The sequence below is a fragment of the Corynebacterium sp. KPL2850 genome (assembly GCF_040225855.1).
In the GTDB taxonomy this organism is placed as follows: domain Bacteria; phylum Actinomycetota; class Actinomycetes; order Mycobacteriales; family Mycobacteriaceae; genus Corynebacterium.
Genome location: NZ_JBEHFV010000005.1, coordinates 57,672 through 99,882, shown reverse-complemented (window position 1 = coordinate 99,882; position 42,211 = coordinate 57,672). Strand labels below are relative to the sequence as shown.

The 42,211-nt window shown below is 58.4% G+C and carries 42 protein-coding genes and 1 tRNA gene; 24 read left to right on the top strand and 19 right to left on the bottom strand.

Translation table 11 applies throughout. From position 1 onward, the window contains the following. Positions 1-155: 155 nt before the first annotated feature. Together ABRP93_RS03130 and ABRP93_RS03125 are read left to right on the top strand one after the other, a co-directional pair. Entirely contained in the window at positions 156-941 is a 786-nt protein-coding gene (locus ABRP93_RS03130; protein ID WP_349886859.1) for a DUF4300 family protein, read from the top strand. 587 nt (positions 942-1,528) lie between these two features. Next, positions 1,529-1,996: a hypothetical protein gene (locus tag ABRP93_RS03125; protein ID WP_349886858.1), complete on the top strand. Its 468-nt coding sequence runs from the start codon at positions 1,529-1,531 to the stop codon at positions 1,994-1,996. 263 nt (positions 1,997-2,259) lie between these two features. Here ABRP93_RS03125 and ABRP93_RS03120 read toward each other — a convergent pair whose 3' ends face one another. Further along, entirely contained in the window at positions 2,260-2,685 is a 426-nt protein-coding gene (locus tag ABRP93_RS03120) for a hypothetical protein (RefSeq protein WP_349886857.1), read from the bottom strand. Positions 2,686-3,292: 607 nt separating this feature from the next. Here ABRP93_RS03120 and ABRP93_RS03115 point away from each other — a divergent pair. Both ABRP93_RS03115 and mfd read left to right on the top strand, forming a co-directional pair. Beyond that, entirely contained in the window at positions 3,293-3,910 is a 618-nt protein-coding gene (locus ABRP93_RS03115) for a TetR family transcriptional regulator (protein WP_349852515.1), read from the top strand. Then, a complete protein-coding gene (gene mfd, locus ABRP93_RS03110; protein WP_349886856.1) occupies positions 3,911-7,552 on the top strand; it encodes a transcription-repair coupling factor in 3,642 nt (1,213 codons plus the stop codon). A gap of 41 nt (positions 7,553-7,593) precedes the next feature. Here the strand turns inward: mfd and nadC are convergent, their stop codons facing one another. The 3 genes from nadC to ABRP93_RS03095 form a co-directional block, all read right to left on the bottom strand. Further along, a complete protein-coding gene (nadC, locus tag ABRP93_RS03105; protein WP_349886854.1) occupies positions 7,594-8,526 on the bottom strand; it encodes a carboxylating nicotinate-nucleotide diphosphorylase in 933 nt (310 codons plus the stop codon). Continuing rightward, positions 8,527-9,525 carry a quinolinate synthase NadA gene (nadA, locus tag ABRP93_RS03100; RefSeq protein ID WP_349886852.1) on the bottom strand — a complete coding sequence of 333 codons (999 nt, stop codon included), beginning with the start codon at positions 9,523-9,525 and terminating at the stop codon, positions 8,527-8,529. Positions 9,526-9,677: 152 nt separating this feature from the next. Next, complete coding sequence (locus ABRP93_RS03095) at positions 9,678-11,153, bottom strand: amino acid permease (protein ID WP_349886850.1); 1,476 nt, start codon at positions 11,151-11,153, stop codon at positions 9,678-9,680. Between the two features lie 69 nt (positions 11,154-11,222). On the opposite strand from ABRP93_RS03095, the gene ABRP93_RS03090 reads away from it, so the two are divergent. From ABRP93_RS03090 to ABRP93_RS03045, 10 genes are all read left to right on the top strand, one after another. Beyond that, on the top strand, positions 11,223-11,813 hold the full coding sequence (locus ABRP93_RS03090; protein WP_349862577.1) for a MazG nucleotide pyrophosphohydrolase domain-containing protein: 591 nt from the start codon (positions 11,223-11,225) through the stop codon (positions 11,811-11,813). A 90-nt stretch (positions 11,814-11,903) separates the two neighbouring features. Next, complete coding sequence (locus tag ABRP93_RS03085; RefSeq protein WP_349886849.1) at positions 11,904-12,665, top strand: lytic transglycosylase domain-containing protein; 762 nt, start codon at positions 11,904-11,906, stop codon at positions 12,663-12,665. 92 nt (positions 12,666-12,757) lie between these two features. Further along, entirely contained in the window at positions 12,758-14,035 is a 1,278-nt protein-coding gene (gene eno, locus ABRP93_RS03080; RefSeq protein ID WP_023026132.1) for a phosphopyruvate hydratase, read from the top strand. A 235-nt stretch (positions 14,036-14,270) separates the two neighbouring features. After that, positions 14,271-14,831 (top strand): septum formation initiator family protein, encoded by a 561-nt coding sequence (locus tag ABRP93_RS03075; RefSeq protein ID WP_349886848.1) that lies wholly within the window; start codon positions 14,271-14,273, stop codon positions 14,829-14,831. Between the two features lie 8 nt (positions 14,832-14,839). After that, on the top strand, positions 14,840-15,388 hold the full coding sequence (locus ABRP93_RS03070) for a DUF501 domain-containing protein (RefSeq protein ID WP_023026136.1): 549 nt from the start codon (positions 14,840-14,842) through the stop codon (positions 15,386-15,388). 9 nt (positions 15,389-15,397) lie between these two features. After that, complete coding sequence (locus ABRP93_RS03065; protein WP_023026138.1) at positions 15,398-16,363, top strand: Ppx/GppA phosphatase family protein; 966 nt, start codon at positions 15,398-15,400, stop codon at positions 16,361-16,363. Positions 16,364-16,404: 41 nt separating this feature from the next. Beyond that, positions 16,405-16,478 (top strand) — tRNA-Leu (locus ABRP93_RS03060). A 781-nt stretch (positions 16,479-17,259) separates the two neighbouring features. Next, positions 17,260-18,027: a Bax inhibitor-1/YccA family protein gene (locus ABRP93_RS03055; protein WP_349886846.1), complete on the top strand. Its 768-nt coding sequence runs from the start codon at positions 17,260-17,262 to the stop codon at positions 18,025-18,027. 369 nt (positions 18,028-18,396) lie between these two features. Beyond that, a complete protein-coding gene (locus ABRP93_RS03050; RefSeq protein ID WP_349886845.1) occupies positions 18,397-19,122 on the top strand; it encodes a hypothetical protein in 726 nt (241 codons plus the stop codon). Positions 19,123-19,428: 306 nt separating this feature from the next. Further along, positions 19,429-21,003, top strand: coding sequence for a hypothetical protein (locus tag ABRP93_RS03045; protein ID WP_349886843.1), 1,575 nt, complete (start codon positions 19,429-19,431; stop codon positions 21,001-21,003). Positions 21,004-21,060: 57 nt separating this feature from the next. On the opposite strand, the gene ABRP93_RS03040 is transcribed toward ABRP93_RS03045, so the two are convergent. The 3 genes from ABRP93_RS03040 to ABRP93_RS03030 form a co-directional block, all read right to left on the bottom strand. After that, positions 21,061-21,333, bottom strand: coding sequence for a thiamine biosynthesis protein X (locus ABRP93_RS03040; RefSeq protein ID WP_349886842.1), 273 nt, complete (start codon positions 21,331-21,333; stop codon positions 21,061-21,063). Positions 21,334-21,389: 56 nt separating this feature from the next. Then, positions 21,390-21,911, bottom strand: a complete 522-nt coding sequence (gene greA / locus ABRP93_RS03035; RefSeq protein ID WP_005280026.1) for a transcription elongation factor GreA — start codon at positions 21,909-21,911, stop codon at positions 21,390-21,392. A gap of 120 nt (positions 21,912-22,031) precedes the next feature. Further along, positions 22,032-22,502 carry a DUF4307 domain-containing protein gene (locus ABRP93_RS03030; protein WP_349862589.1) on the bottom strand — a complete coding sequence of 157 codons (471 nt, stop codon included), beginning with the start codon at positions 22,500-22,502 and terminating at the stop codon, positions 22,032-22,034. 92 nt (positions 22,503-22,594) lie between these two features. Here ABRP93_RS03030 and mca point away from each other — a divergent pair, with 92 nt between their 5' ends. Genes mca through ABRP93_RS03015 form a run of 3 tightly spaced genes read left to right on the top strand, consistent with a single transcriptional unit; the run spans position 22,595 to position 24,589 of the window. Next, positions 22,595-23,485, top strand: a complete 891-nt coding sequence (gene mca / locus ABRP93_RS03025) for a mycothiol conjugate amidase Mca (protein ID WP_239267966.1) — start codon at positions 22,595-22,597, stop codon at positions 23,483-23,485. Between the two features lie 3 nt (positions 23,486-23,488). Then, positions 23,489-23,800, top strand: coding sequence for a hypothetical protein (locus ABRP93_RS03020; RefSeq protein ID WP_239267964.1), 312 nt, complete (start codon positions 23,489-23,491; stop codon positions 23,798-23,800). Positions 23,801-23,818: 18 nt separating this feature from the next. Continuing rightward, on the top strand, positions 23,819-24,589 hold the full coding sequence (locus tag ABRP93_RS03015) for an isoprenyl transferase (protein WP_284771501.1): 771 nt from the start codon (positions 23,819-23,821) through the stop codon (positions 24,587-24,589). 3 nt (positions 24,590-24,592) lie between these two features. Here the strand turns inward: ABRP93_RS03015 and coaA are convergent, their stop codons facing one another. After that, positions 24,593-25,519: a type I pantothenate kinase gene (gene coaA / locus ABRP93_RS03010; protein ID WP_349852542.1), complete on the bottom strand. Its 927-nt coding sequence runs from the start codon at positions 25,517-25,519 to the stop codon at positions 24,593-24,595. A gap of 119 nt (positions 25,520-25,638) precedes the next feature. On the opposite strand from coaA, the gene glyA reads away from it, so the two are divergent. Next, positions 25,639-26,922 (top strand): serine hydroxymethyltransferase, encoded by a 1,284-nt coding sequence (gene glyA, locus ABRP93_RS03005; protein ID WP_349886841.1) that lies wholly within the window; start codon positions 25,639-25,641, stop codon positions 26,920-26,922. Here glyA and ABRP93_RS03000 read toward each other — a convergent pair. Beyond that, on the bottom strand, positions 26,919-27,323 hold the full coding sequence (locus tag ABRP93_RS03000) for a DUF5997 family protein (protein ID WP_005282109.1): 405 nt from the start codon (positions 27,321-27,323) through the stop codon (positions 26,919-26,921). The two genes, glyA and ABRP93_RS03000, sit on opposite strands and share 4 nt — an antisense overlap. A 35-nt stretch (positions 27,324-27,358) precedes the next feature. On the opposite strand from ABRP93_RS03000, the gene ABRP93_RS02995 reads away from it, so the two are divergent. The 4 genes from ABRP93_RS02995 (at position 27,359) to ABRP93_RS02980 (ending at position 31,009) form a co-directional block, all read left to right on the top strand. Then, positions 27,359-28,033, top strand: a complete 675-nt coding sequence (locus ABRP93_RS02995) for a LysR family transcriptional regulator substrate-binding protein (RefSeq protein ID WP_349886839.1) — start codon at positions 27,359-27,361, stop codon at positions 28,031-28,033. Positions 28,034-28,179: 146 nt separating this feature from the next. Further along, complete coding sequence (locus ABRP93_RS02990; RefSeq protein ID WP_349886838.1) at positions 28,180-28,749, top strand: LGFP repeat-containing protein; 570 nt, start codon at positions 28,180-28,182, stop codon at positions 28,747-28,749. Between the two features lie 236 nt (positions 28,750-28,985). After that, positions 28,986-30,350: an RNA 5'-3' helicase PhoH2 gene (phoH2, locus tag ABRP93_RS02985; protein ID WP_349862595.1), complete on the top strand. Its 1,365-nt coding sequence runs from the start codon at positions 28,986-28,988 to the stop codon at positions 30,348-30,350. An 80-nt stretch (positions 30,351-30,430) separates the two neighbouring features. Then, entirely contained in the window at positions 30,431-31,009 is a 579-nt protein-coding gene (locus tag ABRP93_RS02980) for a GNAT family N-acetyltransferase (RefSeq protein WP_023026173.1), read from the top strand. A gap of 129 nt (positions 31,010-31,138) precedes the next feature. Here ABRP93_RS02980 and ABRP93_RS02975 read toward each other — a convergent pair whose 3' ends face one another. The 5 genes from ABRP93_RS02975 to glpX form a co-directional block, all read right to left on the bottom strand. Beyond that, positions 31,139-31,432, bottom strand: coding sequence for a DUF2316 family protein (locus ABRP93_RS02975; protein ID WP_349852552.1), 294 nt, complete (start codon positions 31,430-31,432; stop codon positions 31,139-31,141). After that, positions 31,432-33,000: an MDR family MFS transporter gene (locus ABRP93_RS02970; RefSeq protein WP_349886837.1), complete on the bottom strand. Its 1,569-nt coding sequence runs from the start codon at positions 32,998-33,000 to the stop codon at positions 31,432-31,434. Before ABRP93_RS02970 ends, ABRP93_RS02975 begins: the two co-directional genes overlap by 1 nt. Further along, the gene (locus ABRP93_RS02965) at positions 32,994-33,617 is read right to left on the bottom strand and encodes a TetR/AcrR family transcriptional regulator (protein ID WP_349886835.1); all 624 of its coding nucleotides are present in this window, start codon (positions 33,615-33,617) and stop codon (positions 32,994-32,996) included. The genes ABRP93_RS02970 and ABRP93_RS02965 overlap by 7 nt, the downstream gene beginning before the upstream one ends. A 218-nt stretch (positions 33,618-33,835) precedes the next feature. Beyond that, complete coding sequence (locus ABRP93_RS02960; RefSeq protein WP_005282123.1) at positions 33,836-35,236, bottom strand: class II fumarate hydratase; 1,401 nt, start codon at positions 35,234-35,236, stop codon at positions 33,836-33,838. A gap of 108 nt (positions 35,237-35,344) precedes the next feature. Continuing rightward, positions 35,345-36,358 (bottom strand): class II fructose-bisphosphatase, encoded by a 1,014-nt coding sequence (gene glpX, locus ABRP93_RS02955; RefSeq protein ID WP_284769941.1) that lies wholly within the window; start codon positions 36,356-36,358, stop codon positions 35,345-35,347. Between the two features lie 217 nt (positions 36,359-36,575). Between glpX and ABRP93_RS02950 the strand changes: the two genes are divergently transcribed. Then, positions 36,576-37,145: a DUF4245 domain-containing protein gene (locus tag ABRP93_RS02950; RefSeq protein ID WP_349867761.1), complete on the top strand. Its 570-nt coding sequence runs from the start codon at positions 36,576-36,578 to the stop codon at positions 37,143-37,145. Here ABRP93_RS02950 and ABRP93_RS02945 read toward each other — a convergent pair. Genes ABRP93_RS02945 through xseA form a run of 3 tightly spaced genes read right to left on the bottom strand, consistent with a single transcriptional unit; the run spans position 37,129 to position 39,053 of the window. Next, positions 37,129-37,509, bottom strand: a complete 381-nt coding sequence (locus ABRP93_RS02945; protein WP_349862603.1) for a hypothetical protein — start codon at positions 37,507-37,509, stop codon at positions 37,129-37,131. The two genes, ABRP93_RS02950 and ABRP93_RS02945, sit on opposite strands and share 17 nt — an antisense overlap. Further along, complete coding sequence (locus ABRP93_RS02940) at positions 37,509-37,787, bottom strand: exodeoxyribonuclease VII small subunit (protein ID WP_349862605.1); 279 nt, start codon at positions 37,785-37,787, stop codon at positions 37,509-37,511. The genes ABRP93_RS02945 and ABRP93_RS02940 overlap by 1 nt, the downstream gene beginning before the upstream one ends. Positions 37,788-37,811: 24 nt before the next feature. Then, positions 37,812-39,053 (bottom strand): exodeoxyribonuclease VII large subunit, encoded by a 1,242-nt coding sequence (gene xseA / locus ABRP93_RS02935; protein ID WP_349886833.1) that lies wholly within the window; start codon positions 39,051-39,053, stop codon positions 37,812-37,814. 153 nt (positions 39,054-39,206) lie between these two features. Here xseA and ABRP93_RS02930 point away from each other — a divergent pair, with 153 nt between their 5' ends. After that, positions 39,207-40,157 carry a 4-hydroxy-3-methylbut-2-enyl diphosphate reductase gene (locus ABRP93_RS02930; protein WP_239267941.1) on the top strand — a complete coding sequence of 317 codons (951 nt, stop codon included), beginning with the start codon at positions 39,207-39,209 and terminating at the stop codon, positions 40,155-40,157. A gap of 74 nt (positions 40,158-40,231) precedes the next feature. Here ABRP93_RS02930 and ABRP93_RS02925 read toward each other — a convergent pair whose 3' ends face one another. After that, on the bottom strand, positions 40,232-41,041 hold the full coding sequence (locus ABRP93_RS02925) for a DUF6542 domain-containing protein (protein ID WP_349862609.1): 810 nt from the start codon (positions 41,039-41,041) through the stop codon (positions 40,232-40,234). Between the two features lie 65 nt (positions 41,042-41,106). Then, positions 41,107-42,177, bottom strand: a complete 1,071-nt coding sequence (locus ABRP93_RS02920; RefSeq protein WP_239267938.1) for a DNA recombination protein RmuC — start codon at positions 42,175-42,177, stop codon at positions 41,107-41,109. Positions 42,178-42,211: the final 34 nt, after the last annotated feature.

The window sequence follows — 42,211 nt, the reverse complement described above, 5'->3', positions numbered from 1 at the left end:
AATGGCCGTAGCCTTTCCCGCCCGCTTCGACAAATACCTATAAACCTAGCCCCACACACAAACAACTTGACACGCTCGCGCAGTCAAAGGCGGCGAGCGAACAGCACGCGGAGATTCCGACCGCAGATAGCGATGCGTCGCAACTTCTGGCGGGGATGACGATTAGCAATCTCGTCGATAAGCAATCGCAAGAGGTAGCCCGCACTGCGCTTGCCGATGCCGGAGTACCACAAGAAAGCATCGACGGCTTTTTTGAATTGGTAGACGAATACAACTCGGCTGTGCCGACGGACAGCATGGTGGCCGAAGGCTTTGCAGATTACGGAACGCAGGATCCGGACTACGATGTGGAGGCCATTTCAAAAGCGTGGAATGACCATCATGCGGACTATGTGGGTACCAATTGCCGCATCAATACCTTCACCCTGGCGGATTCGCTCTTTTCCGTTGATGATCAGGACAACCCCAATGATTCCTTGTTATTCCTAGATCAACAGTCCCTAGATAATGCGCCGGAGCAAATCTTTGATGAAGCCGAGCGCGCCAAGTTCGAGGCCTTCTATGGGAATGTGGAAACCACCATGGAGCAAGATCCAGGACAGCACATCGCCGATATCAAGGCTTATTTTAAAGACCGCGGCATCGAGTTCGCGGATACCGATGCTCGGGTGGTGTCGGTATTCTCGCACGATACCCTGACTGAACCGGCCACGCTTTTCATTGGGCACACCGGCGTTGCAATGCCGTATGAGGATGGCTATCTTTTCTTGGAGAAGCTTGCCTTCGACATGCCTTATCAGGCGGTGACGGTGAAGGATATGCAGCAGCTTAATGATTACTTGATGCATAAATACGATGACGGCCTCGATTTGGAATACGGCCAACCCGTCATCTTTGACAATGATGACGTGATAGAAGGCATGCGGTACGCCAAGAAATAAAAGGGCAGTTTAACCCTGTGTGACAATAATGAACTGCTTCCCGCCAGGAGGTAAGTGACGTTGAATAGCCAAAACACCGGGGAGTAGTTCGATCACTCGCGGTGAGAAGTACTTTCCCGCTTTGCCGAACACGGGGCGCTTGCTCAAGTAGTCGTGGTTAATCTAGGGGGTCTAGCGACCTAATTCATCTATGTAAGCGGTGCGCGGCCTAAACGACAGAATATGTTTTTGCGCTTGCGTCGTTACGGGAAGCAAGCCATCAACCAAATGGCCGTGGCCTACTCAGGCAGCTTTGACAAATACCCATAATCCCAACCCGCGCACAAACTACGTGGCGCGCTGACTGCGCATATGGCGGGGACATCTATTTTTGAAGGGTTGCCTAATTTCTTTAAGGTGAGCATAACCATCGTCACCGCGTACACTATTGTGATATATACCTCACATTTTGGGGCTTAGATAGTTAATCTATATGTCACTATAGGTATACTCACTAACCGTGTCGAGCTGGAGTTCTCAGAGGCTGGACACCGCCTCCCCAGCAAACGTTGGGAAAACTCACAAGACTCATAAGAAGGGTTGAAGACATGAAATCGAATAATTTCCGCCGCGTTTCCATCGCAGCTGCAAGCGCCGCTTTGAGCCTGACCCTGGCAGCCTGCAGTGATGATGGCAGCTCCGCTCCGGTGACTGTTACTGAGACTGCTACACCAGCGGAACAGAGCAACCAGAACAACCAGGGTGATGGCAAGGAAACCGTCACCGTCACCTCTGGTGCTGACGCTAACGCGAATGGTGACAACGCCGCCGGTCAGGGCGGTGGCAATGCTGCCACCAACGACCTGCCCACCGAAATCACCGGTTACTCCGGTGAAGCAGAGCGTGACCTGAACGAAGAGGGTCTGACTAAGGATGAAGTGACTCAGGTTCTGCAGCGTGCCCACAACGGCGAAGGCAAGGTCAAGTGGGACAATGATGGCTACTGGGAAATCGAAGTTGGTGGCGTTGACGTCGACATCGACAAGAACGGCCTAGTCCTTGACGTCGACCGTTAAATAGGTCATCCCGCTTCTGTATTGGCTTTGTGACTATACAGGGCACTCAATAATTGGTTCTTTTGGGAACCCAGCGAGACCGTCCGATGTGCACGTAGCGCACCGGACGGTTTTCTTTTAATAGGTTTCTCTTAGTCTCCCTTTGGGCCTGCCCTAAGGGGGACGGCACCTAGAAACTCGCTAGGTCAAGTTAAGAAAAGAGAAATGCTCTGAGTGTTTGGAATGCACTCAGAGCATTAGTGGAATTGTGGAGATCGTTGAAGTTAGGCGAGCTTAGCGGAGATCTCGATGATCTTTTCAACGACCTTCAGCGCGTCTTGAATTTTGCTGAAGTCAATGTTCTTGATGAACTTTTCGGCCTTTGCGTTGAAGTCATCAGTTTTGCTGGAGAGCTCGTCGAGCTTGGCGTGGAAGTTTTCCTTGTGCTCTTCGTGCTTGGCGTCGAGATCCTGCTTGTCATCTTGGCGCTTGCTGGAGAGCTCGTCCAGCTTGTTGTGGATGTCTTCCTTGTTGAGCTTGGAGGAACCGTTGTCGTCCTGCTCTGGGGCGGTCTCGGTGGTGGTTTCTACAGCTGCGGTGGTCTCGGCTGCGGTGGTTTCGGGAGTGGTTTCTTCAGCGAGTGCCGGTGCCACTGCGGTGGTGGTGGCGATGGCCAAGGTGGTAAGTCCGACGGATGCTTTGCGTAGCATGATTCCTCCTTAGTGGAATGTTGTTTTCAAAAGGTGGGTGTTTACACCGGAAACATACTAATGCTTATTCATTAAATATTCAGCTTTTGTGTCGGAACACACAGGAATACGTCAGGTGTGTATCAATTTTGCTGGAGATTTGGGTGCACCCGCCTGCGTATCTTGGGGCGTACAGGGGGGAATACATACGTGGAGGGATTGCATCATGAGTATTTGCGTTGCCCTATTTCCGCCGGTGGCTCGAATGCTCCTAGGGAGAGGGGAAGGGAAGCGCTAATTTGCCACCGTTGGACGTGATCGCTGAATACAGTGGACCCCGAGGCTGGTAGATTTTCACGGTTGGGCGATTCTCTTAGTGACTGCTTTTCTGCGACCACAGAAATGGGAAAACCAAAAATCCCTCTCGCTGGCGTTTATGCCTTTAGAGAGGGATATGAAAATGCTTCCCCACCAGGACTCGAACCTAGAATGGCGGTACCAAAAACCGCAGTGTTGCCGATTACACCATGGGGAACCACAGCGATTGCTGTAGCTATAGCGTACCTGACGCCCCCGGGTAAATAACAAATTACTAGGTAGGGGTGGGCCAAAGGATATGGTAGAAGGCATGGTTCGACAGAGAATGACCGGACGCGAGCGCCGCGAGCAATTGATTTCCATTGGGCGCGCCGCCTTTGCGGAATTGGGGTTTGAAGGCACTAGCGTCGAAGAGATTGCGTCCCGCGCCGGCGTATCGAAGCCGGTGGTCTACGAGCATTTTGGGGGCAAAGAAGGCCTGTATGCGGTGGTCGTAGATCGGGAGATGCTGGCGCTAGAAAGAGTCATCAGGGATTCTTTAGAAGAAGGCAGCTGGCGCGAGCGCATTGAGCAGGCCGTGATGGCGCTGCTGAATTACGTCGAGGAAGAAACCGATGGTTTCATCATTCTGGTACGCGATTCGAAGCCGGGCGAGGAGCGCAGTTTTTCTACGCTGCTCAATGCCGCGGTGGGGCAGGTGGCCTATATCTTGGGCGAAGCTTTTGAGCACCGCGGTATTAATCCGGAGTTAGCCAATATTTATGGGCAGGCCCTCGTTGGCATGGTCTCTACCACGGCGCAGTGGTGGTTGGATGAGCGCAGCCCGGATAAACCGGATAAGGAAGTCGTCGCTACGCATATAGTCAATCTATGCTGGAATGGTTTGTCCGGTATGGAAATTAAGCCCAAGCTAGGAGGCAGGAAGTAAATGGCGACGCCAATGCTGGCAGGTCTGCTTAAGGTCGCGGCCACGGACCCGAAGCTCAAGGGGCTTGTGGCCAATATGGGCCAGGACCTGCACATTACGGGTATTGATCAGGCGCGCCCTTGGGCTCTTGGCACCTTGGCCCACCACGCGCCGGTGCTGGCGGTCACGGCCACCAGCCGCGAGGCTGAGGATCTCACCGCGGAGCTTACCGCCATGATGGGCGACAAGGTCGCAATGTTTCCTTCTTGGGAGACGCTGCCGCACGAGCGGCTGAGCCCGGGCGTGGATATCATCGGCAAGCGCGCGCAGGTGCTGCACAACATTGATGACCTGCGCATTATCGTTACGGCCGCGCGCGGGCTCTCCCAGCCCATCCTGCAAGAAATCGAGGGCCGCGCCCCGGTGCACCTGGAAGAAGAGCACGAGTACAACTTCGACGATGTGGTGCGCAGCCTGGAATTTAGGGCATATAAGCACGTGGATATGGTGGCCAAGCGCGGTGAGTTTGCCACCCGCGGTGGCATTATCGATGTCTTTCCCACCACCTTGGATTACCCGGTGCGCGTGGAATTTTGGGGCGATGAGGTCACCGATATTCGTCAGTTCTCTGTTGCTGACCAGCGCACCATCCCAGAAATCGAGGTCGGCCGCGTCGATATCTTCACCGCCCGCGAACTGCCGATTACGGATGCGGTAGCGCAGCGTGCGGCCACATTGGCGGCGACGCATACCGGAAACCCGGCGCTGGTGGAGCTTTTGACCAAGGTCAGCGAACACATTCCGGCTGAAGGCATGGAGGCGGTTTTGCCCGTGCTTTCCGATGCCCCACTGATCACCCTTTCCGAGTTTCTCCCCGCCGACACGCACGTGGTAATGGTGGCGCCGGAAAAGATCAGGCGTCGCGTGGAGGACCTGGAAAAGACCGACGCGGAATTCCTTGCCGCAGGCTGGGAGGCCGCCGCCATGGGTGCGGATGGACCCTTGTCCACGGAAGGGCTCGATACTGAGGGATCGAGCTACCGCTCCTTTGAGTCTTTGGAGGTCTCTATTCGCGAGGCTGGCCAGCCGCTGTGGACATTTTCCCCACCGGGCATGCTGGCCGGGTCAGAGGAGGAAACCCTGCCGCTCGAGTTTGAGCCTGGGCCCACCCCGCGCGGGGATATCAAGGAAATCGACGCCATGATGGCCCAGCTGCTGGCGCATACCAATGCTGGCGGGCGCGCGGCGTTTATCGCGCCTGCCCAGGGTGCCATCAAGCGCATGGTGGAGCGTTTTGCCGAGCAGGGCATTCGCACTAAGGTGGCCACCCCCGGCTGGGAACCCAGCGCGGGCGAGGTCACCTTGTATCAGGCACTCAGCCATGCGGGCTTGGTCTTTCCTAAGGTGCGCAAGCTCAAAGACGCCGAGGCGCTGCCGCTCGTCGTGGTCACGGAAACGGACCTGACTGGTAACCGCGTTGGCGATATTGCAGACGCCAAGCGGCGTCCGGCCAAGCGCCGCAACAAGGTGGACCCGCTGGCGCTCAAGCAGGGAGATTTTGTGGTGCATGAAACGCACGGCATCGGCAAGTTTTTAAAGATGGCCGAGCGCACCATCCAATCTGGCGATGAGACCAGCCGGCGCGAATACATCGTGCTGGAATATGCGCCCTCCAAGCGCGGGCAGCCGGCGGACCAGCTATGGGTGCCGATGGATTCGCTGGATCTGCTCAGCAAATACACCGGCGGCGAATCGCCCCACCTATCCAAGATGGGTGGCTCCGATTGGAAGAACACCAAGAAGAAGGCGCGCGCCGCCGTGCGCGAGATCGCCGGCGAATTGGTGGACCTCTACGCCAAGCGCCAGGCCGCACCGGGACACCAATTCGCGCCCGATAACCCCTGGCAGGCGGAGATGGAGGACAATTTCCCCTTCGTCGAAACCGAGGACCAGATGCTCGCCATCGACGCGGTGAAAGAGGATATGGAATCCACGGTGCCGATGGACCGTGTGGTCGTCGGCGATGTGGGCTATGGCAAGACCGAGGTCGCCATTCGCGCCGCCTTCAAGGCCGTCCAAGATGGCACCCAGGTCGCCGTACTGGTACCCACCACGCTGCTGGCGCAGCAGCACTACGATACCTTTAGCGAGCGCATGGCCGGTTTCCCCGTCAAGATGGCGGTCCTATCGCGCTTTACCTCAAAGAAGGAAGCCACGGAGATCTTTAAGGGGCTTGCCGATGGCTCGATTGACATCGTCGTCGGCACGCACCGCCTGCTGCAAACCGGCGTGCACTGGAAGAACTTGGGCCTTATCGTGGTGGATGAGGAGCAGCGCTTCGGCGTGGAACACAAGGAACACATCAAGGCGCTCAAAGCCAGCGTCGATGTGCTCACCATGTCCGCGACGCCGATTCCCCGCACGCTGGAGATGTCTATGGCGGGTATCCGCGAAATGTCGACCATCCTCACCCCGCCGGAGGACCGTCACCCGGTTCTGACTTACGTTGGTGCCTACGAGGACAAGCAGGTAGCGGCCGCCATTCGGCGCGAGCTTTTGCGCGATGGCCAGACCTTCTTTATCCACAATAAGGTCTCCGATATTGAAAAGAAGGCGCGCGAACTGCGCGACTTGGTGCCAGAAGCCCGCATCGTGGTTGCCCACGGTCAGATGAATGAGGACCTGCTGGAAAAGACCGTCCAGGGATTCTGGGACCGCGAGTATGACGTTTTGGTGTGTACCACCATCGTGGAAACCGGTCTGGATATCGCCAATGCCAATACGCTCATCGTGGAAAATGCCCACCACATGGGCTTGTCGCAGCTGCACCAGCTGCGCGGGCGCGTGGGCCGCTCCCGCGAGCGCGGTTACGCCTACTTCCTGTACCCCAAGGGCGCCACGCTGACTGAGACCTCTTATGACCGCCTGGCCACCATCGCCCAGAACAACGATCTGGGTGCAGGCATGGCCGTGGCCATGAAGGACCTGGAGATGCGCGGTGCCGGCAACGTGCTGGGCGCGCAGCAATCTGGCCACATCGCTGGCGTGGGTTTTGACCTCTACGTGCGCTTGGTGGGCGAGGCCGTCGAGGCCTTCAAGTCCCTGGCCCGCGGCGAGGCACCTGCGGTAACAGACGAGGGCCCGAAGGAAATCCGCATCGATCTCCCCGTGGATGCCCACATCCCAGAGTCCTATATCGACTCCGAGCGCTTGCGCCTCGAGGTCTACCGCAAGCTCGCGGCCTCGCAGGACAACAAGGATCTCACGGCGGCGCGGGAGGAAATGGAAGACCGCTTCGGTACCTTGCCCAAGGAGGTCGAGCGCTTGCTCGCCGTGGCGCGCCTGCGCCACCAAGCCCGCCGCGCCGGGGTGGCAGACATTACCGTGCAGGGCACCCGCGTGAAATTCCACCCGGTGGAGCTGCCGGATTCCAAGCAGGTGCGCCTGAAGCGCCTCTACCCGGGTTCGAGCTTCCGCGCTGCGGCCAAGGCCATCAACGTGCCCTTCCCCAAGGCCGGGCGCAATGTCACTTCGCCCAAGCTGCGCGATGAGGAGCTTATCCAGTGGGCAGCGGACTTCTTAAGCGCGCTTTTCGATGTCCAAACCATCAACGTCTCCGGCGAGGAAGCCGGCGCCGGGTCGGTCATCAGCGTAGGCGAGTAGCCGATGGGCGAGAAGCCGAAGGGCGCGTAGCCCCTCGGCGCTTAGGAGAAGTCCAGGCCGATATCCAGAACGCGTACCGAGTGGGTGAGGGCGCCGACGGCGATATAGTCCACGCCCGAGATGCCGTACTCACCGGCGTTCTCCAGCTGCAACCCGCCGGAGGCCTCCAGCGCTGTGGTTGGGCTGAGCGCTTGGCGGCGGTGGACGGCGGTGTGGACATCGGCAAGCGCGAAGTTATCCAGCAGCACCATATCCGGGTGCAGCGGGAGCACCTCGTCGAGCTGATCCAAGGTGTCGACCTCGACCTCGCAGGAGATGTCCGGGGCGTGCTCGCGCACGCGGCGCAGGGCCGTGGCCACGCTGCCGCCCACGGCGAGCACATGGTTGTCTTTAATCATGGCGGCATCGCCCAAGCCCATGCGGTGGTTCGCCCCGCCGCCGGCGCGCACGGCGTATTTCTGCAGCGCGCGCAGGCCAGGCAGCGTCTTGCGGGTATCGCGCACCTGGGCCTGTTTTACGTTTTGCGGCGTTCCTTTTTCTTCCGCCGCTGCTGCGATGGCATCGACCCAACGTCGGGTCTGCGTCGCGATGGCGCTTACGTGCGAGACCATATTGAGCATGGTGCGCTCAGCGGCCAGCACGAGGAGGGTAGGCGCCTGCACCGTGGCGATGACCTGGCCTGGGGTAACGCGGTCGCCGTCGGCGGAGTGGAGGGTGATGGTGGGGGCATCGGCAAGCGCGGAGCCCGCAGTATCCACGCCCCACTGGGCTAAGCGCTGGGCGGTAGCGTCAAGGACCTCTTCGATAAGGCCCAAGCCTGCGATGGTGCCGGCCTCGCGCGCGGTGAACTCCGCAGTGCAACGGGCCTCACCCGGCACCGTGGCAAGCGAGGTGTAATCCGGCCCGTAAGCGAAATCCTCATCCAAGGCCGTGGCGATGAGCGCGGAGCAATCCGGCAGGCGCAGGTTTCCCATTTACTCGCCCCCGCCGGGGTTGCCAATGGAAATCATGGCCTCAAGGGACTTGCGCGCCGCATTCGCGATGTCCTCTGGCACCGTAACTTCATCGGTCTCTTCCATCAGGCAGCGCTCCAGGGCCTCTGGGGTGATCATCTTCATGTACTTGCACTCGGCGTGATCGTTGACGGCCTGGAAATCGATGTCTGGGGCGGCCTGGCGCAGCTGGTGCAGCATGCCGGTCTCGGTGGCAACGAGCACCTTGTTTTGGGGCTGCTTCTGGGATTGGGTGATCATCTGCCCGGTAGAGAGCATGTGTACGCGCTCTTGTGGCACCAAGCCCTCGTTGGCCAGGTACAACGCGGAATTGGAGCAGCCGCACTCCGGGTGGATATACAGGTCCGCGTCCGGGTTATCTTGGGTTTGTTGGGTTAGCTGCTGGGCGCTAATGCCGGCGTGCACGTGGCACTCACCAGCCCAAATGCGGATATTTTCCCGGCCGGTCTCGCGCTTGACGTAGGCGCCCAAAAACTGGTCGGGGCAAAAGAGGATTTCTTTATCCGCCGGCAGCGAATTGACCACGTCGACGGCATTGGAGGACGTACAGCAGACATCGGTCAGCGCCTTGACCTCGGCGGTGGTGTTGACGTAGCTGACCACGAGGGCAGCGGGGTGCTCGGCCTTCCATGCGCGCAGCTCATCGGCGGTGATGGAATCCGCCAGGGAACACCCAGCGCGCTCATCGGGGATGAGGACCTTCTTATTCGGCGAAAGAATCTTCGCGGATTCCGCCATGAAGTGCACGCCGCAAAAGACGATGATATCTGCATCGGTTTCCGCCGCCTTGCGGGACAGCGCCAGAGAATTGCCGGTGTGGTGGGCAACGTCTTGGATCTCCGGGATCTGGTAATTATGCGCCAGGATCACCGCATTGCGCTGCTCCGCCAACTCTTTAATCCGCTCCGCCCAAGCCTTGCCTGCCGCGGGGTCCGAACCAGCGGGAGTGGCAGAGGGCATGACGCTAACATTGCTTTGAGTCAAAAGTGCTCCAAAAGTGATAGTCACAGGAATTAGTGGGGTGTTATAACCGTACTAAACTGTCTGTGGTCAAGACCACTTGCGATGGCGGGGTGAGGGTACCGACCTGGCCCGGCTGGCGGGGCAGGTGATTAGAGCTCCAGCGATCCTTGGGCGAGGCCGACCGCGGCGATGGTGGCGGCCACCAGCACCACGATGACGATTGACCACTCAAATCCATTAAAAAGCTTCTCGCGGCGCGATAGGCGGGTGAGCACGTACGGGATAATTCCCGGCACGACGGCGAGGGCGCCAAAGAGAATATAAACCGGGTCGGCGGCATAAATGAGCCACAGCGAGTACACAAAGGCCACCAGCGCGATGCCAAAGTGGCGCCGGTTTTCGCGTCTGGGAATATCCGGCCCAGACAGATCGAAGCGCGTTCCGGCGTGCGGGTGGGTCACGCCCTTGCCGCGTATCGCTAGCAGCAACAGATACAGCGAAGAGAAGATATAGGGTAGGAGGTACATGATGGTGGCGAGCTGCACCATCGCGGCATAAGACGCCTCGTTGACGTAGAAGACGACGATGAAGATCTGGATCGCGGAGGTGGAAATCAGCTGTGCTACCCACGGGGCGCCGGCCACATTGATGGTGCCGATGCGGCGGGGGATAAGGCCATCGATGGCCATCATGACGATGGGCTCAGCACACAGCATTTGCCAGGAAACGTAAGCGCCGAGGACCGAGAGGCACAGGCCGATGGAAATCAGCGCGCCGCCCCAGGGGCCGACGACCTCCGTAAGCACCGAAGCCATGGAGTTATCCGGCAGCGCGGCCAGCTCCTCTTTGCTCATCACACCAAAGCTCAAGGTGGATACGGAGACCAAGAGTGCCAGCACGGAGAAGAAGCCAATGACGGTGGCACGGCCGACATCGGTGCGCTTAGCGGCCTGCTTGGAATAGACGGAGGCACCCTCTACGCCGATAAAGACCCAGACAGTAAAGAGCATGATGCCTTGGACCTGCTCAAAGACGCTGGCATTGGAATTTCGCCCCCAGAAATCCAGGGTGAATTTATCCCAGCTAAAGCCGATGAACGCGACCAAGACGATGAAGGCCAGGATGGGCACGATCTTGGCAATCGTCGTCACCAGGTTCATGAATGCGGCCTGCTGCACCCCGCGGGCCAAAACGGCGAAGATTCCCCACGATAGAAGGGAGACGGCGATGGCGGACGCCCACTGGTGGTCGGCATCGAAAAGCGGCAGGTAATGCCCAATCGTATTGAAAAACAGCGTGGCATAACCCACCTGCGCCATCACCGAGCCCAGCCAGTAGCCCCAGCCTGAAGTAAAGCCGATGAAATCACCCAGGCCAGCGCGCACATAAGAATAGACGCCGGAATCAAGGTGGGGTTTTCGGTACGCCAAAATCTGGAAGACGAAGGCAACGGACAGCATGCCGATACCCGCCACCAACCAACCGATGAGCATGGCACCTGGGCCTGCCACGGAGGAAATATTTTGGGGTAGCGAAAATATGCCCGCGCCGACGGTGGATCCGATAATCAGCGCGACAAGCGTCCACAATGACACCGAGTGGGACTTATTTTGGCTGGAGGTCATTGGCCTAAAGTACCGCGCCTGCCCCGTTAAAGGGAACTTGAGAAAACACACGGGATAGACTTTGTAGCTATGACAGTCCTGTTGCTCGATGAACGCTGGCCCACCATGATCCCCATGCGCGCCTATGGCAGGTTATATGGACCCGTTCAGTTCACCGGGGAAGTACCGGTACCAGTGCGGTGGAATTTTTCGGATCTCTTAAGCGGCGATGATGCCACCGGCACCTTGGTCACCACCGATGAACACGATCCAGAAACCCAGGCGCGCATTGCCACCGGGGAGCAGGTCATTAGGGCCGAGTCGCTCGAGGATCCCGTGATGCAGGCGCGCAGCGCTATGGCGACGGCCCGCCGCATCGGTGAATGGGAACGCGAGCAGACCCATGAATCCCTCCTGCCGTACTTAGAAGAGGAGGCAGGGGAATTTGCGGCGGCCGTGCGCCAGCGCGCGCCCGAGGAGGATTTGCTCAAAGAGCTAGGGGATATCTTCCTGCAGGTGCTTTTTCACGCCGAGATTTCCACTTTCTCGCTAGACGATGTCGCCGCCAGCTTCGTGCGCAAGATGCGCTCCCGCGCGCCGTACCTCTTTGACGGCACGGCGGAATTAGTAGGTGTAGAAGAACAAAACCGCCTCTGGGCGGAGGGGAAATCGCGAGAGTAAAAGCGGGACTAAAGGCTCAGCGACTTTTACGCGCGGCGGGCGCGTGTAGTTATCCGGCGGGGTGAAATTCACTTAGTAGGATGGCTACTCATGAACAGGCTGCTGCGAACAATCGGAGGCTGCGGGCTAGCTGTAGTGATCATCATTGCGCTGGTGATGGGGCTAATTGTGACTAATTCGTCCGATGATTCTTCGGTCCCGGATGCCACCCCGCCCGTAGGCGGAAAAGAGGTGGCGAATATCGATGTCAACGCGCCGGGGCGCACGGCCGATAAGCTAACGCACTGGGCATCGGATCTGGCGGAGGCTACCGATATCCCGCCGCAGGCGCTGCGCGCCTATGGCAATGCGGAGCTTATTGCCCGGCAGCAGTACCCGGGGTGCAATCTGCGGTGGAATACCCTGGCGGGCTTGGGCTTTGTAGAAACTCGACACGGTACCTATAACGGCAATTGGTTTAAGTCCTCCAAGTTGGATGACAACGGCTACCCGCAGCCGCCGATCGTCGGCATCACCCTGGATGGTTCGAATAACACCGCGCACACCCCGGATACCGATAACGGCGAAATCGACGGCGATACGGAATTTGACCGCGCGGTAGGTCCATTGCAGTTCATCCCTACCTCGTGGGAGTCCGCCGGCGGCGATGCCAATGGCGATGGCAAGGCTGATCCGAACCAGATTGACGATGCCGCCCTGGGAGCGGCGAACCTCTTGTGCTTTGGTGATAGGGATCTCAGTGACCCGGATCAGTGGGAAGAGGCCATCTTAAATTACAACCAGTCCAGGGAATATCTGGACAAGGTAGCCCACGCGGCCAATGCCTACTCGGTACCGCAATCGGCTCGCTAGCCTCACGCGTGGCGGTTTTCTGGAACAATTGGGCCTGTAACTGAACTAAGTGGCTCAGCGACGAACATCATCTATAAGGAGTGAGTTACAGCATGGCTGGTATCATCCACGCATTTGGACGCGAGATTCTGGATTCCCGCGGTAACCCGACCGTAGAGGCCGAGGTCTTCTTGGACGACGGCGCCCACGGCGTTGCCGGCGTTCCCTCCGGCGCATCTACCGGTGTGCACGAGGCACACGAGCTGCGCGACGGCGGCGACCGCTACCTGGGCAAGGGCGTGCAGAAGGCCGTAGAGAACATCAACGAGGAAATCGGCGATGAGATCGCTGGACTCGAAGCCGATGATCAGCGCCTCATTGACCAGGCGCTCATCAAGCTGGACGGCACGGACAACAAGTCCCGCCTCGGCGCCAATGCCATCCTCGGTGTCTCCATCGCTACCGCTAAGGCCGCCGCCGAGTCCGCCGCGCTGCCGCTGTACCGCTACATCGGCGGCCCCAACGCTCACGTTCTTCCCGTTCCCATGATGAACATCCTGAACGGCGGTTCCCACGCTGACTCTGGCGTGGACGTGCAGGAGTTCATGATTGCTCCCATCGGCGCAGAGACCTTCACCGAGGCTCTCAGCATCGGTGCTGGCGTGTACCACTCCCTGAAGGCCGTCCTGAAGGACAAGGGCTTGTCCACCGGCTTGGGCGATGAGGGCGGCTTTGCTCCTTCCGTCGATTCCACCCGCGCTGCGCTCGACGTCATTGTTGAGGCCATCAAGAAGGCCGGTTTCGAGCCGGGCAAGGACGTTGCCTTGGCCCTTGACGTTGCTTCCTCCGAGTTCTACGAGGACGGCAAGTACCACTTCGAAGGCGGCGAGCACACCGCTGAGGAGATGTCCAAGGTCTACGAGGAACTCATCAACGAGTACCCCATCGTTTCCATCGAGGACCCGCTGCAGGAAGACGACTGGGAAGGTTACACCACCCTGACCGCCGCCATTGGCGATAAGGTCCAGATCGTCGGCGATGACTTCTTCGTCACCAACCCGGCTCGCCTGCAGGAGGGCATCGACAAGAAGGCAGCCAACGCGCTGCTGGTAAAGGTCAACCAGATTGGTACCTTGACCGAGACCTTCGATGCGGTAGAGCTTGCGCACCGCAATGGTTACCGCACCATGATGTCCCACCGCTCCGGCGAGACCGAGGACACCACCATTGCGGACTTGGCTGTTGCCCTTAACTGCGGCCAGATCAAGACCGGTGCCCCGGCCCGTTCCGAGCGCGTGGCTAAGTACAACCAGCTGCTGCGCATTGAGCAGGAGCTTGGCGATGCCGCCGTTTACGCCGGCCGCTCCGCCTTCCCACGCTTCAATGCTTAAGGCCTAGCGGTCTAGTCTAGAAGCTAGACGCCGCTAGGAAATTCGGTCCCCGCCGCACCCCACAAAGGTGCGGCGGGGACTTCCTCTTTGTGTCCCTAGTTCTGCGCAGGGAGTCCGCGGAGGGCCCATTGGGCAGCGCATGTTCTCGGGCGATGAGATCGCCCGAGAAAGTTGGTGAATTTCCGCGCGTGCCACGCCCTTGTTACTGGTGTGGCGGCGCTAGGATAGTAATCCTATGGCACGTGAGAAGAAGACGGAGCGCCGCCGGAGCCGCACTAGGGTTCCGGTGGCCTCGCGTGCTGCGGATATCCGCAAATCCCAGCGGGCGCAGGAAAAGAAGAACCGCAAGCCCGATCGCATGAGCATCGTTGGCATGACCGTCATCGTTGTTTTTGTGCTGGTGGTGCTCGTCATCATCGCGGTTCCGCTGCGCAATTACTACCACGGCCGCTCCGAAATCGCCCGGCTTAATGAATCGATTGCAGCGAAGCAGGATGAAAAAGACGCCCTGCTAAAAGAGATCGATAAATATAAATCCGACGACTATATCAAGCAGGAAGCCCGGCGGCGCTTCGGCGTGGTGGAGCAGGGCGAGACCGCGTACCGCATCCTCGATCCTAATATTCAGCCCGATAACCAGGTCACTACCGATAGTCAGGCACAGGAAGATTCGCGCCCATGGTTTGAGGTGCTGTGGGATTCGGTGGCGCAGCCGCCAGAAGAAGAGGCCCCAGCGGGCGAGTCGCAGCACCTGCCGATTGAGCCAGTGCCTGAGGAAAGCGGCGATATGCGATAATTGTTCGCATGACCGTCACTGATGCAGATTTAGCCATCGTCTCCGAGCAATTGGGCCGCACCCCACGCGGCGTGCTGGAGGTATCTTTCCGTACGCCGGACGGCCAACCGGCCGTGATCAAGACCTCTCCTAAGCTGCCGGATGGCACCCCGTTTCCCACGCTGTATTACCTCACCGATCCCCGATTGACCGCGGAGGCCTCCCGGTTGGAGGTCGCCCACGTAATGAAGTGGATGGAGTCCCGCCTAGCCGAGGACAAGGAGCTCGCCGCGGACTATCACCAGGCCCACGAGCATTTCTTGGCCAAGCGCAACGAGATTGAAGACTTGGGCACGGACTTTTCCGGCGGCGGCATGCCGGAGCGAGTGAAGTGCCTGCACGTGCTCATTGCCTATGCGCTTGCCGAAGGACCCCAACACTTCCGCCTCGGCACCGAGGCCGTGGCCATGGCGGCCGATCACGGTAAGCTGCGCGGTACAGCGATTCCACAGGACTGGCCCACGGTAGAAGAGTTGGGCATTGACCTGGCGGAGTTCGATTTTTCCAACGCGGAATAGGAGCAAGACATGACTCGCGTGGCAGCAATTGACTGCGGTACCAATTCCATTCGCCTGCTGATTTCTGAGATCGATGAAGACGGCAAGGTGCGCGATATCACCCGCACCATGGAAATCATTCGCCTGGGCCAAGGCGTGGATGCAACGGGTGAAATCGCACCCGATGCCTTAGAGCGCGCCCGCGTAGCCTTGGAGGGCTATGTGCGCCAGATGAAGTTCGAGAAGGTCACCCGTGTGCGCATGGTGGCCACCAGTGCCACTCGCGATGCGAAGAACCAGCAGGAGTTTTTCGACATGACTGCTGAGCTTCTGGGCCAGATCGAATCCGGCGCCAAGGCGGAGGTTATCTCCGGCGAAGAAGAAGCGCTTCTGTCCTTTAACGGCGCGGTGGCCGATATGGAGCCGGATCGCGGCCCCTTCTGCGTCATTGACTTGGGCGGCGGTTCCACCGAATTCGTCGTGGGCACCGCCGATGAAGAGATTCTAGGTTCGCACTCTGCGTACATGGGCTGTGTGCGCTTGACAGAACGCATCATGCGCACCGATCCGCCCACGGAATCAGAAATCGAGATCGCTTCCGAATACGTGGCAGAGCGTATGGGCGAGGTGGAAAAGATCGTCCCCATGTCCAAGGCGCGCACCATTGTGGGTTGTGCAGGCACATTTACCACGCTATCCGCCTTGGCCCAGGGGCTAGAGCGCTATGACCCCGATGCGATCCACGGCTCGGAGCTGCGTTTCGACGCCCTGCGGGTGCTGCTCAAGCAACTCGTCAGCATTCCTTCGGAGGAGCGCGCCCTCAATCCGGTCATTCACCCCGGCCGCGCCGATGTCATCGGCGGTGGGGCAGTGGCAGTTGAGGGAATCATGCAGCTCATCGAGCGCACCAGCGATGCACGTAGCTTCTTCATCAGTGAAAAAGACATCCTGGACGGCATCATTGCAGGTCTGGTTAGTGAATCGACCCCTCATTAACTCTTTTTAGGAATAGTGTCCTACACTATTCCTTGCGCCTCGCCCCCATAGCCCAATCGGCAGAGGCAGTCGACTTAAAATCGATTCAGTGTGGGTTCGAGTCCCACTGGGGGCACGCTGTGAAGTCTCGAGACATCGTTCCTATGGTGTCTCGAGATTTTTCGTATGGCTGAGCCTAGCGTTTTAACTGGCTGGGAGGGCCCGGCCTAGTCGCGTGCCATTCGCCCACCACATCCGCGAGCCAAAGACGCGTGCGGCCCAATCCTCGCCGGTTCACGGCCCTTTGCCTGTATCTACGTCAGTGATTTTAGGCTGCACTGTTTTTCCGGTTGTTGCTGTCGATGGCAATTCCGACTGCAATGAATGCAGGGATGAAAAATGCGCTAGCTCCCGCCAGCGTCATGATGATTGCTGTGGCAGTGGAAATGAGTGTAAATCGCAAGATGTTCCTTAACTCTTGGCCGAATTATGACTGTCTAGGCACTTGAGGATCAGCTCATGAAGAAGGTACCTCTTCTAAGATTATATCGAAGCTACGGATAGCAAATCCTCGGTGCACCAGACCGAGCATGATGGGCGGCGAAGGATCGAGAAAAGAGCAGTAGGAATGAGGGGCGGTAGCGCCCTAACAGAGCAGATCACCATGGTGATCTGCCTCGTAGGCAGATGCTCTTTTGCAAACTGTTGGTCCTACGCCGAGGACTTTTCCGGCGGCTCACCCGACATGAGAGTAAGTTCCTAGCAACAAGATTCGGGACAAGTCACAGGAGGGACCTGTTCAGTAATAAATTTCTTGGAATCTTGAACAAATTATTCTAAATGAGGAACTTTGTGGGGCGTGATGACGTTGATCTACATGAGAAAGATGATTCGTACATCACTGAGAAAGGACAACCGTGCGTTCAAGCAATCCGGTTATGACCTCGCTGACTGAAACTAGCCAGCAGCAGAACCCCGGCTACGCGAGCGAAGCCCCTCGCCCCATGACCGTGGATGACGTCGTCACCAAGACGGGCATCACCCTCGGCGTTATTATCGTGGCCGCTGCTATCAACTTCTACCTAGGCACCATGAACCCAGGCACCGCGATGATGCTTATGCTGGTCGGCGGCATCGGCGGATTCATCACCGTACTGGTGGCCTCCTTTGGTCGTAAGTGGGGTTCCCCGGCTGCGACCCTCATCTATGCGGTATTCGAAGGCCTTTTCGTTGGTGGATTCTCCTTCGTCTTCGCTAACAGCACCATCGGTGGTTCTAATGGCATGGCGCTGATCGGCCAGGCAATCGTCGGCACCATCGGTGTATTCATTGGCATGCTCATTGTCTACAAGACTGGTGCAGTAAAGGTCACCCCAAAGTTCACTAAGATTTTGGTCGGCCTCATTGCGGGTGTCGCGGTTATGGCTCTTGCAAACTTCTTGGGTGCCCTCTTCTTCGATTTCAACCCACTGCGCGATGGCGGCCCCCTCGCCATCATTTTCTCCCTAGTCTGCATCGTCTTGGCTGCTCTGTCCTTCCTGACCGACTTTGACCAAGCAGACCGCCTTATCCGTGCCGGCGCTCCTGCCAAGCAGGCATGGGGCGTAGCCCTCGGCTTGGCCGTGACCTTGGTCTGGCTTTACACCGAGATTCTTCGCCTGTTGAGCTACGTTCAGCGCAACTAAGCCTTTCCCGTGCTTTCGGCCCGCACTTTAGTGCGGGCCATTTTTATGTCCGCATTTGACTTACGGGCTTGTAATTATTGGGGTAATTCAGGGGTATTAAGTCGTGCTTTAGCCTCTAAGCGCGTAGGAGAGCGCATTTAGGATTAAGACAGCTAATGAGCAGCAAATTTCACCATTTAGAGAGTTATAAATGTGGTGTATGAGATAGATGAAATAGTTAAATAGTGGCTAATTTGCGGGCTCGACAAGAAATTTTTGCACGATTCATGCATGCTATGTGGCGGGAACGGGAAACCGGAAGGTAGAGAGTTCTCTCCTCTATTTTCTTCTCGTTCCAGCTCGTCTAAAAGGGGTAACCGAAGGATTGTTGTGAAACGTCAGGCAACCGTAGCAGCGCTGGTAATCAGTTCGGTCGCACTGAGTGGCTGCGCTGCGGAAGTCGGCTCGAGGAGCGCATCAGAAGATGCCGCGATGTCGGCAGAAGCTGATGGCACTAGTTCGGCCGATGGCGCGGGTGATGCCAACGGGAACCAGGGGGATGACGTGGAAGATAATCTGGGGGATTCGGAACGCTCCGAAGACGAGGACACGGGGGCTGGCGCCGGTCCTCGGGGGGAGACCGGCGCCACGGCAGATGGGGATTCCGGGGTACTACCGCCGCCGGGAGAATTTGATCCAGCTGATCCGGATTTCGAGCTATTCGACCCGTGTACGGAGATTGCTTTGGAGAGATTGGAAGAAATTGGTTTAGAGCCGAAGATACTTGATTATCGAAAAGAATCTGGACACTATTTTTGCAACATTGCATCGAACGGGAGGAATTTTTCGGAAAACGTTTTAGTTTCCGCAGCTAGCGATTCAACTTCATTTGAAGAGCTAGGACTAAATGAAGAGCTTCGACAAAAAGATGAAACTGCGGATAGTGAAGGCATCCACCTATTTAACTCTGAACTCTTTAAAGAATCCCAGTGCAATGGATACCTTTCAACCAGCCGTGGGACGATAATAATCGGCATAAATGATGTCACACCAAAATCAAGCCAACTGAAAAGATGTCAATTGGCTGCTGAAATAATTACCAATCTCAAAAAATAGTCGTGTTTTGGGGGAAACATGCTTGTTAGCGTCAAAAATCTACAGCGAAATACCAGTACAATATCCGAGCTGTACCGACGAGCTCAGTCGCTAAAAGACCGAGTAAATAGCCCACTAAATTCTGGGTTTTCAAATGTGTCGGGCATTGACCACGTAGGGGGCGTGCACGAGAGGGCACTTACTACCGACCCAGGTTCGGCTAAGGGGACGCTCCTAGACTACGCCTCGCAAGTTGAATGGTTGTCGCAGGCTCTTGCTCGTGAAGCCCGAGGCTTTGAAGCCCAAGAATCTGCAAATAGTAGGGCGATGGATATCGCTGACGCGGGTGGCGAGATTGGCGTTGAATCAATGCCGATTATGGATCAGCCGGAGCCGGGCTATAGCCCGTTTATGTTCACTCCGCCTGTTGTAAACGTCGGCACGTCGATTACTAAGCTGGCTACGGACTTGATGTCTACGCAGATTTGGAGTGTTTCTGAAGCTAATTCGCGATGGGCATCGTTAGGGTCCGAGGTTCGAGAGATCGTTAGTGGGCTTGAAGAAGCCGCGGGATCTTTGGAGAGCGAGAATGACAGCGAAACGACGTCGCGGGCGGCTGCAAAGATTCGGGAGGTAGCAGCCTCGGGGAAACACTTTGTGGCCAATGCTGCAGCAATGGGAGAAAAACTTACTGGTTTCCACTCAAGGTTGATGATGATTCAGCCTTCGGCTATGGCGATGGCGATGAATATTATGACAATCCCCGACCCGGCCGAGCGAAAAATCGCAGAGACTGCCGCGTTGGCAAAGCTCCAGCCGGATCTTCAAAGGTTTGCCATTGACGCAATGCCTAATCAGCATGCGCTGATGGAACAGTCGCCGGCCTCCGGAGGAGGCGGCGTTGATGCCGGTTTGTCCGGTGTGGATGGCGATGGCCAGAAATATAATACCGACAATGTTGTGTGGCCGCGCGCGATTCAAGAAGCTATTGCCCGCGGCGATGTGGGGCCGGGAAACTTTGACGTGGCAAATGGCACGGTCCACGATTTGGAATCAGTCGGCATGACTCCGGAGGAAACCGCCGCGTTCCAGGAGCAATTGCATGCAGACGGACGAAAGGCGCTTTCCCAACTAGGTGTCGGCGATGGAATAGATATTAGTGGTCGCGATGTAGCCACCAGTGGAGCCTCACTTCCGGGGGCGACGGTACCGCATAGCCAGTTAGGCCCTATGTCAATGTCTGGCGTTGGGCCTGGTGCCACGGGTTTGGGCGCTGGAGCCGGGGCAGGTACCGGAACTGGAATTGCAAGTGCCGCGGGTGCTCCTACCTTAGGTGGGCGAGCTGGAAGCGGAAATCCTGGCGCGCTCCGCGGCGGCGGATTCAATCCACGGGCCGGGCTCGGTAATGGGGCTTTGGGCACGGGCGGAAGGTTTGGTTCCGGAGTAGGCGGAAATTTGGGCGCACTCGTAAATTCCGCTCCTGGATTGGGCGCTGGCGGAACCGCTGCGCGCGGCGGAGTAGGAATGCGCGGCGGTGTCGGTGAGGGTGTCGGTGCCCGTGGTGTCGGAGGTGCGCTTCCTCGCGCGGCAGGTGAAGCTGCTGGCAATAGCAGCGGTGGTAACGGTAGCCGGGGACACCTAGAAAGGGGCGCTGTACGTGAAGCCGTGGTGCGCGGGGGAGGCATCGGCAATAGCACCAGTGCTAAATCCAGTGCCACGAGGCCAGCCGCAGGCATGCGAGCCTTTGCACCAATGATGGGAACCCGCAGCCAGGGTAATGACAAGAACCGGGTGAAGGCGGTAACGACTCAAGTAGAGCGCGATCCGAATAGACGGGATCTGTTGGGAGAGCCACCGGCGGTCGTGCCTGGGGTCATCGGCAATTGGGCGCGTGAATCCTAGGCAGTGAATTGTGGAAAGAAAAAGGGCTGAAGGAAATAATCCTTCAGCCCACTTCTTTTATTGCGGCAGTTGCGTCGCGGTGGCGTTTGGCTGCTGCTCAGGTTCCTCGACCCCGTTTTGCAGGCCCTCCGGATCCACTTCGGTCTCGGTGGTGGCAGCAGACGAGGACGTCTCGGCATTCTTCTGCGCCGGTGCTTCGCCGGTAAAGGTCGATGCATTATCGATCTTGCCGGATTCAGAATCCTGCTGATTCGGCGGGTGGCATGCGGCCAAGGAAAGGCCGGCGGCAAATACTAATCCAGCGGTAGCGAAACGGGAGAATTTCTTCATGGGGATGTGCTCTTTCTCCAGAGTAGTGAAGGCGGTAGTGGGGTAGATGGAGGAAATTAGGACTCGCGCGGGGTGGCAGCCTTGGCGGAATCGTACGGGGCGGCCGACTCGATGGTTACTGAGATGGTCTTACCATTTGGCGCAGAGTACTCGCGGGTCTCACCCTCCTGTGCGCCGATGATGGCCGCGCCCAGCGGGGACTGCTCGGAGTAGGTCTCCAGGTCCTTGTTATCGGTCGCAGCAGCGCGGGTGCCGATGAGGAAGGTTTCCTTATCGTCCTTGTTGCCGTTGTAGTACACATGGACAACGCTGCCAGTGTAGGCAACGCCCTCCTGCATAGTGCCACGCTCGGTGGTGGAATTAGCCAGCAGCTCAGAAATCTGCTTGATGCGGGCCTCTTCCTGGTCCTGCATCTCGCGGGCGGCATCGTAGCCGGCGTTTTCTTTCAGGTCGCCTTCTTCGCGGCGCTCATTGATTTCCGCTGCAACCTCTGGGCGGTGATCGATAAGCTCCTGCAGCTCGGTCTCGAGCTTTGCCTTGGTTTCTGGGGTGATGTACTGCTTTTGCTGCTCAGCCATTCTAAAACCTTCCGTGCTGTGGAATAGTGGTCAAAGCCCCGCGATGGTGGCGGGACCGAAGTTAAGTATGCAACCAGGCAAATGCCCAGTTCTAGGCTGTACAAATCCTAGCACATGGAGCTAGCGACTTTCCGCGTAGTCGGGGTTGTTCATATCCAGGTAATCCGGGATATTGCCGGAGCAGCCGTAGGCGCCACCGGCGACGGCGCGGGCATTGGTGGGGACATCGACGGCAATGCGATGTGTTTCATTTCCGCCGGCGGGAACGGCAAATTCGCGGCGGCCCACCTCGGATTTGGAGTAATCGTAGGCCTGCACGATGCAATAGGCATCCTCATCGGTGTGATTGCGGCTCACATCGACCCAGACGCGCGTGGTGTCATCGCTCAGAACCTCCTGGGTGACCATAGAGATCTGCGCATTGACTGATTCTTTTTCCCGAAAATACTGGAAGCCGTAGTAGAGAAGGGTGACGAGCATGGCGGTGAAAATCAACACCAGTGCCTTATTGGTCCAGCTACCAGAGTTCTTTTGTGATTTATCGCGCGAGCCGTAGCGCGCGGAGGAGCGAGAATTTCCGGCGGAAGTCATAGCACTACTTTAACCGAGGAGTACCATTTTCCCATTATCTACTAAGATAGTGATCTGTTCTAAAAGCTAGTTTTAAAGGGGATGGATTTTCAGTGAGCGACTTTCGCCTCCTAGCAATCCACGCACACCCGGACGATGAATCCTCCAAGGGTGCCGCGACTACGGCCCGTTACGCTGCAGAAGGTGCGGATGTAATGGTGCTGACCTGCACCGGTGGTGAACGCGGTGACATTATTAACCCGGCGATGGACCGTCCTGGCGTTAAGGAAAACATGGCTGAGGTACGCCGCGAGGAAATGGCTAAGGCAGCCCGCGCGCTTGGGGTCCAACACCAGTGGTTAGGCCACGTAGATTCCGGCCTGCCGGATCCTGAGGAAGGCAAGAGCATGGAAGACCTCTTGCCGGAAGGCTGCTTTGCCCTGATGGGCGATGATGCAGCGGCCCAGGAAATGGTGCGCGTTATTCGCTCATTCCGCCCGCAGGTCATCATTACCTATGACGAAAATGGCGGCTATCCGCACCCAGACCACCTCATGGTCCACCGCGCCTCCATGATCGCGTGGGAAAAGGCTGGTGACCCTGACTACCACCCAGAGTTGGGCGAGCCTTGGGAGCCGCTGAAGCTGTACTACTCGCATGGCTTTGTGTACCAACGCATGAAGATGTTTCACGATCTCCTCCTTGAGGAGGGAAAGCCCAGCCCGTATGGTCCTATGCTGGCGCGCTGGGACACGGCTTTTGGCGATATTATGGCTCGCGTTACCACGCAGGTGGAGTGCGCCGATTACTTCCAAAACCGCGATGATGCGCTGCGGGCGCACGCCACGCAGATCGATCCCGCGGGCGCCTTCTTGGCCACCTCCGTGGAGGTTCAACAGCGTCTGTGGCCTACAGAAGAGTTTGAATTAGCTAAGACCCGAGTATCGACGTCGCTGCCGGAAAATGATTTATTTGCGGGCATTGAAAAGAACGAGGAGACTTAAAGCATGAGCGTCTATGACTCCCTTTTCTTGGCTGCGCACGATGTCACTGTCCTTGCGCAAGGCACAGAAGGTGCTGAGGGTGGGCCAATGGGGCCCGAGTTTGGCAAAGCCTCGCCCATCGGACTGCTCATCTTGGCCATCTTGGGCGTTGCCGTGCTGGTAGCGGGCTGGAACTTCCATCGCCGCTATTCGCGCTTCCGTCGGCGCACCATGTTCGCTGAAGACCACGGAATCGATCCATTCGACGAAGAAGCAGTGGATGCGGCGCTCAAGGAAGCTGGCCTTTACGATAACCGCAAGAAGTCGATTTTCTAAGCGGCTGGAGTAATCAACGTGACATTTCTCAAGCGGCTGATGTACCCCCTGTATGAAGCACGCCTCGTGCGGCTTATCAAGGGCAGACCGCAGCCGAAGCACGTGGCGATCATGGCTGACGGCAACCGCCGCTGGGCGCGGGAAGCCGGGTTTACGGATATCAGCCACGGCCACCGCCAGGGGGCGAAGAAAATTGGAGAGATGATCGCGTGGTGCCGCGATACCGATATTGAGGTAGTCACCATCTACCTCTTATCCACGGAGAACTTGAAGCGCAGCCAGCAGGAAGTGCAGCTGCTTTTTGACATCATCTCTGATGTGGTCACGCATCTGTCTCAGGGAGATCTGGATTGCCAGGTGCGTCTTGTGGGTAACTTAGGGTTGTTGCCCGCGCCGGTAACACAGCGCATGGTTGACGCCGCTGAGGAAACCAAGGATAACCAAGGGGTTATCGTCAATGTGGCCGTGGGCTACGGTGGGCGCCAAGAAATCGTCGATGCCGTTCAGAAGCTGGTGCGCAGCGAGGCCGAAAAGGGCACCAGCGCGGCCGAGATGGCGGACCGAGTCACCGCAGACTCAATCACGGAACACCTATATACCAAGGGCCTGCCGGACCCGGACTTGGTGATTCGCACCTCCGGCGAGCAGCGGCTTTCCGGATTCCTGCTGTGGCAAGCAGCCTATTCAGAAATCTGGTTCACCGATACCTATTGGCCGGCGTTCCGGAAGGTAGATTTCCTGCGCGCGCTGCGTGATTATTCGCAGCGTTCGCGCCGCTTTGGTAAGTAGCGGCTAGATTTTTCGCATGCGGACCTGTTCAACCAGGTGATGCGATCCCTTCTTCAATACCAGCGATGCACGCACGCGGGTGGGTAGGATATTTTCCACTAAGTTTGGCAGGTTAATGGATTGCCAAATCTCGCGGGCCTGGGCGCGCGCCTGCTCATCGTTCATATCGGCATAAGCAGCGAAGTGGGCATTGGGCCGGCGGAATTCGGTGTGGCGCAGCGTGAGGAAGCGGTCGATGTACCACTGTTCAATATCGTCCGTGCGGGCGTCGACGTAGACGGAGAAATCAAATAGATCCGCGATGGTTAAGGTGGGGCTGGTCTGGAGGACGTTGAGGCCTTCCAAAATCAAGATATCCGGCTGATTGACCTCTTGATAGCGATCTTTGACGATGTCATAGGTGATATGCGAATACAGCGGCGCTTTGACCAAGGGTTTTCCGGATTTGACGTCGGTAACAAAGCGCATAAGTGCACGGCGGTCATAGGATTCGGGGAAACCCTTGCGCTTCATCAGTCCGCGGTCTTTAAGCGTTTGGGTGGGAAAGAGAAACCCGTCCGTGGTCACTAGGTCCACCTTCGGGTGAGAGTCCCATCGCTGTAGGAGCACTTGGAGGAGGCGGGCGGTGGTGGATTTACCCACGGCCACGGAACCGCCCACGCCGATGACGAAGGGCACGTGCGTGGGTGGGTTGCCCAAGAAGGCCTCGGTGGCGGCGGTGAGTTGTTGCCGAGCGGTAACCTGCATGTGGATAAGACGGGAGAGGGGGAGATAGACGTCTGCCACCTCGTCCAAATCAATGCGGTCGCCGATGCCGCGTAGCTCTTCTAGCTCGTTTTCTGTCAACACCTGCGGCATGGATTTACGGAGTTCACGCCAGGTTTCACGGTCAAAGTCGAGGTAGGGGCTTGAATCCAGGTTGCGCGCCATAACTTAATTGTCGCACGCGGCGATAAGGGAATGAAAAATTTGCCCCCTGTAAGGTAGCCGAAAGGTTATGATATGTAATAGTTCATACTGCTTCCTACCGAGAAGAGGACTAGTCTTATATGGCTTCTTTTAATACTGACCTGCGCGATCTTGACCCAGATGTTTTCGGTGCTATCCAGGGAGAAATTTCCCGCCAGCGCGAAACCCTGGAAATGATCGCGTCTGAAAACTTCGTGCCGCGCGCCGTCCTGCAGGCACAGGGTTCTGTCCTGACCAATAAGTACGCCGAGGGCTACCCGGGGCGTCGTTACTACGGCGGCTGTGAGCACGTCGATGTTGTTGAAGATCTCGCCCGCGACCGCGCGAAGGCGCTCTTCAACGCGGAATTTGCTAACGTGCAGCCACACTCCGGCGCGCAGGCTAATGCCGCAGTCCTGTCCAGCATCGCGGAGCCGGGCGATAAGATCCTCGGCCTGTCCCTGGCACATGGTGGACACCTGACCCACGGCATGAAGTTGAACTTTTCCGGCAAGCTTTACGATGTCGCGGCTTATGGCGTGGACCCAGAGACCATGCGCGTGGACATGGATAAGCTGCGCGAGCAGGCGCTAAAAGAGAAGCCAAAGGTCATCATCGGCGGTTGGTCCGCTTACCCGCGCACCCTGGATTTCGCGGCCTTCCGCGAGATTGCCGATGAGGTGGGCGCTTACCTGTGGGTTGATATGGCGCACTTTGCGGGTCTGGTTGCCGCAGGCTTGCACCCGAACCCAGTAGAGCACGCCGATATCGTCTCCACCACCGTGCACAAGACCTTGGGCGGTCCGCGCTCTGGCATGATCTTGGCCAAGCAGGAATACGCAAAGAAGCTGAACTCCAATGTCTTCCCGGGTCAGCAGGGTGGACCGCTGATGCACGCGGTGGCGGCAAAGGCTATTTCCATGAAGATTGCGGCCAGCGAGGAATTCAAGGAGCGTCAGGAGCGCACCCTTGAGGGCGCCCGCATTCTAGCCGATCGCCTCTTGGCGGAAGATACGCAGGCAGCTGGCGTGGACGTTGTGTCCGGCGGCACCGACGTCCACCTCGTCTTGGTCGATCTGCGCAATTCGCAGCTCGATGGTCAGCAGGCAGAAGACCTCTTGCACCAGGTAGGAATCACCGTTAACCGCAATGCGGTCCCGAACGACCCTCGCCCGCCGATGGTCACCTCGGGCCTGCGCATCGGCACCTCCGCCCTGGCCACCCGTGGCCTCGATGCGGATGCCTTCACCGAGGTTGCAGATGTTATCGGTACCGCCTTGGCACAGGGCAAAAACGCCGATGTCGAGGCACTTCTCCGGCGCGTCGATAAGATCGCCGAGCACTACCCGCTGTATGAAGGCCTCGAGGACTGGAAGCTGGTTTAGTCCTTATCCTCTGAGGAATCCTCTGCGGCGTCCTTGTGGACGTCGTGGCCGCGAGCCTGCGCCAGCGTGGCGCGGGCTTGCTGCAGCCACTCAGGCTGCTTTTCCAATAGCTCGCTGATTTCCGCGGTGGTCAGCGGCTTATCCATGTCATTCTTCTTTAGTGCGGTGACGGAAATGCCCAGCTTGTGGGCAACTTCCTGCCGGGGGTGGGGGCCTTCACGGCGCAGCGTTTGCAGCCACTGCGGGGGATTGTGCTGCAGCTCGCGCAGTTCCTCGTGGCTTACCGCGCTATTTTGGAATTCTTCAGGCGCGGCGGGCAGATAGATATTTAGCTTCTTAGCGGCGGTCTGCGCGCGCATTGCGGTACCGGACGGTTGCTGTTGGTTATGTTGTTCACTCACGGTTTAACCGTAGCACTTTCAGTAGACTGTGCTCCATGCTGCGCTTAGCCTTTGTGACCGGTACGGAACCTGGAAAATGGTTTCAGAGATTTCAGGACAATACTGCGCATGGCGGTTTATTCACCGTCGATGCGGATGACAGCTTGGCGGAATTGCTCGCAGGTCACGTGGATCTGGCGCTAACGCGCCTGCCGGACCCTCGGGTGGATGACTCCTTTCACGTGGTGCGCCTCTATGAGGAGGCCCCCGGCATCGCGGTTCCAAAAGACTCAGTCTATGCGGGGGTGGGTGAGGCACTGGCGCTTACCGATGTCTCCGATGAGCACCTCAACTACCGCCTCACCGATGCCGGCGAGGTCGATATCGCCGCCGTGCGCGAGGCCCTGCAGGTGGTCGCGGCCAATGTGGGCATCGCCATCGCACCGCTGCCGCTTATAAAAATCCTCAGCAAGAAACAGGTGGTCCCGCTCGCGCTCAAGGATAGCGGCGTGCCGGTGACGGAAATCGCCTTGGTTTGGCGGAAGGCGGAGGATAGCGAGGCTATCCAGGATTTTGTGGGCATCGCTAAGGGCCGCACCGCTCGCTCCTCCAGGCAAGAAAAACCGAAGCGCACAGCCCGTGAAAAAGCTAAAGCCAAACAGTCCCGCAGGATTGTTAACAATCCGTTACAAAAGCAAAAGAAGCGCCCTAAGCAGCGCAAACGGCGATGATGTGAAGGAGAATCCGTGCTAGTTTCGTTGCACACAGTGGCAGGACCGTGCAGATCGCGTATACCGTTGGCTTCGCTCGCCACAATGGCGGCTTAAACCTACAACGAACTAATTTTTCAGCTGAAAATCGAAAGGTAGATCCAGAAATGCGCAAGATGACTCGTCGTATTGCAGGTGGCTTCGCGGCCGCAACCCTTTCCGTTGCTCTCGTTGCATGCTCGGACGCAGAGGACGCCGCCGATGACGCTAAGGATAGCGCTGGCTCCGTAGCCGCAGACGCCTCGGATGCTGCCGGCTCTGCCGCATCCGAGGCCACCGACGCCGCTGGTTCCGCCGCTGCAGAGGGCGATACTAAGACCATTACAACTGCGGGCGGCGAGGAAGAAGTTCCCGCTGACCTTGCAGCCGCCATCGAGGAAAAGCAGGCCGAGTGGGGTGACGTGCAGAGCGTAGAGTCCTCCGATAAGGGCACCCTGGCTACCTTCGAGGGTGGCAAGCACTTGGTCTACTCTGAGGAGACTGGTGCACAGCCAGTCATCGGCAAGATTGCTGAAACCTGGGTAAACGAGGGTGGCCTCGACTCTTCCGTTGGCCTGCCTACCAAGCCAGAGGCTGACGCAACCGAGGCGAACGGCTGGACCCAAGAGTTTAGCAACGGCACCATCTCTTGGACTGAGGGTGAAGACGGCACCTTCGCGGCTGATATCAACGCCTAAAAGTTAAAAGTCGGCGCCCTGCCCACGCGGCGCGTCGATTACCTCTCGCCACGATCCCTGCGGGTTTCCCGCAGGGATTTGTCGTTTTCTTAAAGTTCATCTTCCACCCATGTGATTTCAACCTTGGGTGCTTAGGTTGGGTGGCAGCCCCTAAGAGATCGCAGCACTAGCGGCTCTAGAGGGCAGACAAGGAAGAACAGCTTTCTACCGTTTCACAAAGGAAGATTCCTGCCATCATGACTCGCCCCTCTGTACTTTCTACTCCACTAGGCACCACCGATAATGACGTCGCTACCAAGACCTATGTGCTTGATACCTCGGTCTTATTATCTGACCCGTGGGCGCTGCGAAAATTCGCCGAACACGAGGTCGTCCTTCCCGTTGTGGTTATCTCTGAATTGGAAGGAAAACGTCATCACCCGGAGCTTGGCTGGTTCGCCCGCCAAGCTCTTCGCTTTTTGGAAGAGCTGCGCGCTACCTACGAGGCGCTCGACCAACCCGTTCCGGTAAATGTGGCCGGCGGTACTTTGCGGGTAGAGCTCAACCACCAAGATCAGTCGCTCTTGCCGGCCGCATTCCGCGGGCCGGAAGGGGATCACCGCATCTTGGCCTGCGCCTTGAACCTGGCGCACGAAGGCAAGGACACGGTCCTTGTTACCAAGGACGTGCCGCTACGCGTTAAGGCCGGCGCCGTGGGCGTGCAGGCCGATGAATATCACGCCCAGGACGTCATTTTGACCGGGTACTCCGGCATGGCCACCGCCTATACCACCACGGATGTCATCGATGCTCTCTACAGCGATGGGGAAGTGCTGCTAGACGGGGCTGTCACGGACGATGACACCCCGGTTGAAGAGTTGCCGGTGCACTGCGGTATCACCTTGGTTGCCGGCGCGCAATCTGCCCTGGGGCGCATCATGCCGGACGGGGCGGTGCGTTTGGTGCGCGGCGACCGAAACGCCTTCGGCGTGCAGGGGCGTTCGGCGGAACAGCGCATCGCCCTGGACCTGCTCCTGGATCCGGAGGTTGGCATCGTGTCCATCGGCGGTAGGGCTGGTACCGGTAAATCAGCGCTGGCATTGTGCGCCGGCTTGGAGGCCGTCTTAGAGCGCGGGGAACACCGCCGCATTGTGGTATTTCGGCCGATGTACGCCGTAGGCGGGCAATCGCTGGGGTACTTGCCGGGCTCTGAATCAGAGAAGATGAACCCGTGGGCCCAAGCGGTCTATGACACCTTGGAAGGGTTGGTCTCTGACAACGTCCTGGAAGAGATCCACGAACGCGGGCTTATAGAGGTCTTGCCGCTGACCCATATCCGTGGCCGCTCCTTGCACGATGCCTTCGTCATCGTGGACGAGGCGCAGTCGCTGGAGCGCAATGTTTTGCTCACCGTGCTCTCGCGCTTGGGAGAAGGCTCGCGAGTCGTGCTTACCCACGACGTCGCACAGCGCGATAATCTGCGGGTGGGCCGCCACGATGGGGTGCAGGCGGTCATCGAAAAGCTCAAGGGCCACGAGCTCTTCTCGCACATTACCCTTAAGCGTTCGGAGCGCTCCGCCATTGCGGAACTCGTAACTGATCTATTAGAAGGCAACGACTAAGCGAGGGCTGGATGAATGCGTTTCGCAGACAGCGAATTTAATGAAATCTTTATAGCAAGAATCAGCCAAGACCAGTAATAATGGTGCCTATGAGCGAGAACGCCAAGCAGACGTCCGCGGACGATAAGAAAAAGGATTTCCGTATTCGGCCTTTCACGTCGGCCGATTACCCGCAGATGCGGGACATCTACGAGCAGGGCCTACAAACCGGCCATGCCACCTATGAAACCCGATCCTTGACCTACGAGGAGTTTACGAGCTCCAAGATCATGGCCTCGGTGCACGTAGCCGTTGAGGCAGACGACGATTCTAAGGTATTGGGGTGGGTTTCGGCCGCCCCGATTTCCTCGCGTACCGTCTTCCACGGGGTGGTAGAGGATTCCATTTACTTGGGATCTGATGCCCAAGGCCGTGGCATTGCAGGGGCCTTGCTCGATTGCCTCATTGAAGTGTGCAAGGACCTGCACAAGTGGGCCATCCACTCCTGGATCTTCCCAGAAAATGAAGGTTCTGCGGGCCTGCACAAGTCTCGCGGGTTTGAAAAGGTCGGCACCTACTCACACATGGCCAAGATGACCTATGGCGAGTTGGCCGGTCAGTGGCGCGATACCGATGTCTACGAGCTCCTGCTTCCCAAGCCGGAGGAAAAGCACCTCTAAAGGCGCTGTGCCATTTAACCACGAAGGCCGTAGCGATGCCGGGGAGAATTAATCATCCCGGTCGCTACGGCCTTTCGTTGTTTTCTACCACGCAGTGTGCGTAGGTAAAGCTTGGTGAGATACGCGGCCTTAGACTGCGGGTACCTCCCAGCGCCCAAACCACATCTGTGCCTGTGGGCGCATGGAATCGCGCAAGTGGCTAAAGGGTGGCACGTCAATGCCTTCGCGCTCGGCTAAGGCCACGAGGTAATCGCGGGTGCGCCATACCTCGATGGGGCTTGCCTCGAAATCGAGCACCTCCGCGAGGCCGCCGGGTGGGTAGCCGAGCGCGGACTCGATGGGGGCATCGGCAAGCGGCAGGCTATCGCGCAGAGCATGCAGCTCCCTACTTGTGGCGGCGGTTTCTGCAGGATTGAGCGACATTAATTGATCGTTTCCTTCAGGCGCTCTTCGCGCAGGGGAAGCAGGACCAAGAGGGCGACGATGACGAGCGGGACCATCAGTGCGATGACCGGGGTGAGGCCGTCATTATAGGAATTTAATACTGCCTGCTCGAGCGGCTCTGGCAGGGAAGACACCAAATCCGGGGTCAGGCTATTGGCATTGCCGTCGCTATTGCCAAACTTCTCGGCATAGGCTGCGCCCTCAGGTCCCAGCTGTTGGATGGCCTGCGGCAGGCGGTTGGCCATCTCATCCTGCATGTTATTGATGAACATGGAACCGACCAGGGAAGCGCCCAGGGCAGAGCCGATCTGGCGGAAAAAGTTATTCGCCGCGGTAGCGGTGCCCACCTGGGAGAGCGGGAAGGAGTTCTGGACGATGAGGACCAGCACCTGCATGACCATGCCCAGGCCGATGCCGAAAGCGAGGAACTCGAATCCGAGCTGCGTGAGCGAGGTATCTACCGACAGGCGGGACATCCAGAAGAGTGCACCGGCGGTAATGGCGAGGCCGATGAGGGGGTAGATCTTGTAGCGGCCGGTGCGGGCGATGATGAAGCCGACACCGGTGGAGGTGCCGATAAGGCCAACCATCATCGGAATCATCATCAGGCCAGCTTTGGTGGGTGATAGGGTGTGGACCATTTGCAGGTAGGTGGGCATATAGCCCAGCACACCGAACATGGCCAGACCCAAAATGACGCCGGATAGGGTGGTCAGGGCCATGTTGCGGTTCTTGAAGAGGCGAACCGGGATAAGCGGTTCGGCAGCGCGCAATTCCACGATGGTGGTAATGATGGCGCCGACGAGGGTGATGGCGCCGAGGGTGAGGATCATGGAGGAATCCCAGTCGTACTCGGTGCCGCCCCAGGTGGTCATGAGGATTAGGGAAGCGGTGGTAATGGCGATGAAGGTGGCGCCGAGCCAGTCAAAGCGCTTCATATCAGCCTGGCCCACGCGCAGGTTGAGCACCAAGATGCAGACCACCATGGCCAGCAGGCCGAGCGGGATATTCATCCACATGCCCCATCGCCAGCCGGGGCCATCAGTAAACCAGCCACCCAAGACGGGGCCGAGGACGGAGGACAGGCCGAAGACGCCGCCCATGATGCCCATGAACTTGCCGCGCTCGCGGGAGGAGGTGACCTCGGCGATGATGGACTGCGAGGAAATCATCATGAACCCAGCGCCGAAGCCTTGCACAGCGCGGGCGATGATGAGGACCGTCATGGAATCGGCGAAACCGCCGACGGCGGAGCCTACGACGAAGACGGCGATGCCGCCAATATAGAGCCATTTGCGGCCCAGCATGTCACCCAGCTTGCCAGAAATCGGCATGGCGATGGTCATGGTGACAAGGAATGCGGAGATGACCCAGCTCATGTGGTCAACGCCGCCAAGCTCACCAACAATAGTTGGCAAAGCGGAAGAGAAAATCATCTGGCCCAGCGAGCTCATCAACATGGTGAGCACCAGCGCAGAGAAAATGAGCCCCAGGTTATCCGCCCGCGACTGGCCCTGCGCAGGAGCCTTTTCGGCTGTATCTACCATCGGATTCCTTTCATAAAATCATTAATCAAAGTCAGTGAATCATTCAGACGCGACCTCAGGGCGTCGCTGCAATCGCTATCGGGGGCGGCGATGGAAAGCCAGAGGGCCTCGCGGACTGCACCGGCGATGACCATGGCCTCCGTTGCCGCGGAGTGCCCCTCGAGGATGCGCAGTTCCGGTTCTTGGGTTAGGCGCTCCTCAATGAGCCCAATAAGCTCGATGGATTTCGCCCGCTTGCGGCTAATGGAGGCGGCCGCCGCCTCTGGGTCATTAGCAATGCGCTTGCGTCTCTCCCGAATCGTGGGATTAACGTGATGACCCTCCATGTGCTGTTCCACCAGGTTAAGGACTAATTCCATGATGCTGCTGGTGGACTCATGGAGGAAATACTCCCGCATTTCGGCGGTGAAGTCAGCGCTTGGCGCCCCAAGCACGGCGGATTCCTTCGAATCGAAATAATTAAAAAACGTGCGCCGAGAAATACCGGCTAGTTCGCAGATCTCTTCAATAGTGACCTCGCCAAAGGAATGCTTATCCACCAATTCGGTGGCGGCATCCTCAATGCGTAGCCGCGTTTCTAGGCGTTTCTGCTCGCGTAGTGATAGTTCTTCTTGCACAGGATGCAACTTTACACTCGGTGCAAACTTGCACCAAGTGCAAAATAGGTGATTTTGTAGATGTATACACCGAATTTATGTTGTAGGTCACGTCGTGTGCTTGCCGATGCCCCTTTCTTTACCCGCGCTTACCCTGCCTGGGAAGCGAGTCGAGGAATGCGAAAACCCCGCTCAGAAGCGATTTCCGAGCGGGGTTGCAGCGCTTAAGGCGGCTTAGATTAGATATTGTCGCGCTCGCGGTTGGTCATGCTCAATACATCCAAGCGCTTGTCCAGCTCTTCCTCGGTGAGGTTCTCGCCGTCAACAAAGCCCAAGTCGATTACGGCCTGGCGGACGGTGATCTTCTCATTGAGTGCGTGCTTTGCGGCCTTTGCAGCGTTCTCGTAGCCGATGGCGGAGTTTAGCGGGGTCACGATGGAGGTGGAGGACTCCGCGAAGTGCTTCATGCGCTCCTCGTTCGCCTCGATGTGGTCGACGCACTTCTCAGCAAACACGCGGGCGGAGTTGGCCAGCAGGCGAGCGGATTCGAGCACGTTGCGCGCCATCATTGGGATGAAGACGTTGAGCTCGAACTGGCCCTGTGCGCCACCGAAGGCAACGGCTGCGTCATTGCCCACAACCTGGCCGGCCACCATGGTGACTGCCTCAGGGATAACCGGGTTGACCTTGCCCGGCATGATGGAGGAACCAGGCTGCAGGTCCTTCAGGTGAATTTCTGCCAAGCCGGTCAGCGGGCCGGAGCCCAGCATCCGAAGGTCATTGGCAATCTTGTTGAAGGACACGGCCACCGAGCGCATGGCGCCGGAGAACTCTACGAGGCCATCGCGGTTAGCCTGTGCCTCGAAGTGGTTTTCTGCTTCCTTGAGGTTCTCAACGCCGGTGAGCTTCTTGAGCTCCTCGGTCACCTTGCCGCCGAACTCGGCGGAGGTATTCAGACCGGTACCGGTGGCGGTACCGCCGATGGCGAGCTCTCCCAAGCGCGGGAGGGTAGCCTCGATGCGCTCGATGCCGAGCTCCACCTGGCGGGCGTAGCCGCTGAACTCCTGGCCCAGGGTGATGGGGGTGGCGTCCATGAGGTGGGTGCGGCCGGCCTTGACGACGTCCGCGAATTCCTTCGCCTTCTTGGTCAAGGACTCGTGCAGGACCTTCAGGCCCGGAATGAGGTCATTGACGGCAGCTTCCGTAGCCGCCACGTGGGTAGCGGTGGGGAAGGTGTCATTGGAGGACTGGCCCATGTTGACGTCATCGTTCGGGTGGACCTCGACGCCCTGCTTATGTGCCAAGGAAGCGATGACCTCGTTGGTGTTCATATTGGACGAGGTACCGGAGCCGGTCTGGAAGACGTCAATGGGGAAGGCATCGTTGTGCTTGCCTTCTGCGATTTCCTTCGCGGCGGCGATAATCGCATCAGCCTTTTCTGCATCCAGGCTGCCGGAATCCTTGTTGACCTGTGCGCATGCAGCCTTGAGCAGGCCGAGCGCGCGGATCTGCGCATCTTCCAAGCCGCGGCCGGAGATGGGGAAGTTGTCTACCGCGCGCTGGGTTTGTGCGCGCCACAGGGCATCGGCGGGAACTTTAACCTCGCCCATAGTGTCATGTTCGGTACGGTATTCGGTCATGAAAATCACCTCGGTTAATTGATTGTGTGCGTCTACCCCCAGTATGGCGAAAAGCTAAAAGTGAGAGGGCGAAAAGCCCGAGCCTGCCCCGCCATTTGGGGGTGAGGTTTAGTTCTTGGTGGGGTCCGAGTAGTCCACGACGGAGTATTCCTGCAGCTTAGCCAGCTTGTGGAAGGAATCGACGTAGCGAATGGTGCCGGATTTGGAACGCATGACCAGCGAACGGGTGGAGGCGCCGTTATTGCGGTAAGAGACACCGCGCAGCATGTCACCGTTGGTCACGCCGGTGGCGGCGAAGTAGCAGTTCTTGGAGGAGACCAAGTCATTGGTGCCCAAGACCTTATCCAAGTCGTGGCCTGCGGCGCGGGCCTTTTCCGCTTCCTCTTCATCCTTTGGCCACAGCTTGCCCTGGATTTCGCCGCCCATACACCGCATGGCGCAGGCGGTGATGATGCCCTCAGGGGTACCGCCAATGCCCATCATCATGTCGATGGAGTTGGAATCCTGGCAGGTAGCGATGGCGCCTGCCACATCGCCGTCCATGATAAGGCGCACCTTGGCGCCTGCCTCGCGGATCTCCTGGATGAGCTTATCGTGGCGCGGGCGGTCCAATACCACCACGGTGATATCGGCGGTGCGCAGGCCCTTTGCCTTGGCAACAGATTCGATATTCCACTGCACGGACTGGTTGATGTCGATGGAACCGACGGCCTCGGGGCCCACGGCGATCTTTTCCATGTAGAAGACCGCGGACGGGTCATACATGGTGCCGCGCTCAGCGGCGGCGATTACGGAAATGGCATTGGGGCGGCCCTCAGCCATCAACCGCGTGCCGTCCACGGGGTCCACGGCGATGTCCATCGCCGCGCCCTCACCGGTGCCGACCTCCTCGCCGTTGAAGAGCATCGGGGCCTCATCCTTTTCGCCCTCGCCGATGACGACGACACCCTTCATCGCCACGGAGTTAATCAGCTTGCGCATGGCATCGACTGCCGCGCCATCGCCCTCATTCTTCATGCCACGACCAACCCAGCGGCCAGAGGCTAAGGCGGCGGCTTCGGTCACGCGCACCAGCTCCATGGCCAGGTTACGGTCGGGCAAATAAGAAGTATTTTCGGACATGTGTAGTGGTTGCCTTCCATGTTTTCTCACCGTGGGGGTAATTCCCACGCGCTTAGTGTTCTACTTTTCCTATTCTGGCACTTTTTGGCACCAATAGGTCCGATTTGGGGCCCCTTTTGTGGGGATTTTCCTTGTCAGGGGCAGCATTATCGGCGCGAATGTGCGCACGCGGGAGGCATGTGGCACTTTCACGGCGGCTCATGCGATACTAAGGCGCGTGGCAGCAGAACAAAGACCGAAGATTTTCGAAGGCGCTCGCGACATCATTTTGTCCCTTTCCGTAGTGGTGGTCATGATGTTGCTCGTGGTGGGCGCAACCGGGCTCTGCTCGGTGAATCCGGAAACGGCGCAAGGCCCGGTTCAAGAGGTAGACGAGGAGACCTTCCTGGATACGCAGGCCCGCGCCGGTGTTGGCGCCATCCGAGATCCCCAGATGCCCGAAGGCTGGCAGGCCAATGCGGCCCGCCGTTCGCAGCTAGGCGGCGAGACAGCCACCGTCGTCAGCTGGCTCACCGCAGATGGAAATTACGTGGAATCCACCCAAACCCAGGTTTCTGCAGAAGACGCGGGCGAAAAATACGACGCGAACTACCGCGGGCTGAACTCTACTCGCGAGGTAGCCGGCCACCAGGTGCGCGTGCTGGCAAGCGATGACGATTCGGTGCGCCGCTTGTGGATTGTTGACCTGGGCGATGCCCGCCTCATCATCTCCGGCGCGGCCCCCGATGAAGAATTCGCCGCCGCCACCGAGGCCTTTATCAAGACCAAGCCTATAAGCGGAAAGTAACCTCGCTGAGCCCCTCGGAGTCCGCTTCCACCGTGATTCCTTCAGTATTACCGGTGGCTTCTTCTAAGCCAGCGGCATCCAGGCCGCTCAGCCGCGTCTTTTCTAGGTAGACATCCACGCGCTCGCGCTGAGAACGCTGCGGGTAGATGGAGACTTGGACCACCTGGGCATCGGCAAGCAGCAGCACGATGGACTGGGAAAAGTAACTCAGTTCCTCCTCGGTGCCCGAAACCTGGGTGCTGGTATGCGCCGGCCCGAAGAACTCCTCTACCAGCGCGCGGGAATCGCCGCCCATGATGGAGCCTGCCGATGCCGATTTGGATACGAAATCAATCCGCTTTCCCGGGTAACCATAAATCTGCACTACTCTTCACCCTCCTCGGCCTGCTGCTCGTTGTTTTCCGCCCTTTCGAGGGCATCTTCCACGCGCTTCGAGGCTCCATCCAGGTGGGATTCGCACGTGCGAGCAAGCGCCTCGCCGCGCTCCCAGTACTTCAGGGACTCGTCCAGGCCCATCTGGCCGAGCTCTAAAATCTTGACGGTCTCAATGAGCTCATCGCGCGCCTGCTCGTAGCTCAATTCCTCTACGGGAGTAAAAGCATCCTGGCCCGGCTGGCCGGAACCAATGGTTTCATCTGACATCAGCAATTCTCCTACTATTTCTGGCTAATCGGCGGCCTGGGAGGCCATGGACACGGCGGTGATGGAACCATCGCCCACGCGAATGCGCAATTGCGCGCCGGGCGGTGATTGCTCATAAGAGCTAACGACCTCCGGATTGCTGCCATCTTTGGGCAAGACCTGGACAATAGAATACCCACGGGCAAGCGTCGCCGAAGGACCTAAAGCAGAAACCCGCGCGCGAAGGGACTCCACGTGCCGGGTCTCGCGGTCTAAGAGCACCCGCAGTTCGCGGCGCATGCTCGTGCGCATGCGCTCGACCTCTTCGCGCCGATCGCGGATGGGCGTCATCGGATCTGCCAGCACTGGGCGCGAGCGGATATTATCCAATCCACGGCGCTCGCGTTCTACCCAGCCGCGCAAGGCCGCCGCCATGCGGGATTGCGCCTCAGCGATGACCGCGCGTTCCTCTGCCACCGACGGGACCACGCGCTTGGCGGCGTCCGTCGGGGTAGCCGCGCGCAGATCTGCCACGTTATCGAGCACCGGACTATCCGGCTCGTGGCCAATCGCGGAGACCACCGGGGTGCTGGCGGCCACGACGGCGCGTTGCAGGGCTTCTTCAGAAAAGGGAAGGAGATCTTCGACGGAACCGCCTCCGCGGGCGATGATGATGACATCGATCTCCGCATCGGCGTCGAGCTCCTGCAAGGCGGAAATCACCTCGGGGACGGTATTCGCCCCCTGAACCGCGGTATTAATGACCCGGAATTGCACGGCCGGCCACCTGTCGCGGGCGACCGCCATGACATCGCGCTCGGCGGCAGAACCGCGGCCGGTAATCAGGCCGATTTTCTGCGGGAGGTAGGGAAGCGGGCGCTTGCGCGCGGGATCAAAGAGGCCTTCTGCGGCAAGCTGCGCGCGCAGCTTTTCAATGCGCGCCAATAAATCGCCGATGCCCACGTGCCGGATCTCCGTGGTCCACAGGGAAAAGGATCCGCGGCCAGCATAAAAGGCGGGTTTGCCGTGTACGATGACGCGGTCGCCATCTTTTAGCGGCGTGGGCAAGTTGTGCAGCATTGAGGAAGAGCAGGTCAATTGCACCGACTTTTCCTGCTGCACATCGCGCAGGGTGAGGTAGGACAGCTTCCAGGTGGGCTTGTAATTGATCTGCGTTAATTGGCCTTCCACCCACAGGTATCCAAGGCGCTCGATCCATCCCTTCACCTGGTCATTGACCTGGCCCACGGGCCACGGGGTCTCTGGAGTATTTGCCGGTTGATTCACGCAGCCACCCTTTCCATCTACAGCGCCATACGGTGCCCTTTAGTGTAGGTGCTCAAGGCACGTGGCGCCCCGCTTGGGTGGCCTAGATGGGCGCTTTCCCTGCTGGATAGCCCTTACTATTGTTTTGCTTTACCTTTCGATACTCTGGGAGGCATGACTGATGGTAAAAATGTTCTCCTCGCGGCACCGCGCGGTTACTGCGCTGGAGTGGACCGCGCCGTCGAGACCGTAGAAAAGGCGCTAGAAAAATACGGCGCACCCATTTATGTGCGCAAGCAAATCGTCCACAACCGTTATGTCGTTGAATCTTTGGCCAAGCGCGGAGTCATCTTCGTTGAAGAGGCCGCCGAGGCCCCGGAGGGTGCTCACCTCGTCTTTTCCGCCCACGGGATCTCCCCGGCGGTGCGCAATCAGGCGCAGGAGCGCAAGCAATTGACCTTGGACGCTACCTGCCCCTTGGTGACTAAGGTGCACAAGGAAGCCCAGCGTTTCGAGCGCGATGGTTACCACATCCTCCTCGTGGGCCACGAAGGCCACGAGGAGGTAGAAGGCACCGCGGGCGAGGCCCCCGATGTTACGCATCTGGTCGATGGCGTCGACGGCGTGGACAAGCTGCCAGACTACCTGCAGGATGAGAAACTCATCTGGCTTTCGCAGACCACGCTCTCGGTGGATGAGACCGTTGTCATCGTCAATAAGCTGCGTGAGCGTTTTCCGCACCTAGAAAACCCGCCGTCAGATGATATCTGCTACGCCACTCAAAACCGGCAAGAGTCCGTCAAAGCCATTGCACCGAAGTGCGACCTTATGATCGTGGTGGGGTCTAAGAACTCGTCCAACTCCGTGCGCCTCGTAGAAGTCGCGCTCGAGGCGGGTTCACGCGACTCCCACTTGGTGGATTTTGCCGACGAGATCGATGAATCGTGGCTAGACGGCGTAGAGACCGTTGGCGTGACCTGTGGCGCCTCCGTGCCAGAACTTCTTGTGCGCGAGGTGCTCGAATACTTGGATGAGCGCGGCTTTAATGACGTGGAGCAAGTAACCACCTCCACCGAATCCATTACTTTCGCGCTGCCGCGCGATCTGCGTCCTGCCCGCACCTAGCGCTGCAACGCCTAAAACGACAACAACCGTGAGCCTGGTGGCCTCTTAAAGAGTGCCGGGGCTCACGGTTTAGTTTATTCGTAGAGGTTATCGTCCCAACGCTGCTTCTTGGCAGTGTCTTTTGTCGAGGAAGCGGGATCTGGTTCGGGGGTCGGTGGTATCACGTCCCCTGCGCGCCGGTGCGGATCCGGTTGCAAGCGATTTTCGCGTTCCGCCTGTTGCTCGCGGCGGCGCTCTTCTCGGTCGCGACCGCGGATGCGGTCCTGCGGCTTCCGCGGAGGTTGCACCTGTGCGTGCGACCTGCGGCGGGAGGCGCGTGGGGAGGGGGCCTGCGGGTTTTCGGATCTATTGCGCGCCATGAGTTCCGCCACGGAAAGCCGTTCAGCGCGGTTCTGGCGATCCCGCTTCATGTCCGCGCGCCGCGCGACCTTTTGCTGATTCACAGCACGTTGGGCGGCCTTGCGGAAGCGCATCCAGCGCAAGACGCCGATTGCGGTCGCGCCGAGAACCGCGATAAGCAACCACAGGAAGTTCTGGACCAGCGGATACACGGAGGTCAGCAGGGACGTTTTAGAAAAACTGGTGCCTTCCGGAGCATTGGACTTGGTGATGAAGATTCCCGCCGTCACCACGGTTACCGCGTACAAAATGGGGATGGACGCGATGGACAGGAATAATCCCCGCTCCTCAACGATGAGCGCTATGAGCAGGGAGCTGATGATGAGAAAGGCAAAGTACATCCAGCCTATGGAGCCGGCAAGAATGGAAATCAATGCGCCGGTGAGCAAAAGTGCCGCCAATAGCCCAAGGCCCTTCAGCAGCGAGATGCTCGGCATGCTCAGGCTTTGCGCGGCGGTAGGCTTTCGTTGTTTGGCTAGTGACACGTCGCAAAATCCTACCGTCTGGCGCGGGCCAATGGCTATATCCACGCAGTAAAACTGCCTAGATTTTAAGAAGAATTTGTCCCGCGCGGCCACGTATCAATGGGGGAGGGCTCGCGCGGCGCTCTGTTCGTGCGGCCGGGAATCTCCATTTCGTGCAGCTTGCGGGCGGTCACGCCCACGCGCGAATCAAGCGAGGAGAGCGTGGAATTATAGGCTTCTACTGCCTTTTCGAGTCCTTGGCCCACCTTGCCATAGTGCTCCGAAAGGGTATTGAGCCGCGAATAGAGCTCACGTCCCAAGCGTTGGACTTCTTTTGCCTTGGCGGAAATATCTTCCTGGTGCCACCCCATAGCTACCGTGCGCAAGAGCGCGAAGAGTGAGCTCGGGGTCGCGATGACGACGTTGCGTTCAAAACCGAATTCGATGAGCTCAGGATCGACCGATAACGCAGCATCGAGGAAAGGATCCGCGGGTACGAAGAGCACCACGAATTCCGGGGTGGGTTGGAAGGCCTCAATATAGTCTTTGTGGGATAGCGCCTGGATGTGACTGCGCAGCTGATGCGCGTGGCGGCGCAGGTAGCCGGTGTGTTCTTCTGGATCGTCGGTTTCTAGCGCATCGAGGTATGAAGAGAACGGAACCTTGGCATCGACGATGATATGCCTGCCACCGGCCAAGTTGATGAGCATATCTGGGCGCACGATGCGGCCGTTTAAGGGGGCAGAGACTTGGGAATCGAAGTCCACGTGCCGTCTCATGCCGCCGAGTTCGACGACGCGCTCTAGCTGGATCTCGCCCCATCGCCCGCGCACATTGGGCGAGCGGAGGGCCGTAACGAGCTGATCCGTGCGCTCCGTGAGTTGGGACGAAGTGCGGGTCACCGCCTGCACTTGGCTGGACAGGGAGGCTAAGTGGGCGGTGCGGTCTTCTTCCAGTTCTTGTAGCTGGAATCCGAGCCTATCCATGGCCTTTTCTAGCGGTTGCAGCTCGGCCTGGCGGCGTTGGGATTCTTGCAGCGCCCGGTGCTCCTCGCTCGGCGCGGAGCGGGAAGCGGAATGAGAGTGGGCCAGCCATCCCAGAACGGCACCCAGTAGGAGACCGATAAACAGCAGCAGCATGGGCAAAGTGGATGTCATGGAATCCACTATGACACGTGCTGCCGACACGGCA

Coding starts and splice junctions, on each gene's coding strand:
- ABRP93_RS03130 (WP_349886859.1), top strand. CDS start 156: ATGACGATTAGCAATCTCGTCGATAAGCAATCGCAAGAGGTAGCCCGC.
- ABRP93_RS03125 (WP_349886858.1), top strand. CDS start 1,529: ATGAAATCGAATAATTTCCGCCGCGTTTCCATCGCAGCTGCAAGCGCC.
- ABRP93_RS03120 (WP_349886857.1), bottom strand. CDS start 2,685: ATGCTACGCAAAGCATCCGTCGGACTTACCACCTTGGCCATCGCCACC.
- ABRP93_RS03115 (WP_349852515.1), top strand. CDS start 3,293: ATGGTTCGACAGAGAATGACCGGACGCGAGCGCCGCGAGCAATTGATT.
- mfd (WP_349886856.1), top strand. CDS start 3,911: ATGGCGACGCCAATGCTGGCAGGTCTGCTTAAGGTCGCGGCCACGGAC.
- nadC (WP_349886854.1), bottom strand. CDS start 8,526: ATGGGAAACCTGCGCCTGCCGGATTGCTCCGCGCTCATCGCCACGGCC.
- nadA (WP_349886852.1), bottom strand. CDS start 9,525: ATGCCCTCTGCCACTCCCGCTGGTTCGGACCCCGCGGCAGGCAAGGCT.
- ABRP93_RS03095 (WP_349886850.1), bottom strand. CDS start 11,153: ATGACCTCCAGCCAAAATAAGTCCCACTCGGTGTCATTGTGGACGCTT.
- ABRP93_RS03090 (WP_349862577.1), top strand. CDS start 11,223: ATGACAGTCCTGTTGCTCGATGAACGCTGGCCCACCATGATCCCCATG.
- ABRP93_RS03085 (WP_349886849.1), top strand. CDS start 11,904: ATGAACAGGCTGCTGCGAACAATCGGAGGCTGCGGGCTAGCTGTAGTG.
- eno (WP_023026132.1), top strand. CDS start 12,758: ATGGCTGGTATCATCCACGCATTTGGACGCGAGATTCTGGATTCCCGC.
- ABRP93_RS03075 (WP_349886848.1), top strand. CDS start 14,271: ATGGCACGTGAGAAGAAGACGGAGCGCCGCCGGAGCCGCACTAGGGTT.
- ABRP93_RS03070 (WP_023026136.1), top strand. CDS start 14,840: ATGACCGTCACTGATGCAGATTTAGCCATCGTCTCCGAGCAATTGGGC.
- ABRP93_RS03065 (WP_023026138.1), top strand. CDS start 15,398: ATGACTCGCGTGGCAGCAATTGACTGCGGTACCAATTCCATTCGCCTG.
- ABRP93_RS03045 (WP_349886843.1), top strand. CDS start 19,429: ATGGATATCGCTGACGCGGGTGGCGAGATTGGCGTTGAATCAATGCCG.
- ABRP93_RS03040 (WP_349886842.1), bottom strand. CDS start 21,333: ATGAAGAAATTCTCCCGTTTCGCTACCGCTGGATTAGTATTTGCCGCC.
- greA (WP_005280026.1), bottom strand. CDS start 21,911: ATGGCTGAGCAGCAAAAGCAGTACATCACCCCAGAAACCAAGGCAAAG.
- ABRP93_RS03030 (WP_349862589.1), bottom strand. CDS start 22,502: ATGACTTCCGCCGGAAATTCTCGCTCCTCCGCGCGCTACGGCTCGCGC.
- ABRP93_RS03020 (WP_239267964.1), top strand. CDS start 23,489: ATGAGCGTCTATGACTCCCTTTTCTTGGCTGCGCACGATGTCACTGTC.
- coaA (WP_349852542.1), bottom strand. CDS start 25,519: ATGGCGCGCAACCTGGATTCAAGCCCCTACCTCGACTTTGACCGTGAA.
- glyA (WP_349886841.1), top strand. CDS start 25,639: ATGGCTTCTTTTAATACTGACCTGCGCGATCTTGACCCAGATGTTTTC.
- ABRP93_RS02995 (WP_349886839.1), top strand. CDS start 27,359: ATGCTGCGCTTAGCCTTTGTGACCGGTACGGAACCTGGAAAATGGTTT.
- ABRP93_RS02990 (WP_349886838.1), top strand. CDS start 28,180: ATGCGCAAGATGACTCGTCGTATTGCAGGTGGCTTCGCGGCCGCAACC.
- phoH2 (WP_349862595.1), top strand. CDS start 28,986: ATGACTCGCCCCTCTGTACTTTCTACTCCACTAGGCACCACCGATAAT.
- ABRP93_RS02980 (WP_023026173.1), top strand. CDS start 30,431: ATGGTGCCTATGAGCGAGAACGCCAAGCAGACGTCCGCGGACGATAAG.
- ABRP93_RS02975 (WP_349852552.1), bottom strand. CDS start 31,432: ATGTCGCTCAATCCTGCAGAAACCGCCGCCACAAGTAGGGAGCTGCAT.
- ABRP93_RS02970 (WP_349886837.1), bottom strand. CDS start 33,000: ATGGTAGATACAGCCGAAAAGGCTCCTGCGCAGGGCCAGTCGCGGGCG.
- ABRP93_RS02960 (WP_005282123.1), bottom strand. CDS start 35,236: ATGACCGAATACCGTACCGAACATGACACTATGGGCGAGGTTAAAGTT.
- glpX (WP_284769941.1), bottom strand. CDS start 36,358: ATGTCCGAAAATACTTCTTATTTGCCCGACCGTAACCTGGCCATGGAG.
- ABRP93_RS02940 (WP_349862605.1), bottom strand. CDS start 37,787: ATGTCAGATGAAACCATTGGTTCCGGCCAGCCGGGCCAGGATGCTTTT.
- ABRP93_RS02930 (WP_239267941.1), top strand. CDS start 39,207: ATGACTGATGGTAAAAATGTTCTCCTCGCGGCACCGCGCGGTTACTGC.
- ABRP93_RS02920 (WP_239267938.1), bottom strand. CDS start 42,177: ATGACATCCACTTTGCCCATGCTGCTGCTGTTTATCGGTCTCCTACTG.